Raw genomic sequence first — 57,671 nt, forward strand, 5'->3', positions numbered from 1 at the left:
TACTAAACCAATCAGCATCTGCTTTATGGGTAAACTCGGTAGCAGAACAGTAATTTACTGACTTTTTTATAATAGCTTCAAGATTCTCTTGTTTTCGTAATGCGGCAATCCGTGCTCTTTTTTGGGTTCTTTCTTCTAATGGCATCTGTTTTTCTGAAGAAATTAAGCCACCATCAAGTACAAAGTTTTTAGCCAAGGCAAGCAGTTGCATTTGGGAAGAAACACCGGCATTTTTTTTATTGCCGCTATTTTTAGCCGTAGATTCTGTTGTTTTTATTACTTCAGTGTTAACCGGTTCCTCAGCAATAACCAGCGGTGCAGTTGAGGGTTCGTTGATGTCTTTCATAAAAATTACCGTAACTAATATATTATTTTCATTACTATTTTTTCTAAGCATACGCTGGAAAATTAAAATCAGCAATATTCTCTTTATTCATCTAAACTTAACATAAATTAAGGAAGCAATTGAAATTATGAATATAATTGTAATTCTAGGTTGAATATTATTTAACTGACTCTTATTATGTAGTTTATTGGAAATATGATTCATAATAAAATTTGATGTGAAAAAAAACCTTAATCAGTAGTATTTTTCTGGTTAAATGAGGACGATATGCAGGCTTCTGAAAATAATAATGACGACTTTTTATTTATTGATGATAGTGATGAAGATGAAATTCTAAATGATGGCAGTGCTGAAACGTGGAAGGTTCTGATTGTTGATGACGATCCCGAAATTCACTCTGTTACTCAGTTAGCACTCTCAGATCTCGTCGTCTTAGGTAAAAATCTAGAGTATATACATGCTTACTCTGGGCGTGACGCATGTCTGCTTATTGAAGAGCACGAGGACATCGTTTTGGTATTACTAGATGTTGTTATGGAAACGGATGATGCGGGCTTAAATGTTGTAAAACATATTCGAGAAACTTTATCTCGTCAAGATATACGTATTGTTTTGAGAACCGGTCAACCAGGCTATGCTCCTGAAGAAAGTGTTATCAAAGATTATGATATCAATGACTATAAAACCAAAACAGAGTTAACTCGTCGCAAGTTAGTGACTACCGTTTATGCCGCTATTCGTTCATATCAACAAATTCATTCGGTTAATCAAAACCGCTTGGGCCTCGAAAAAATAATTAGTGCTACTGCTGACTTACTTGAACTGCACAGTATTCATGAATATGCAGAAGGTGTGTTGTCGCAATTAATTAAGTTGAGTAAGAGTCATTGCAGTGTTTTTTGTGCGCGTGGGCAAGGTATTATTGAGGGTTCTGACGATTTAAGCTTACATATCTTAGGTCAAATCGGTCATGACGCCGAACTGATTAATCAAAAAATTTCCTGCTTCGACAGAGATTCAGCACAAGATCGCATGAGTAGCTGTTTCACTCAAAAACAAAATAATTATGGTAGTGACTTTGCGGTATTGTATTTAGCAAGCGGTGGTTATCGCGCGGTTATTTATCTTGAAGTTGAGCAAGAATTAACTGATATTCAAATACAGTTAATCGAAGTGTTTTTAGCCAATGTTGCCATCGGTTATGAAAATGTTCACCTTTTTCAAAAACTACGTAATGCTGCCTATCGTGATTGGCTGACTGAGCTGCCAAATCGTTTAGAGTTTGTTAATTTACTCGACAAATTTAGTCAATCAGAAGAACCCAATCTTGTTGCCGCTTTAATAGATATAAATCACTTTAGTGATATTAATGATGGCTTAGGACAAGATTTAGGTAATAAGCTGTTGCTCGCTGTTACAGAGCGCATGAAAGAATTAGGAAAACATTGTCAGCTTGCTCGAATGGGTGCCGATGTTTTTGGTGTTATTGGTCCGGCTGAAAGTGTAAACCCTGATAAATTAATGTCATTATTTCATCGTTCGTTTACCGCGGGAGAACAACTATTACCTGTCACGGCATGTTTTGGGCTGTGCTCAAAAAGTAGTGCCGGTTCACAAGGGGTAAAGGTTCTTAATCAAATAAATATCGCCTTGAATTTAGCCAAAAAAAGTAATCACGAAAATTTTGTTTATTACAAAAAAGAAATGGAAGATGAAACACTTTGGCGTTTAGGTATGATCAGGCAATTACGTACTGATTTTGCAGATAATCGTTTAGAGCTTTGGTATCAGCCTCAGCTTAGCTTAATTACCGGCAAGGTTATTGGCGCTGAAGCATTATTGCGCTGGCGAACCGCCGAAGGAAAATTTATTTCACCGGCTGTGTTTATTCCTCTAGCAGAATATTCAGGGTTGATTGTAGAAATTGGTGATTGGGTTATTAACCAAGCCTGTAAACAAATAAAGGTATTAGAGCAACAGAAATTCGATCATGTTGGTATCTCTGTTAATGTTTCTATCCCACAATTTAAACGTGATAACTTCGTTGACAGTATCATTCAAGCGACGATTAATCATGATGTTAAACCAAGTAAGCTCGAATTAGAGATCACTGAAAATATTTTAATGGATGAACCACAAGTTGTTATTGATGCATTAGTTAAGTTGAAAGCTGAAGGTATCAGTATTGCGCTTGATGACTTTGGTACGGGCTATTCATCAATGAGTTATTTACAACAACTACCGCTTGACCGTTTAAAGGTCGACCGTTCATTTATTACGGGTATTGCAGAGCCAGGGCAGTCATTGATTGCAGATACGATTATTAACCTCGGTAAGCAAATGAACTTAAAAGTTATTGCTGAAGGTATCGAAGAGGAAGAACAACAAGCGCATTTAATCGCTCAAGGGTGTGACGAAGTACAAGGTTTCTTTTATGCTAAACCTATGCCTGCTGATGAGTTTTTAACCTTCTTACGTAACAATAAGTAATAAATACTGATTGTTGCTAGCTTGAATAAATTAAAGCCGAGATATAATGTCTCGGCTTTTTTATCGGCTAATATAGTTAAGATGTTTCTTGGTATCTAAACTCGACGCCTTCCCTTGGTTGGCATGGAATAAAGTGCGATAAAATCAAAGAACAACAAGCAAAGCCAGCACCAATATAAAAGACCCATGACGGGTTATAAATCCACACTAAACCAAGCAACGCCGGAATAACCACAGCGGCAATGTGATTAATTGAAAAACTAACGCCAGCACTTGATGCTAAATCTTCAGGCTTGGCTATTTTTTGAAAGTAGGTTTTAATCGCAATAGCTAAAGCAAAAAATAAATGATCTATCACATATAAGCTTGCTGCGATCGTCGAGTTTTCGACAAAGCCATAGGCAATAAAGATAGTAATTAAACCGATATATTCAAATTTAAGCACCCGACGTTCACCAATAATGCCAATCAATTTGCCTATTTTTGCTGCGAATAACCAATTAAAAACATAGTTTATTAAGAATAATGCACTGATATCAGCAACGCTATAACCAAATTTTTCTACCATTAAAAAACCCGCGAATACGGTAAATATTTGGCGGCGCGCACCACTAAAGAAAGTCAAAGCGTAGAACAACCAATAACGTTTACGTAGTATCAGGCTTTTTTCTTGTTCGACCTTAACGGGAAACTCTTTAAAAGAAAGTGCCAAACAAATAGTGAGTACTAGGCCGAGTGTACCAAATAAGGCATAAGTACTTTGATAAGACCACGAGAACTTTTCCATCATCAACCAAATACTGCTAAAAGCGAGTAGTGATGCCGCTGATTTTACCGATAATAGACGCCCTAAAAAATGGGCTGTTTTATCTTTATCAATCCATTGCATGGTTAACGATTGGTTCACGGTTTCAAAATAATGAAAGCCAATAGACATGATAACAGTGGTCAGATACAAACCTAAAACAGAAGGAAAAAATCCGGTCATTATTACCCCAATAGCGGTAACGGCTAATGAAATAATGGCTAATTTTTGTTCTTTAATAAACATTAGTACATAAATAACGGTAAAGGCTAGAAATCCAGGTATTTCACGGAGACTTTGTAAAATGCCAATTTCTTTACCGGTAAAACTGGCTTTTTCGATAACAAAATTATTGAGTAAAACCATCCAAACGCTAAATATTAGCGGCATAATAAATGCCATGGCGAGCAATAAATTCTCTGGTTTGTTGAAGCGTTCTTTAATTGACATTATTTTCCAATATTTGAGGCTGTAAATGCAGTCTTAATTGAAACAAATTATTACAGTTCAGCAGTATGTGATTAAAATTTAAAGCTATATATTGTTACGCGGGCTATTTTACCTTTATTTGTTAGATAAAAGTAATGGCATCAACAGGGATTAATTTTTATGGAGCGTAATAAGTGATCAAAATCGATAACATCAGTCGAATTTATGGTGAAGGTGAAACTCAAGTCATAGCCTTAAATAATGTTTCTTTAACCATTGAAAACAATGAATTCGTTGCGATAATGGGCACTTCGGGCTCAGGAAAATCAACCTTAATGAGTATCTTAGGTTGTCTCGATACACCGACTTCTGGTGAATACTTATTATCTGGTGAGTCAATAAAAAATATTGATGACGAAAGCCTTTCTAAGATCCGCAATCGTAAAATAGGTTTTATCTTTCAAACCTTTCATTTATTACCTCGTTTAACTGCCCTTGATAATGTTATTTTACCACTACGTTACAGTAATGCCGATCAAGAAGACGCCAAAAAACGTGGTATGGAAATGCTTGATAAAGTAGGTTTATCTTCACGTTGGCACCATAAACCCTTTGAAATGTCTGGTGGGCAACGTCAACGTGTTGCTATTGCTCGGGCGCTAGTAAATCGTCCAGAAGTGATTTTTGCAGATGAACCGACCGGTAACTTAGATTCTAAAACCTCTTATGAAATTATGGATTTACTCTGTGAGTTACATAATCAAGGACAAACTATTGTTATGGTGACTCACGAAGAAGATATTGCTGTGTATGCTGACAGAATGATCCGCATGAAAGACGGTAATATCATTGAGGACCGATTATGTATCAAAAACTAATATTATCAATCGCTATACTTGCTGTTAGCGGCTTCTCCTTAGCCGAAGGTCAAACTCCCTTGATTTTATCCGGTCAAATTAAAGCCAGCGACAATCAAACGTTTTACTCACCTAAAACAGATAGTTGGAATGTTCAAGTGCAATGGTTGCTACCAGAAGGTGATATAGCTGAAGAAGGCGATCTAGTTGTCGTCTTTGACAGTGGCTCAATTCAAAGTCAAATAGAACAAGAAAAAGTAAGCTTGATCGCCGCGAATGAAGAGTTATTTCGTTTGACTAGTAGCGCTAAGCAATCACTTTTAGAGGCGACTTACGGACAAAAGAGAACGGCTTTATTACTTGATAAAGCACGAATTGATGCCGGTATTGCTGTTGTTCATTTAAGTGAATATGATTATCAGAAAAACCAACTTCAGCTTGAAAAAGCGGTTGTTGCTAATGCGAAATCACTCGAAAATTTAAAGCAAGTCAAGGTCGCTAATCAGGTTGCCGTGACTAAGCAAAAAATTACGATTGTAAAGCATCAGGATAAATTGCAATACAATGAGTACAAACTCAAGCAGATGAGTGGCTATGCTGAGCGAAGTGGTCCGGTACTTTATGGGATCCATCCTTGGAGTGGTGAAAAAGTATTTGTCGGTATGACGGCGCAACCTTCTTGGGAAATTGCAAAAATTCCTTCGGTAAATGGCTTATATATTGAAGCTTGGGTGCATGAAGTTGACTATAAAAATATGTGTGTGGATAGCGTTGTCGATTTTAAGCTAGATGCTTTTCCACAATATAATCTTGTGGCTACATTAACCGAAATATCGAGCCAACCCGAAGAACGTAAAGAATGGGGCAACGATGTTTATTATCGCGCTGTGTTTTCTTTTACGCTTGATGAAGCCTTAACGTTATTACCGGGCATGAGCGCTCAATTAGAATTTACAGGAGTAAGCCCAAGTGAATAAATATTTTGCAATCATGTTGTTAGTATTGCTTTGTGCTTGTGAAAAAGCACCTAGCGAAACCGTGAAGTTAGAACAAGTGCGTCTAATTGTTACCGCGAGTGGAGAATTAGAGTCAAAACAAACGGCAATGATAGCACCACCGTCAGTTTCTGGTATGTGGCAGTATCAAATTAAGCAGCTAACACCGGAGAATACCCGTGTAAAAAAAGGCGAAGTGATCGTTGCCTTTGACAGTAAAAAGGTGGTGGATAGGTTGGTTGATAAACAAGCTGACTTAGACCGGGCGCAAAAAGAATTAGAAAATAAGAAAATTAAGGAAGAAGAATCAGAGCAAGAACTTATTCTCAGTATTGCTGAAAAGCAAATGCAATATGAAAAAGCGGAGCGTAAAGCCGATATTATTGATAACAGTCGCGCTGAAAATGATCGTAAAAAGTCTGTGATTGATTTTACTATTGCCGAAAATGATTTGTTTCTTGCGAAAGAGCGACTGACTTTTCATAAAAACAATAAAGCACTTAATTTAAAGTTAGCTAAAGGAAAAGTAAACCGTTTAACCGCAGAGGTAAATGATTTTAAAAGTGACATTGAGCGTTTGAAAGTTAAAGCACCGATTGATGGTATGGTTATCTACCGAGCTAATTGGCAAGGAGAAAAACCAGCGGTGGGTGAGAGTATTCAATTTGGCCAACCGGTTGTTGAACTTGCTGTTATTGAACAGATGCAATTAAAAGCACAAATTGCTGAACCTGACAGTGGTAAAATCAAACTTAATCAAAAAGTTAAAATTATGATTGATGGTACTCAAGAAATTGTTTTACAAGGTAGTATTGTGGAATTAGGACGTGTTTTTCGTGATAAGTCATCACAAGATAAACGCCGTGTTTTCGATGCAATCATTGCTTTTGAACAACCTAAAGATACGGTGATACGTCCAGGCATGACTGCGCGTATTGAGGTTGTTACCGCCATGATTGATAACGCGTTAACTTTGCCATCGCAGGCGGTTAAGTTAGAAAATGGCCAAGGGAGTGTTCGAATCACCGGTCTTTTTTCGGATCATGAAGAAACCATTGAGGTTGCTCATATAGTCGGAGATAAAGTGGTCATTAAAAGTGGCCTATCACAAGGAGATATAGTGGCTTTATGAAATATTCACAACAATCAATAATGAAAAAATCTTTTATCGTTAGTTTATTATCTATTGCAATAACCGCTTGTTCTGGGCAAGAAAACGCTCCTTTGTTATATGAGGTGACCAAACAAGACTTTATCGTTAATGTCCCGGCAAAAGGCGAACTGTTTGCAGCAAAAGCCACGGTAATAAATGCGCCAATGAGTCGACAAGGACCACAAAACATTTCATGGTTAGCACCAGAATTTTCACATGTTAAAAAAGGTGATGTTATTGCCCGCTTTGACGGTGAATCGATGGAAATTCAAAGTAAAGATAGACAAAGTGAATTGTCGATCACCGAACAAGAAATTATTGAAAAAACTGGCATGCTTACTCAAGCACTTAACTCAATTAACAAAGATATTGGCGTGGTAGGTCAAGAGAAAAATTTTGCAGAAAATTTTTCAATCAATGATGATCAAATACGTTCGAAATTAGACATCCTTGATTCATTACAAAACACCCAGTACTTAGGGTCTAAAGAAGAATATCTTTATTGGAAAAATGATAGTTTTAGTAGCAGTTCAGCGGGAGATATGGGCTTGCTGGAAATGAAGCAAGCGCAAAGCAAAAGTAAATTAAAACAGTTAAGTGAAGGCCTAGCAAAACTTGAAGTTAAAGCACCGCACGATGGCTTACTTGCTTATAAAGCTAATTGGCGTGGAGAAAAACCACGTGAAGGCCAGTCATTATGGCCGGGGCAAAAAATTGCCGAGTTACCTGATATCAGTAACATGAAAGTTAAGTTATTCGTTTTAGAAAGTGAGGCGGTAAATTTAGCCGTAGATAAATCGGTAATCTTCTTTTTAAATGCTTATGCGGATAAACCGTTTAAAGGAAAAGTTGAGACAGTTGCCCCGTTTCCTACCTCGATAAAGCGTGGTGATCCACAAAAATATTTTGAAGTTATTGTTATTTTAGCCGAGCAAAATAGTGAGCTATTTGTACCCGGAAGAAAGTTAGAAGCTAATATTGAAATTATCGCCACCCGCCAAAAAATTATTATTCCGTTGCAAAGTGTTTTTGTCGAAGCAAAGCAGACGTTTGTCTACTTGTATAAAAATGGCGACTACACTTCATTACCCGTTACCTTGGGGCAGGCGAGTTTAAGCCATGTTGAAGTTTTATCAGGGCTTAAAGTAGGTCAGAAAATAGCATTAACCGACAAGGAGCATAGTTAATGAAATATTTAGCGATTTTTTTGGATACTTTTTCCGAGCTTGCTCAACATAAGTTACGCACGTTGTTAACTTTACTCGGCATGATTTTTGGCGTTGGTGCGGTTATCGCGATGCTTAATATTGGTGAAGGTGCAGAAGCTGAAGCGATGAAAATGATCGACTCGATGGGCTTACATAATTTAATCATTGAAGGGAAAGTTTTTGAAGAAAAAGAACTACAAGAACAACGTAAACACTCTCCGGGTTTAAGTATCAGAGACGGTGAGATTAGTGCGCGTTCATTACCTTTTGTTACTGCCTTTAGCGCGCAAAAACTTATCGATACTTACAGTATTTTCAGTGGTGAAGGGAAAAGTGATGGTGAAGCAACAGGGGTGAGTGCTAGCTTTTTTGCATTGTCTAAATTCCATGTAGCACAAGGGCGTTTACTCAACGACAGTGACGATAAAAACTTTTCTCAGGTGGCACTGCTGGGTTCATCAACCGCAAAACAGCTTTTTCCAAAAGGCAATGCCATCGGTCAAAATATTAAAATTAATCACCTCTGGTTTAAGGTGGTTGGCGTATTACAAGCGCCATTTTTAAAGAAACAAGAGTTTCAAGGCATAAAGCTCGGTGGTGACCAACGTCAGGTGTTTATTCCATTAAAAACCGCAATACATAAATTTGCTAGTAAAAAGCTAGCGAGTGAAGTCACCAGTATTAAACTTAAGCTTGATGAGAGTGTTGATCCTATTAGTGCAGCGCAAGCCGTGAGTCATTTGCTTAATCGTCGTCATAATGAAGTCGATGATTATAACTTAGTTATTCCTGCCGCATTATTGGCCCAGCAAAAACAAACACAGCAAATATTTAATATTGTCATGTCATGTGTTGCCGGTATTTCTTTATTAGTGGGCGGAATTGGTATTATGAATATAATGCTTGCTACTGTATTAGAGCGCACCAAAGAAATTGGCTTGTTGCGTGCGGTTGGTGCAACACAAAAAGATATTCGCTTACAGTTTATTGCTGAGAGTTTTACTATTTCAATTATGGGTGGCATCTTGGGGGTGTTTTTTGGGATTATGCTCTCAGAGCTTATCGCACTTTATTCTGAATGGGCGGTGTCATGGTCAACAAGTGCCATTATCTTGTCTTTTAGTATTTGTGCTTTAGTCGGTTTAACCTTTGGTGTTTATCCAGCCATTAAAGCGTCCAAGCTTGACCCTATTGATGCCTTACAAAGTGACTAGTTAAGATAACCTATTCCCCCGTTATTATAACTTAAAGCGTCATTAGTATTTGATGACGCTTTGCTCTTTATTTTTATCTGAAGGTTATCGCCGCTTTTTAGTCGAGAGTGCTAGCGGCGAATGTTAAATTTAGTTTATCGATTTATTTATCTAGCACGGGCTTTTAGGATTAATCTTAGTCTCTTGTGTCTATCGTCTTTTAGGCCCTATTAATCGGCTTATACCGCGAGCTATTCTTTCTGTCTTAGTTAAAAAACCATAGATTAATACACCTAATTAAAACACCTGTTTAAAAAATTTGCATTTATTTTTCTTTCAAGGCACACTCAATCGTCTATTATTATAAAAACTGATCAGTTAAATTATCATTTAATTGAGTTCAGACCCTATTTTTATCCCACTAAACGAGGAAACTAGGCATGTTATTTCAAGGTCAAAACCTTTCTGCCGAATTACTGAATGACGGCATTGTTGAATTTAAATTCGATGCACAAGGCTCAGTGAATAAGTTTGATCAGCAAACTTTTAAAGAATATATCGAAGTGGTTGCTGCTATTAACAATTGTGCAGATGCTAAAGGCGTACTTGTAACGTCTGGAAAATCTAACTTTATTGTTGGTGCAGACATCACTGAATTTTTAACAATGTTCAAACTTCCTGAAGCGGAACTTATCCCTTGGATCAAAGGCGGCTCAGACGTTTTTGATTCATTTGAAGACATTAAGCTACCAACAATTGTTGCACTTAATGGTTTTGCTTTAGGGGGTGGTTGTGAAATGAGCTTAGCTTGTGACTACCGTATTGCTGATACAACATGTTCGATAGGTTTACCTGAAGTTAAATTAGGCCTGATTCCTGGTTTCGGTGGCACAGTGCGCTTACCAAGAATTATTGGCGCTGATAATGCTGTTGAGTGGATGTCTACGGGTAAAGCGTTTAAGCCTGAACAAGCAATGGCTGTTGGTTTACTTGACGCGGTCGTTGCGCCAGAGCATTTACGCGAAGCCGCTATTAACATGCTTAAACAAGCAATGTCTGGTAAGTTAAATTGGCAAGCTAAACGTCAACAGAAACTTGAAGCGTTAAAGCTTAGCCCTGTTGAATCAATTATGACCTTTAATACCTGTAAAGGTATGATTGCCGCTAAAGCCGGTAAACATTACCCTGCACCTATGATGATGGTAAAAACTATCGAAGCTGCTGCTTTACTCGGTAGAACAGAAGCCATGCTTATTGAGAATACAAACTTTGCTAAGCTTGCTAAAACTGATGCGGCTACGGCGCAAATTGGTTTGTTTATGGCAGATCAAGTAGTTAAAGGCAAAGCAAAAAAAGCCGCTAAAATGGCGACTAAACAAGTGAATAAAGCCGCTGTCTTAGGCGCGGGTATTATGGGCGGTGGTATTGCTTATCAGTCTGCTTATAAAGGCACGCCAATCATTATGAAAGACATTAATGATGCAGCACTTGATTTAGGCTTAAATACTGCTGCTGGCATTTTAACCAAGCAAGTTGAACGCGGTCGTATGAATATTAAGACTATGGCTGGCGTGTTAAATAACATCACACCAACCCTTAGCTACGATAGTGTTAAAGATGTTGATATCGTGGTTGAAGCGGTAGTCGAAAACCCTAAAGTAAAAGGTATGGTCCTTGCTGAAGTAGAAAGCTTTCTTTCTGAAGATGCCATTTTAACCTCTAACACCTCAACGATTTCTATCGATTTGTTAGCGCAAAGTGTAAAACGTCCAGAAAACTTCTGTGGTATGCATTTCTTTAACCCGGTAAACAAAATGCCATTGGTTGAAGTTATTCGTGGTAAAGCAACTTCTGAAGAAACCGTTGCGGCTGTTGTTGCTTACGCGGCTAAAATGGGTAAATCACCGATTGTTGTTAACGATTGTCCTGGCTTTTATATTAACCGTGTTTTATTCCCATACTTTGCTGGCTTTAGCCAATTAATGCTTGAAGGTGTTGATTTTGCTGCTGTTGATAAAATCATGGAAAAACAATTTGGTTGGCCAATGGGCCCAGCATACTTACTTGATGTGGTGGGTGTTGATACCGCTGATCATTGTACGGGTGTTATGTCATCTGGCTTCCCAACGCGTATGGCAAAAATTGATAATGACCCAGTAAGCACTCTATACAGTAATAAACGTCTTGGTCAGAAAAATGGCAAAGGCTTTTATGATTACGGTCAAGACAAGCGTGGTCGTCCAACAAAAGTAGCTTCAGCTGATGCTTACGCATTGTTTGAAAGTACCTGTGCAGACAAAAAAGAATTTAGTAGTGAAGACATTATTGCTCGCTTAATGATCCCTATGGTCAATGAAGTGGTGCGTTGTTTAGAAGAAGGTGTTGTTGATACTGCCGCTGAAGCTGATATGGGCTTAATTTACGGTATTGGTTTTCCACCGTTTAGAGGTGGTGCAATTCGTTATTTAGAAACGTTAGGTTTAACTAACTTTATTGCCATGGCTGATAAGTATGCGCATTTAGGTGAAATTTATCAGGTAACTGATGGATTACGCGAAATGGCTAAATCAGGTAAATCTTATTTCAACACCGACGTAAAAACAGCATAAGCTAAGGAGAAGAACATGAAAGAAGTAGTCATTGTAGATTGTATTCGTACACCAATGGGACGCTCTAGAGCTGGCGTTTTTCGTAACGTTCGTGCTGAAGGTTTATCAGCGCATTTAATGCAGCAACTATTAGTGCGTAACCCTAATTTAGATCCTTCATTAATTGAAGACATTATCTGGGGCAACGTTAAGCAAACTAAAGAGCAAGGTTTTAACATTGCGCGTAATGCACAGTTGTTAACAGACATTCCAAAAACAGTTGGCGCGGTAACAGTTAACCGTTTATGTGGTTCATCAATGCAAGCTTTGCATGATGCAACAACTAACATCATGTGTGGCCAAGGTGATGTATTCATCGTTGGTGGTGTTGAGCACATGGGACATGTTCCTATGATGTATGATGTAGACTTTGATCCGGCCTTGAGTAAATATATTTCTCGTGCGGCTGGCAATATGGGTTTAACCGCTGAGTTACTCGGTAAGCAGTTCGGTATTACCCGTGAACAACAAGACGCTTTTGCGGCACGTTCACACAGAAAAGCTTATGAAGCACAACTTGCTGGTCGTTGGGACAATGAAATTGTTGCCACTCAAGGACACGATGCAATGGGCGCGTTAACCTTAGTTGAACATGATGAAGTTATTCGTCCTGAAACAACGATTGAAACGCTTGCCGGTTTACGCCCAGTGTTTGATCCAGTTAACGGTACAGTAACAGCCGGTACTTCTTCAGCTTTGTCTGATGGTGCATCAGCAATGTTAGTGATGTCAGCTGATCGTGCAAAAGAGCTTGGTTTAACCCCTCGTGCGCGTATTCGTGGTATGGCTGTTGCAGGTTGTGATCCGTCTACTATGGGCTTTGGTCCTGTTCCAGCAACGAAAAAAGCATTGAAACGTGCAGGTTTATCTTTAGCTGATATCGAACTAGCTGAATTTAACGAAGCCTTTGCGGCGCAAGCCTTATCGTGTGTTAAATCTCTAGGCTTAGAAGACCGTGCTGAAGATATGATTAACTTAAACGGTGGCGCTATCGCCTTAGGTCATCCATTAGGGTGTTCTGGCTCGCGTATCACGGGTACTTTATTGAACCTAATGGAAGGTCAAGACGTCAGCATAGGTTTAGCGACTATGTGTATCGGTTTAGGACAAGGTATTGCAACGGTAATTGAACGCGTTTAATTGTAAAATTTAACGGCATATTATCAAGATAAAAAAAACTCACTTCGGTGAGTTTTTTTATCGCTGTTTTGAAGAGGATCTCGACAAAATCGTACTTTATCTGTGCTAATTACTCAGTGCATAAATTAATTGATTATAAAGGGAAGATACAGAAAATGATGGGGGACGATTGCTTACAATATTAACGAATTAACGGGACCATACTTGGTCAGAAACGATTAAAGTTGAGTTAGATATCTCAACGTATAGTCGTTGTTATCGGTTTTATGATGATCAACCCATTAAAATTATGCCTTTAGCTAAGGTATTAGCATATAAAAATTATCAGATAAATCAACAGAATATACTCAGGTTTATTCGAGTAAGAACAGGCTATTTAAAAATACCCTTTCAGGAAAAGACATAAGCTCGGTGACTGCTAATGTAGAACATTAACCGTTAGGTATTTTGAAGCTGATAGTAAGCGACGGTACATTCAAATAATGGGTCAACATGAAGATATGTTTTAAGATATGACATACCTATTTTTTTCATTACACCTATTGAAGCTAGATTGTTTTCGTCGGCAATGGCGCTAAATTTTTCGTATTCAGGATTCATGGCTAAAGCATTTTTAATATGTTGAGCCGCTTCACTGGCAAAACCTTTGCCCCATGATGTTTGAAAAAATCGCCAACCGAGCTCTAGGTTATTAAACTCAGGTAAGGCAGAGAAAAAATTCATCGGCCGCACAAGCACCCAGCCAATATATTGATCAGTTTCAGTGATATTAACTTGCCACAATCCCCAACCTTTAGTTGGACTTAGGTATTTTTGCATACGAGGCAATAACACATTTGTAATGGTCTCGCGAGACGACGGATTACCATCACTGATAAAACGCATCACTTCTGGGTCTTGGTCAAGTTGATACAATAACTCTGCATCGTCAGCAGACATTAATTTGTAGCTTAGTCGTGCAGAGTTATTGATTTTCATTTTTAAGCTAACGAATCTTGGAGAGGTGGAACAACTTGTTTTTTACGACTCAATACGCCGTCTAACCATACTTTACCGTCAACAAGTGGTTTGCCATAAGCTTTTTCTGTTAAATCAGCATTGTCGCTAATAACTAACATTTCAGAGCCTTCTTTCATAATGTCTGTCAGTAATAATAAAACCGTGTGTCGGCTACCTTCGGCTTTTAATTTTGCAATGTCAGCAAATAATTCAAGCTTCATATCATCAAAGATGGCGAGGTCAAGTACTTCCAACTGACCGATACCCACTAAGTTGCCATGCATGTTAAAGTCTTTAAAATCACGTAAAACTAGGTCACGTATAGGCGTACCTAATACGGCAGATTTCACCTCAAACATTTCCATACCCAAGGCTTTTGCGTCGCTAATGCCTGCAATTTCAGCTAATGCTTCAACACATTTTATATCAGCAGTGGTACAGGTGGGTGATTTAAAAATAACCGTATCAGACAAAATAGCGCACATCATTGCACCAGCAATATTTTTTGGAATTTCTACATCATAGAAATCGTACATCATTTTAATGATGGTATTGGTACAGCCAACAGGACGAACCCAAATTTCTAATGGGGTAGAGGTAGTAATATCGCCTAATTTATGATGATCAATAATACCTAATATTGTTGCTTCATCGATATCATCGGGTCCTTGAATACGGTCGGAATGGTCAACAATATAGATACCTTCGCCAGCAAAACTTGTTTTTAATTCAGGTTGCTCAAAACCAAACTTGTCTAAAATAAATAAAGTTTCTGGTGAAAGCTCCCCTAAACGGGCTGGGACGGTTTCTTCACCTAGCGTGGTTTTTAAATAGGAAAGGGCGATAGCTGAACAGATTGAATCTGAATCAGGTGTTTTGTGTCCAACAGCGTAATTAGGCATAAGTTTTCTCGTATTAGCGTTTATATTGAGGCTATATTTTAAATTGGCGATATTTTAGCAAATAAACCATGGCGGTGAAAAGTTAAAGCTCACATTATCGGCACTAAATCATATCAATAGCACTAAGGCGCTTATTACTCTGCGATAACCGACTTAGTAGAATTGCGTTAATAAACCAACTCCAACAAATGTCACCACTAAAACAATAATAGGCAGTTTGACTATCCGTAATAAATAAAAACCAATAAGCACAGAAAATAAGTCAAATAGTGAACTAACAGCACTAGTAAAAATAGGGTGATAAAGCGCAGAAAATAATAGGCCAACCACAGCGGCATTTACCGCCATAATCGCACCGGCGACTTTGGGCTTTGTTGCTAATGATTGCCAAGTACTTTCAAAGGTGAGTACCAATAAAAATCCAGGTAAAAATATTGCTAAGGTTGCGACTGTCGCTCCTATTAAAGGGGCTTGTGGAAATAGCTCTGCACCCAGAAAAGTCGCTAGGGTAAACATTGGGCCAGGAACTGCCTGCGCTGCGGCATAACCGGTAAGAAAAACATCGTTAGATAACGCTTCACCAATTGTTTGTTGTAATAGTGGCAAGACAACGTGTCCGCCACCAAAAACCATACTGCCCGCTTGAAAGAATTGATTGAATAAGACCATGATATCGGCTGTGTTAATCGGTGCTCCAACTACGGTTGCTAGTGGTAAAGCAAAGAGGGTAATTAAGAACAACATCAATGGCAGTATTTTAAACTGTCTTGAGGTTAGAGCTGAAGGCTGGGTGACTTCAGTGGTAACTGATTTTAACGATGGATTAACAAAAAAACCAAAGCTTGCTGCGATAGTCAGTATGAAAATTTGCATCGTTAAACTCGGTAAAGTGATTAAAGCAATCACGGTTATAACCGCAATAAGTCTGTGGGTGTAATTATTACAGAAACTTTTATACATAGTTAAGCAAGCGTCAGCCACTACAACCACAGCCAGTAATTTCAAACCACTTATAACATGAAAAACCCAAGGTTGTTCAGCACCGCTAATATTAGTGGCGAGTAAATAGATAAGAATAAATGACGGTAAGGTAAAACCGATAAATGCGGCAATGCCGCCAGGCAGTCCAGCTTGTCTCAATCCAATAGCAAAACCTAATTGACTAGAGCCAGGACCCGGTAAAAATTGGCTTAACGAGATTAAATTTGCATAACTTGTTTGATCTAACCACTTTAGTTTATCGACAAATGTTTTTTGGAAATAGCCAATATGTGCGGCAGGTCCACCAAAACTGATACAACCTAAAAAAAGAAAACGCCAAAATACTTCAAATAGTTTTTTCATAAAAATGTCGTTAAAAGCCAGTCAATTATATTAACTATTATATCGTAAAACTATGAAGGGAATATTAAATTTAACAGTAAAAAAGCTCAATGAATGGAGCTTTTTTACCGACATAAGAAAAGTGTTAGTGACATGTAATAAGCTAAACAGGCTTCATCTTTGTTTTTAGAAACCTGTTAATTGGACTTATACACGTTGATACATGCTAATTTTCGATTATTTGTAATAAGCTAGACACGCTTCATCTTTGTTTTTAGAAACCTGTTAATTGGACTTATACACCTTGATACATGCTAATTTTCGATTATTTGTAATAAGCTAGACACGCTTCTACTTCATTTTTCGAGCCCATAATTACTTCGACACGCTGATGAATGCTGTTCGGCTCCATATCCATAATGCGTCCTTCACTGGTCATTGCCAGTCCACCGGCTTGTTCAATGAGAAAACTCATTGGATTCGCTTCATACATTAAGCGTAGCTTGTGTGGTTGTTGCGGGTTTTTACTGTCTTGTGGATAAGTAAAAATACCACCACGTGTTAATACACGATGAATGTCACCAACCATAGCGGCAATCCAACGCATGTTGAAATTTTTGCCACGAGGGCCGGTATCACCTGCAAGTAAATCACTGATGTAATTCTGCATAGGCGCTTGCCAAAAACGTTGATTTGACATGTTAACAGCAAATTCTTGTGTGTCCGCAGGCACTTGAACATTACGTTCAACTAATAAAAAACCACCATGAGTACGGTCAAGTACATAAAAATGGGTACCGCTACCCGTAGTCATTACCAACATAGTTGACGGACCATATAAGACATAACCCGCACAAAGTTGTTTGTTACCCGCTTGCTTAAACATGTCTGGATCACTAGCATCCATATCACTTGGTGCTTGATGAATAGAGAAAATTGTGCCAATTAATGAGTTGATTTCGATATTAGAGCTGCCATCAAGTGGATCGAAAGAAACCAGATACTTGCCATTTTTTTCACCTGCAACAGAGCTATCTTCTTCTTCAGAAGAAATCGCTTTAACAAAGCCAGACTCTAATAAAATATCTTTAAGTAATTCATTTGCAACAACATCTAATTCTTTCTGAACTTCACCTTGAATATTTTCATCCAAAGTTGAACCCATCAAATCACTTAAGTGACCTTGGCTAACACGAAATGAAATTTCTTTAGTTGCCGCTAAAATCGTTTTGATCAGCGAAATTAAATCGAGTGGAACATTATCTTGACGTAAAGCTGGTGCTAGTCGTTGCATCGGGTTACCTAATTGATTTAGAGTAAGACTCTTAAAAATTGAGTCATAAAATTGTTGGTTATTTAATGTCGTAAAATAATAATAGCAGCTACATATTACATTATTTTACGATTAGAGGTGACGATGAAAGCTATCACCTCACCTGTAAGGCTAATGATAACAAAAATAATGGAATGACTTGAATATATATTTATAGAACCAAAAATCAAATAGGGAAAAACGATGAAACTGACGCTAGGTGTCTTTTTAATATTTATTTGTAGTACCTTTTCAATAGCCGCGCTCAGCGAAGAAATTCTTAGTTATAATGACTTTGTTAAAGATAAAGATCACCAGCAAGGCTATTTTTCTTTTTTTCATGATAAAAAAAAGGGCAATGTTTATTTAGAGATCCAGCAATTTGAACAAGACTTTTTATTTCAAAGCGGTTTACCTCAAGGAGTGGGTTCTAATGATATTGGACTTGATAGAGGCCAGTTAGGTGATACCCGTCTAGTACGCTTTGAAAAAGTAGGAGAGAAGGTCTTTCTCCGCCAACTTAATACTTATTATCGAGCGGATACTGAAAACAACTTAGAAAAAAAAGCCGTTAGCGAGGCATTTGCCAGCTCTATTATTTGGGGGTTTAAAGTTGCCAAAGAAAGTAAGGACGGTAAAAAAGTATTAATTGATTATACACCCTTTCTTTTATCTGATATTCATCAATTATCAAGTAAACTTAAACAACGTCAACAAGGTAACTTCAAAATTGATGAAAGCCGAAGTGGTATCTATATAAAACGCACCAAGGCCTTTCCTAATAATACTGAGCTTGAAGCAACAGTGACTTACCAAGGAACCGATGCAGGTAAATACTTACGCTCAGTAACGCCAGACTCAACAGCTGTTACGGTGAACTTACATCATTCGTTGATTAAATTACCTGACGACAAATACCAAGCACGTACTTTTCATCCTTACAGTGGCTTTTGGTCAAATAGTTATGCCGATTACGCCAGTGCTATCGACCAACCGTTAATTCAGCGTAATATTCCACGTCACCGCTTAAACAAAAAAGATAGAAATCTTGAGGTCAGCGAAGCAATTGAACCTATTATCTATTATTTAGATGCCGGCGTACCTGAACCTATAAAAAGTGCTTTACTTGATGGCGCTCGTTGGTGGGACCAAGCATTTTCAGCCATCGGTTATAAAAATGCTTTTCAGGTAAAAATGTTACCAGCCGATGCAGACCCTATGGATGTTCGTTATAACGTTATTCAATGGGTACATCGAGCGACAAGAGGTTGGTCTTATGGTTCATCAGTGATAGACCCAAGAACAGGAGAAATATTAAAGGGGCATGTAACATTGGGCTCTCTACGTGTTCGTCAAGATTATCTCATTGCTTTGGGCTTAACATCTCCTTTTAAGTCATCTATAACAGACACTTCACCAATGAAAGAAATGGCTTTAGCACGCATTCGTCAATTGTCGGCTCATGAAGTTGGGCACACTTTAGGTATCGCGCATAATTTTGCCGCAAGTGCTAATAATCGCGCTTCAGTAATGGATTATCCTCACCCGTTAATTACCTTGAAAAATGGTGAAATTGATTTATCAAATGCCTACGCTACAGATCTTGGTCGCTGGGACAAATCAGTTATTGCTTATGGTTATGCTGATATAACGGCTGATAAAGAAGCCGAGTACTTAGCGAAAGTTATAGCAAGCGCGCAACAAGCAGATTTGCTGTATATGTCAGACTCAGATGCGCGCTCTTCTTCGAGTGCACATAGTCGCGCACATTTGTGGGACAACGGAGTAGATGCCGCCGATGAGCTTAATAGAGTCTTAAAAATACGTGAAAAAGCGCTAACAGACTTTGGTTTAAATAGTATTCCTCTAGGGCGACCTTTGTCAGAAATTGAAGAGGTTTTGGTGCCCATCTATAATTTTCATCGTTTTCAAGTTACCGCCGCAGCAAAATTAATTTCAGGTATAGACTATCGCTATCAACTGCGAGAAGAAAATGTTCTAAAGCCATTGGAGGTAGTCTCAGGTAAACAGCAGCGAAAAGCGCTGCAGGTTTTATTAGCCACTCTAGATACAAAAATATTAACCTTGCCAGAACACATAGTGAAACTCATTCCACCAAAAGCTTATGGTTATTATCGTAATCGCGAAAGTTTTGCTGGTAATACGGGGCTTACTTTTGATCCGGTTTCTGCTGCGCAGGCTAGTGCTAAACACACGGTGTCTTTGCTTTTAAATGAACAACGTTTAGCACGTTTACAGCAACAGTCAGTAATGGATAAGCGTATTTTGAGTGTGCAAGAATTGATTAACGCTTTAATAGAACAGTCAATTAAAGTACCGGCTGAAAAGAGCTTGGCTTTGTTGGTTCAACAGCGGGTCAATCAACAAGTTATTGAGCATTTATTAGCACTTTGGCATAACAAAAATTTAGTAACAGAGGTGCGTGCAGAAGTTTATATGGCTTTACTTAATATAAATGAATGGTTAAATGATAATTATGACTCTAAAAAGTACAAGCGCTTAGCTGCTCAGTTTATGTTGTTAGCAGCGCAGATTACCCATAGTCTTGAGCAAGGAAAACTTGTTCATCCTGCTGCTAGTATCACTATGCCGCCGGGTTCACCTATTGGTAGTTAATTATTGAAGTGTGGGTGGCTTGAGTCTTAATAAAACCGCCCACACCTTTAAAATATTATTTTTATTTTTTACTTTGACGGTAAATATTTATCAGGATTAGCTAATAATTCAATTAGCACCTCAACATTATTATTAAGCTGCTGCTTAACACGTCCCGGAAATATTTCATCAAGTTTATCTAAACGGTCAAATTGAGTATGCCAAATATTTCCCCAATTTTTCTCAGCTTTATTATCACAAGCTGTTGAATTCTTTTTATCATAACAAGTCCACAATTTTTTTGCGGTTGATTGAGAGTAACCATCAAAGCCATTCTGGCCATTAATTGAAAAGTTGGTTGATTCTACATACGCAATAGGAATACCAGCACAGGCAAAACTAGCATGATCAGACCAAGAGCCAGTTACACCTTCAGGATAGCCTTCATAGTCAGGATGAATAACATACTTGTTTTGTTCGCCTAACACCTTAATTGATGCCTTGAGTAAGGCATTTCGCATAAAAGTGTCGCTGTTATAAGTTTCATTTTTACAATTATCATAAGCTTGTGTATGCGCACTATGTACATAAACCTTATCGCCACCTGCTATGGTGTCAAAATTAATCATCGCTGCGATATTATCTAATTTGTTATGGGTTAATAAGTCGTTGACGTAATAGTTTGAACCTTGCAAACCAATTTCTTCTGCGCCAAAGGCAATAAAGCGAATACTATAATTATTTGGCATTTTTGTGGTCAATGCTTGGGCTATCGCTAACATTGCCGCAACACCTGCGCCGTTATCTGTGGCGCCCATTGACCCCGTTTTCATTGCCGTTGAATCATAATGTGCGCCAAGTATGATGGTTGGCTTTGTTACGTCACCAAATTCAGCAATAATGTTCTTTGATTCACCGACCATTTTTCTACTGTTATAGGAAAAGTTTTGCTCGGTAACTCGATAACCAAACTTTTCAAATTTAGTTTTAATATAGCGGGCTGTTTGCTGTTCTTTTATCGTTCCAGCTTCGCGAGCACCTATACCTTCGGTGGGTGAAACAAGTTCTTTAAGATAGGTATAAGCAGCAGTTTCATTGTTATCTGTTTTGGCTTGTTCGCTTGATAACGAGCAAGATGTTACGAGCAATAAAGAGCTAGAAAGCAAACAAGGTAGCACTGAGCGATGGAAATATTTCATATTACCCTTAAATTTTAAGACGAGATAAAGCGGATTATTTTAAGGTAATAGGATAATGGAGTCACTTGTTATTAACAACTACGCGCGATAATAAATGCGCAACAACTAACCTTATAAAGTACTTAGTTATAAAATTAAGTCGATGAGCATTATATATAAGCTTTTATAATACTTTCGAGACTACCATTTATTTTTAATCGTTGAATGGCATCATTGATTTGGGGTAAAAGATATTTTAGCTCTTTTCTTAGTCTAATTTTTAAGTAACCATCAGAATGGACGGGGCCTAAAATAATGGGTACTGATAATATTTTTGCCCAATATTGTGCTGGTTTATCACCACTAATAGCAAAGGAGATCCTTTTTCTAAAAAGTGCTTTTATTAACTCTTTTTCTGAAGGGTAATCTAGGCGATTAAATAAATTATCATTGTGATAATAGTAACCTCGAACGGTACCTATATCTTGGTCGGTTAATTGTTGATCTTCCCCTAAGTTTTCAGGAATAACGGTACCGGCCAAATAGATAATATGCTCTTTAATTGGGATCACGCTATCGCTAAAGACATAGTCGTCAGACTGTTGCTCTTTAGATAACCAATCAGGATTAATTAAATCAAAATCAACGAGACCATTTTTCAATGATAAATTGGTGCGTTTTGGCGGTAAAATTATTTCCTTACCACTTATATTGGCAGTGGCGAGTATTATGGCTACGGCGTCAACGACAATGCCACGTTTTTCACCAGTATTAATATAATAGGGATACCAAGCATTTGAGCCAGAAGGGTCAAACTTTAACGTTACTATGGGTAAATAATGATTATTATTTATTTTTTGGCAAGCAGCACTCGTCGTCAAAAGTAACGATAGCGCTAGTATTAACAATTGACCCCATGAGTTATTTAACATCTTGCCCCTAATTAATGATTTTATAAAAATTAATCACTCTAAAAAGAGTAGCATCTCAATAAAATTATGCCTTTATTTTAACTCGGTTTTTATTAAAATAACAGCGTCACTTAGCGTTTTTATACGCTGCTTATGTTATTACCTATAAATTACTTGGTAAAGTCATTTTTGATTAACAAGCTGATTTAACATAAATATATTTAAAAGTAGGATGCTTTTATGGTGTTATTATTATATTTTTCTTTTTTGGTTTAGTTAACACAACAATATTCCCGGCGACAATAATTAATAAGCCAATGACAGTATAAATATTCCAGCTAAAACCTTCAAATATCGTTGAGATAACGACGGCAACAGCAGGGAACATCACGCTTGCATATGAGGCCTTATGGGCTCCGATGTTATTTAAAAGTGTTAAGTAACTGGCAAATGCAATAATAGAACCGAAAACCGATAGGTAAATCAGCGAACTAATATAGGGTAAGGTATATGAAAAACTAAATGATTTTCCTTGTATTAATAGCAATATAGTCATAAATATTGAGCCATAAAACATACCCCAAGCATTGGCTTGCATCATAGGTAAATTCATAAGTTTATTTTTCATTGAGACCATATTGCCCGTTGATGCGAACAATGTTCCAACGAAGCAAAGTGATAAACCTAGTAATGTTTCTGCGCCTAACTCGGTATCGTTAATTTGTGGCCAGAATAAAACCACAATGCCGGTTAAACCTAGAAAAGCGCCTAGATAAGTTTGTTGAGTAATTTTAGTGTTAAACCAAATGCGGGCATTGACCACATTGAAAAACATAATCATTGAAAAAGCGATTGAGGCAAGCGCAGAATTTATATGCTGTTGAGCTGAATATAAAAAATAGTAATTACAGCCAAATAACATCAAACCAAAGAACAAAAATTGTAGGTGCTGTTTTTTGTTAAAGGCAAGTGAGAGCTTTTTAAAACGACAATAAGCAAATAGCAGAAGTGCTGCTAAGCCAAAACGATAAACAATAGATGCTTCGGCGGGAACATCACCTAATTGATAATTAATGGCGATCCAAGTTGTTCCCCAGATAAGTACGGTGATCACATATAATAGTGTGTTGTTCATTATTCTTTCCTGAAAAATTTAAGCGCAATCTTCTCAATTAATTTTGACTAAATCACTGTAACAGCATTTCTTATATGAAGTACTATTTCTTAAGGTCGACTTATTTCTAAAACACTAGTTTATAGATAGTTCTGTTGTGTAACAGATACAAAAAATATAAAATGTAACCTATACAGTTTTTGTTGAGGTGAAATAAAATGCGACTTTTAGATAAATCTTCTTCAGAATTTTTATATCAGCAAGTCATTGACTTTGTTGAAGACCAAGAAAAAAGTGGTGCAATAAGAGCGGGAGACAAACTACCTAGCCTACGTAAACTCAGTAGACAATTTGAGATAAGTATACCGACAGTTAAACAAGCGTATATTGAACTAGAGCGTCAGGGTAGTATTTCTGCAAGGCCACAATCAGGCTATTATTTAAAAGCTAAGCAAGCACGAACCTTAAAACCTATGCGGTCATTATGGGCAAGTTGTCAGCCCGTTGAAATCTCATGTCGAAGCATAATAGAACAAGTTTATGAAGCTGTTCATTTACCCGATACTGTCGCATTGGGTATTTCTAACCCGGTCAATGCACACCCACCAGATAAAGCCTTAGCACGATTAATGCGTTCGGTATTGAGTAAGAATGCTGAAAAAGCGGTTAGTTACGGACCGGTAAATGGTGATCCAAAACTGCGTTTAAACCTTGCTTTTCGTTATCATGAGCAAGGCGTAGCCATTAATCATGACGATATAATTATCACTAGTGGTGCCCAAGAAGCACTATCAATTGCCTTACAGTGTGTCGCAGAACGTGGTGATATTATCGCTGTAGAATCACCGTGTTTCTTTGGTTTGATTGAATTAATTGAAAGTTTGGGTATGAAAGCTCTGGAAGTTTATACCTGCACTGAAGAGGGGATTTGTGTTGAAGAACTGGCTAAAGTTATTGAGCAACATCCGGTAAAAGCGTGTTTGTTTTCTACCGCTATCTCTAACCCACTTGGCTCTATGATGACTAATCAACAGCGCCAGAATATGGTCAGTTTATTAGAAAAACATGATATTCCACTTATCGAAGATGAAGTTTACAGTGACTTATATTTCAGCAAAGATAGACCAGTACCTGCGCAGCTTTACTCCAAAAAAGGCCTAGTGCTAACCTGCTCATCTTTTTCAAAGACCGCTGCACCAGGTTATCGTGTCGGTTGGCTATTACCGGGCAGATATGAAGAAGCAGCAAAGCGTATTAAACGCGCCCAGTCTTGCTCAACACCGATGTTACAGCAATGGACATTAACTGATTATTTGATGAGTGGTGAATATGATCGTCACTTACAAGTGTTAAGAAAAACCTTACGTTATAACTGCGAGCGGATGCGCGCCTTAATCGCTAGTCATTTTCCAAAAGAAGTCTGCATTTCACAGCCACAAGGTGGCAGTGTCTTATGGATACGTTGCCGTTCTCATGTTGATACTAGCCAATTTTTTACTCAGGCTATTGCTAAAGGGGTGAGTTTTGCTCCCGGTGAAATTTTTTCCCCAACCGGGCAATATAAAAATTTTATGCGCATTAGCTATGGGGTGAAATGGTGTGAAAAAATTGACAAAGCGATTGCTGACCTTGGCAAACTTGTTTACGACTATCCGGAAAAATCATGAGAAACCTAAAAGTTAGTGAACAAACAGAGCTTTCACTAAAATTATTATTACCCTTATTAGCAGCCATTATTGCTATCTCACCATTGGCAATCGACATGTATTTGCCGGCAATGCCAATACTGGCGGAGCATTTGTCAACTGATATGCCAATGGTACAAAATAGCCTGAGTATATATTTACTAGGCTATGCTTTAGGTCTGTTATTTTTTGGCCCACAAGCGGATAAACACAGCAGAAGAAAATTAGTGATGCTCGGTATCTCAGGTTTTATCGTGATGAGTATAGCGATAACGTTTGTCACGAGTATTGAACAGTTTTTATCCTTACGATTTTTTCAGGCATTTATTAGTAGTGCGGCAACGGTTGTTGTGCCGGGAACAATAAAAGAGCGATATGGCAAAGATACCGCCAAAGGGTTTTCTTATGTATCTATGATTATGATGATAGCGCCTATGATAGCACCCGCTATTGGCTCAGTGTTACTGCTGCATAGTTGGCAGCTTATATTTTTAAGTTTAGCGGCCTACAGCTTTATTATTTTACTCTTAGTATATCGATTTTTACCTGAAGTAAAGCGTGAGAAAAATTTAGCACCGGTTAGTTTTCTGCAACGCTATAAAATTGTCTTATCTAATAAAAAGTCACAACTAAATATTGTTACGTCTATGGTTATTTCATTAGCTTTTTTTGCTTACATTACCGCGATCCCTTTTGTCTATCTAACGGTTTTTAAGGTCTCGGAATTTGAATTTAGCCTACTATTTGCCGTTAATGTGTTGGCGTTAATGACCGCCCATTTTATTAATACCCGCTTAGTTAGTCGTAAAGGGTCATTTAAAATGTTGACCTATGGTTTAATCGTTGCGTTATGTTTTTCTTCATTGTTGGTGGTGGTAAACTTTTTGCAGCTACCATTAATGTACACGGCAGTTGCGGTATTGCCGTTGATGGGCAGCTTATCGATGATAGCGGTCAATGCTGATGCACTTATTATGCAAGAATTTACCCGGGAATCAGGTACAGCTAGTGCGGTAATAGGTACTCTTCGCTTTGGCATTGGCGCATTAGCAGGACCAATATTAGCGTATTTTTATGATGGTAGTGCTTTACCGTTTGCATTATTGATGTGGTGCTCGATAATAGTTGTTTTATTATGTCAGTTACCTAATATGACAAAGAATATAGGAATAAAGGATTAACATGAAAAAAATAGCGATTATTTTATCTGGCTGTGGCGTTTATGACGGCAGTGAAATACATGAAAGTGTTTTAACGTTATTAGCGATTGAACAGCAAGGAGCAAGCTATCGTTGTTTTGCGCCAAACATTAATCAACATCATGTGATTAACCATTTAACTGGCGCGGTTAGTGAAGATGAAACACGTAATGTTTTGGTTGAATCTGCGCGCATTGCCCGTGGTGACATTGAAGACATTACTGAGCTCTATCATGAAGAATTTGATGCGCTAATTTTCCCTGGTGGCTTTGGCGCAGCAAAGAACCTCTGTGGCTTCGCGCTTGATGCAGAAAACTATCAAATAAATGCTGAAGTACTTGTTGCTGCTCAACGCTTTATTAAAGCGGACAAACCGCTTGGCTTTATGTGTATTGCTCCGGCAATGATCCCCCTTATTTACGGTGAGGATGTTCAAGCAACGATTGGTAAAGACCGTGATATCGCAGAGTCGTTAATAAAGCGTGGTTTAGCACACGTTGATTGTGAAGTGGGCGATATTGTTGTTGACGGAAAACGAAAACTTGTTTCAACACCGGCCTACATGCTAGCGACATCACTTGTTGAGGCAGCCAGTGGTATTAACAAATTAGTGAAAAAAGTGATTTTACTCAGCTAATATTACTCAGCTTTGGCATCAGTTTGTAATTCGGCTTGTTGTAAACGCCACTTTTCGTATTCGCTATAGTAGTGGTCCCATACACAAGGGCAACAAGCGCCGCCGCCGCAACAGTCATCGTCGGCGGGAAGGGAAGGTTCTTTAAGTAATTCAGTCATACACAGTATCGCTTAGAAAGTCGCTTAGTCTTAATTTGACTCGTTGTCTTGGGCTTGTTTTTCTTTTAGTGCGACTTGTTGCAGGCGCCATTCTTTACGCTTTGCATAGAAATTGTCCCAAACACATGGTGTACATGCGCTGTCACAACATTCACCATCGGCAGGTGGTAAAGGTTTTTCAAGTAATTCAGTCATATTTTTAAATTCAATGAGTAAAGTATAAGCCATATATTGTTATCTATGGTAACACGACATCATTGCTATTTGGGGGTAGGAATTTCATTTTTATGTAAACGTTTAATACTGTTATCCCTGATATAAAAAAGCCCTGCGATGCAGGGCTTGATTGTTAAATTTGTAGAAACTTATTCAGCTTCAGCTAATTTCTTTTCTAGATAATGGATGTTGGCACCGCCATTAACAAAACCTTTATCATTTAAAATATTTTGATGTAAGGCAATGTTGGTTTTAATACCATCAATCACTAATTCGGCTAAGGCATTGCGCATACGTGCGATTGCAACATCTCTGTTATCACCCCAAGTGATCAGTTTGCCGATCATAGAGTCATAATTTGGCGGTACCGTATACTCAGCGTAGATATGAGAATCCCAACGAACACCCAATCCTCCTGGAGGATGGAAACGAGTGATTTTGCCCGGTGAAGGAACAAAAGTACGAGGGTCTTCAGCATTGATACGACATTCAATTGAATGGCCAGCGATTTTAATATCATCTTGGGTATAAGATAATGGTTGACCAGCAGCAACACGTAATTGCTCTTTGATCAAATCAACACCGGTGATCATTTCAGTAACTGGATGCTCAACTTGAATACGGGTATTCATTTCAATAAAGTAGAATTCACCGTTTTCGTATAAAAATTCAAAAGTGCCGGCGCCACGATAATTAATATCAATACAAGCTTTACAACAACGCTCACCAATTTTGGCGCGCATTTCTGGAGTAATACCTGGTGCGGGAGCTTCTTCTACCACTTTTTGATGACGACGCTGCATAGAACAATCACGCTCACCTAAGTGAATTGCAGCACCTTGACCATCAGCCATTATTTGAATTTCAACATGACGAGGATTTTCAAGGAATTTTTCCATGTAAACCATATCATTTTTGAAAATAGTACCGGCTTCTCTTTTGGTTAATGCAATCGCGTCGACTAAATCTTCTTCGCTGCGCACAACACGCATACCACGACCACCGCCGCCGCCAGCCGCTTTGACGATAATTGGGTAGCCAATACGTTTAGCATGAGCTTTATTGGCCGCTTCATCATCATTAAGCGGGCCATCTGACCCTGGAACACAAGGAACACCCGCTATTTTCATTGCTTTAATTGCCGCAACTTTATCACCCATAATACGGATGCTTTCAGCTTTTGGACCGATAAAGGCAAAGCCTGACTTTTCAACCTGTTCTGCAAAATCAGCATTCTCAGCTAGAAAACCATAGCCAGGATGTATTGCTACTGCGTTAGTGACTTCAGCTGCCGTTATTATGGCAGGAATATTAAGGTAGCTGTCAGGCGCTGGCGCTTTGCCAATACAGATAGTTTCATCGGCTAATAAAACATGTTTTAAGTTTCTGTCAGCCGTAGAGTGTACTGCAACAGTTTTTATACCGAGTTCTTTACATGCACGTAATATTCTTAGTGCAATTTCGCCTCGATTGGCGATAACAACTTTATCTAACATGGAATGATCCTTTTGTTTGATATCTATAGGATTATTCAATGATGAATAGCGGCTGGTCAAATTCTATCGCGTCTTCATTGCCCGCTAGAATTTCTTTTATAACACCAGACTTATCAGCTTCAATTTGGTTCATCATTTTCATTGCCTCAAGAATACATAAAGTATCACCAGCATTGACATGTTTACCTACTTCGACAAATGCAGGTGAATCAGGTGATGCAGAAGCGTAGAAAGTACCAACCATTGGCGAACGAACAACGTGACCTGAAATAACAGCAGGTGCCGTTTCAGTGACTACAGGTGCGGCAATAGGTGCAGCAGCAGGAGCAGAGTGCATCATTGGAGCAGCTTGTACCATAGTACCGCCACGACAAATACGTACTGATTCTTCACCTTCAGAAATTTCTAATTCGTTAATCCCTGATTCTTGTACTAATTCAATTAATTTTTTTATTTTACGAATATCCATTTGAATACCTTTTTATCAATGTGTAATTTATGTTGTAAATAGAGCCGCTAAAGTTAAGCCACTCTCTGTTGTTTTTTCATTAACTTTTATGGTCAGTCAACCAAGTATAAGCCGACGCTAACGCATATTTATAACCATCGGCACCTAAGCCGCAAATAACACCAATAGCTTTGTCTGATAGATACGAATGATGTCTAAACGACTCTCTAGCATGGACATTTGAAAGATGAACTTCAATATATGGAATGTCCACAGAAAGGAGTGCGTCACGTATCGCTATACTAGTATGGGTAAATGCGGCAGGATTAATGACAATAAAGTCTATTTCATTATGAGCTTGATGTATTTTTTCTATTAGTAGGTGTTCAGCATTTGATTGCAAATGACTTAATTCAATTCTCAGTGGTATAGCTTGCAATGTTAAATCGTCAATAATATCGGTTAATGATTGCGCGCCATAAATTTCAGGCTCGCGTTTCCCTAACATATTTAAGTTAGGGCCATTTATCACTAAAACTTTAAACTTTGTAGTCATTTTCTGAGAAAAACCTATTAAATAGCAAATATTACAAATATCATCACATAAAAGCTAGAGTGATGGAACAGCTAATAACAAAATCGAGCATTTCTGCTGTTAAGCGATTATTATAGTGTTTTCGCAGAATATAGCAGCAAAATACTGGTCTGATCTGTTGTTGTTAACTTTTTATCAATAAGTTGACAATAAAGTTTTGTATTTTAGGAAAAATTTACTACAATATTATTATCTATATTTAGTAATCAATTCATTGGTTTAGCGGTTTTTATATACAGGTTAACATATAGCAGTGGGTTGCGTGGTCTCCTTTACTCGGTTACTACTAGTGGCTACGGAGCACTTTGTTAGATACACAAAGAGCTCTTTATTTCTCATTAACAAGGATTTAGTTATCAGCCAAATTCTAATCAGATTAATGGTTCTTGTCATATTAATTGGCAGTCCAGCAACTCATGCGGTCGAAGTTATTACCAATATCACTGCTGATACTGTGTCAATAACAACCACTCAGTTGCGTCGTATATATTCAATGCGTCAAACTAAATGGGCCAATGGCCTACCAATAACTATTTTTGTTTTATCAAGTACTAATCCCACCCATCAAAAATTTTGTAAAGACACCTTACGCTTATTTCCATATCAACTTGACCGCATATGGGACAAGTTGACTTTCTCAGGTATGGGTATTGCACCAACTGTGGTGTTAAGTGAAGAGGAGCTAATTGAAGCCGTTAAATCAACCACAGGTGCCATTGGTTACATTGAAAATATTAATGAGGTAAGTGATGTCAATCTGCTTAAAATCGATCAATAAAATGAATTATAAAGTAATGTGCTTATCAGCATTACTTGCGCTTAATGCGCACGCACAGGAAGGGCATTCGGCAGATCCGTTAAAAATACATGGCTTTGTTGCGCAAGGCGTTATTGACGTCGACAATAGCAACTTCGTTAATGATAACGGCGAAATATCGTTAAAGTTAACAGAAATAGGACTTAATACCTCGTATCAATTATCTGACGATTATCGCTTTGCGGCACAAGCTGTTTATTTAAACGGGGGCAATCGCTACAAAGAAGGTTTGCGTGTTGATTACTTCTTAATGGATTGGAGCGCTTATAGTTCAGAGCAGTGGCAAGCCAATTTATTTGTTGGTCGTTTTAAAAATGCCCATTGGTTACATTCAAGTACCCGTGATATTCCTTTTGCACGGCCCTCAATTTTGTTACCGCAAGGGACTTATTTTGATGGCTTTCGTGACATCGCTGTTGGTGGCGATGGTGCTGCATTAAAATTGACGTACAATAATGATAAATATGGCGAATTTGATTTCAATTTTAGTCGTGGTAAAAGTCCGATTGATAGTGATGATTCAGAAGTCATTCTCAGTAAGTTAGCACAGGGAGATATCGAGCATGAGCTTGATACGCAGGCGAGTGTTTATTGGCGGCCAGTATTTTCACAATGGCGCTTTGGTCTAACCTTATTGGATTCAGAATTTAACTATAAAAATGAGAGTCCTGATTTTTTTGTTGATGGACGATTTGTTTTTCAGTTTTATACGGTGAATGCTATATATGAAGGTGAACACTGGGAGTTTACCAGTGAAATTTTACAAACAAGGTTTTTAACGGAAGGTTTTTATGCTGCTCAGTTTAACCAAGTCAATATTGGTCAAGGTGGTTATGTTCAAGCGGTTTACAAGGTAAATCAACGATTGAAATTTATTAGTCGTTTTGAAAATTTCTATGCAAATAAGGATGATAAAAAAGGCCGTCAATTACAACAACAAAGTTTTGGCACCATACCTTATTATTTTGCTTATCAGCACGATAAAATGCTAGGGTTTTCATACGATTTTTCTGATAATTTACGAATCAATGCAGAGTACCATTGGGTAAAAGGCGCTGCGCGCGTTAATCCTATTGTGTTACCCAACCCAGAGGCGAACAGTGAGCATTGGAAAATGTGGGCCTTACAACTAATGTACTGGTTCTAGTGGGGCTAACTTGATGAGAAAAAGATTTGTTAGCGTTCCTGTTAAATTATTAGTGCTAGTTATTGGGGCGTTACTGCTCCTAACGTCTATTTTTTCTTACTTGTCTTTATCAAGGTTAAATCAAGAATTCACCCAATATCAAAGTGATACTTTACGTAAAGGCCAGGCACAATTTTCTGTGCAAAATAACGTATTACGTCAAAAGATACTAACGTGGCTAGAGTCGTTTTCAGATATTGTGCGGTTAAAAGAACAGGCTGATTTTGACGTTTTAGCACAAGAGTTTGCCGCGCAGTTTGATACCCTGCAAATGAATCAAAATGTTGAAAATGTATGGTTAGTTTCAGCAAATAATGAAGAGTTATACCTTTCTAATGCTATTCCTAAATTTGTTCAGCTGAGTATTGAAAATGTACTAAAACATCAGCAACCAGAACACACTTTGTACTGTGAGGGTCAATGTGTTCAGTTGATCACCATACCGGTATTAAACGGTAAGGGTGATATGGCGATTGTTGCGATGACAGTTTCACTTGTTGATATGATTTATTATATAAATCAAGCGCTTGATGATGAGTTGGCTGTTGTAAGTTTTTCTCGTGTAGACAAGCTTGTATCAATAACAGGTAACGAAGAGGCTATTATACTTGCTGACGCTAAATTTATCTCTTCAACAAATACTCAACTAGTCAGTGAATTATTTATGTCGAACCAAGAAATTGTCAACAGCGAGATGATTAATTTTCAAGGTATAAAAGCTACAGCCAACGATAGCAGTTATCTGATTAACTTAATTCCCATCGCAAATACCCGTGATGATTTTTATTATCTGGCACTGATTGATGACGCCACTATTTTTACAGATAAGTATCAGCAAAATCGTTGGCAATTTTTAATTTTTATCTTAGTTGTGCTTATTGCTTTAGTGATTGTTGTTCATTTTGTTGCTAGCCCCTTTACTCGTCGCTTACTAGTATTGTCAGATGTTTTACCTCTATTGGCGAAAAAAGAATTTGATCGGTTTCGTCAAACAGACCTACAAAGAAATGGTAAATATATTGATGAACTAGATATTTTAGCAAATGCGGCCACCGAGTTAAGTTTTGAACTTGAACAGTTAAATCTTGAAATTGAACAAAAAACGAAAGAGCTCGAAAATATTGCCATGTATGATTTGTTAACAGGATTGCCTAACCGCAATATGCTTAACTATCAACTGCGTAAAGCGTTTCTCAATGTGTCACGCAGTGACGGACAAATTGCCGTTTTATTTTTAGATCTCGATGATTTTAAGAAAGTAAATGATAGTCATGGTCATACTGATGGCGACAAGTTGTTAATTCAAGCGGCTAATCGTTTGCGCTCCAGTATTCGGAGAGTTGATATGGCTTGTCGATTTGGTGGTGATGAATTTGTTGTGGTACTTGGTCATATCGATAATGAAAATGATGCAGTGCTTGTCGCACAAGAAATTTTAGAAGCATTTAAAGAACCAATTAAAATACAAAATAGCCTTTTTTATGTAAGCACCAGTATTGGAATAGCCTTTGCTCCTGAAGAAATGACTAAGTCAGAAGATCTGATCAGTTATGCCGATATAGCTATGTATGAAGCTAAAGATGATGGTGGCGCCAAATATCATATTTACCATGAAGAGATGTATAAAAAAGTTGCCCTTCGGGTGATGATGGAAAGTGAAGTTAGACAGGCTTTAGCTAAAAATCAATTTAGCTTAAGTTTACAACCTCAGTTAGATGCAAAAACAAAAAAACTATACGGCTTTGAAGCGTTACTTCGATGGCAGCATCCTGAACGAGGCATGGTTTCGCCGGAAGATTTTATTCCTCTCCTTGAAAATTCTCAGCACATGGTTGAACTGGGTTATTGGGTGATCAGACGCTGTTTTGAACTTTGCCAAACTTTTATTGATAAGGGTTTAACTGATGTCCGTATTGCGATAAATCTGTCAGCAGGTCAATTTGCCGATCCTCATCTAACCCCTTATTTAACCGATTTACTTAATGAGTTCTCGCTTGAGGCAAGTCACTTCGAACTAGAGCTGACTGAGCAAACCTTAGTAAAAAATATAGATAGTGCAATTGAAATGATGAATGGCTTGAGAGATGTAGGGTTTAGTTTTGCCATTGATGATTTTGGTACCGGTTATTCGTCATTAGCTTATTTGAAAAAAATGCCAGTCGACGTTATTAAAATAGATAAAAGCTTTGTATTTGGCATGTTAGAAAATCGAGCTGATTATCAAATTATTATGTCAACCATTGCTATGGTGAAGAACTTAGGTTTGCAGGTTATCGCAGAAGGTGTTGAAACGAGTGCGCAGTTACGCAGTTTAACAGAAAACGATTGTGATATTATTCAAGGATATTACTTTTCTAAACCTATTCCTGAAACCAAACTAATGGAATTTCTTGATACAAAAATTATTAATGGTTATTGGAAAGTATCAGCACTTTAACCCGCGAGTTCTGCGAGTTAAAGTGTGCTTGTTTGTTAAAGGTTAAAGGATTTTTTGTAGATGTTCAGTAAATTCTTCTGCGCCCATAAACCCCGTTACGCGCTGCTGAGTTAATTCTTTACCTTGTTGGTCAAAGAAGAGAATACTCGGTAAGCCAAGTACTTGATACTTTTCCGCAAACTCAGCATTGTCAGTCGAATCGAAGTCAGTCATATCAATTTGTAACCATACCGTGTTACTCAGCACTTTTTGTACTTGCGGGGCATTAAAGGTGTATTCTTCAAACTCTTTACAGGCGATACACCAGTCGGCATACAAATCGACCATTACAGTCTTCCCTTGTGCATTAGCATTGTCTACTGCTGCTAACAACTCTGGTAATGTTGCTACTTTAGTAAAGTGTTGTTGTGGAGCTTCTTGATTACTTGTAGCAAAATTTTGGCTAGGACTTATCAGTTGAAAAGCTTGGTTGGCGCCAAAAAATATCATTACAAATATCACCACACTTCTAACACCAAACCAAAAGTTATTCTGGGTCTGTTGATTGACGGTATAAAAATAACCTGCGCTTGATAAGACCAATATTGCCCACATGGCTTGTGTTACCACTGAAGGTAAAAACCTTTCCATTAAAAATATCGGAACAGCGAGTAGTAATAAGCCAAATACATTTTTAATTACCGTCATCCATGTACCTGCTTTTGGTAATAATTTACCACCAGAACTACCCAAAACAAGTAATGGCACACCCATACCTAAACTTAATGCGTAGAGCGCTGATGCGCCTAACCAAATATCACCCGATTGTGAAATGTATAGTAGAGCACCTGTTAAAGGAGCGGTAGTACATGGAGACGCTACTAAACCAGAAATAGCACCCATAACAACAACACCGAAGTATGAGCCTCCTTTTTGGCTATTACTGATGTTATTCAATTTATTTTGCCAGCTACTTGGCAAGGCAAGATTAAAAACTCCAAACATAGAAAGCGCTAAAAAGATGAATAAAACACTTAACACAATTAAAACGGCAGGATGTTGAAACATTGCTTGGAACTGAGCGCCGGCCAGTGCAACAACAATGCCCAGTAAGGTATAAGTTATTGCCATGCCTTGTACATAAGCAAACGATAAACGAAAGGCTTTTGACGTTGATAATTTATCGCCTTGCCCAACGATAATACCGGTCAAAATAGGGTACATAGGAAATACACAAGGCGTAAATGAAAGCAGTAAGCCTCCAACAAAAAAAGCGAGTAGTGTTAGCCAAATATTATCACCTTTGAGCATATCGGCTAATTGATGTTGTTCGCTGGCATTTTCAGCGGCAATAGATGTATTGCCCGTTTCATTATCAGGTGATATCGCCGCCAAAACATTGTTGGTGTTAATGGCTTCTTCATTATTAACTTTTGATAGAGCTACAACTTTACTTTTAGGAGGGTAACATAAGCCTTTTGCTGCGCACCCTTGATAGCGTATTTTAATGCTGGCATTACTATCAGCGTTAACAAGTTTAATAGTGAAGTTAAGCTGTTCGGTAAATATTTGCTGAACACCAAAAAATTCATCTTCATGGTCTTCACCTTTAGGCAGTTCGACAGGGATTATTTCTGCGTTTTCAACACTGAACTTAAACTGGTGACGATATAAGTAATAGCCCTCAGCTATGGTAAAGGAAACAGATAATTGATCATCCTTCTGGTGAAAATTAAATTCAAAGGCTTCTTCGACACTAAGAAACTCATCATCGTTACTGAATAACGAAGCGGACGAAGTATCAAAAATTGAATCTTGAGCTTGAGCATTGGGTACTTGTAAAAAAATACTGGTTAAAACTAACCAAAAAAGTAAGACAATTTTTTTCATAACAACTATTTTAAAGACTCAGTGATCCAGTTTAAATAACTATCGTCGCCTTGCTGGATGTTCATGGCGATAATTTCAGGGGTATCATAACGATGTAAGCGTTTAATTTCACTAGCTACATCGTTAAACTTATTGGTTTGTGTTTTTATCATTAACTGTATTTCTTCATCACATTCAATATTATCTTGCCAGCGATAAACAGAGATAACGTTAGGAATAATATTGACACAAGCGGCCAGTTTCTCTTGTATTAAGTGTTTTGCAATCAATTTCGCATTGCTAATATCAGGACAAGTGCACATTATTAATTGAAACATTAACGTATTTTCCTTAACAAAAACTTAAGCTATTTAAATGACAATTAATAGCTTATTACCATATGAACTAGCTTGTATTTACCTGATGCTTGAAAAAGACCTGTACAACCCCATATATGTTTCATCTTATATAAAATTTTTTAATGAAGAGACTTTAAATGTTTCGATTTCTATTTATCCTTTTTATTGTCGTTCCTATTATCGAAATTATGGTACTGATCAATGTTGGTACTTGGCTTGGCGCATGGCCAACAATTGCTATTGTTATTATTACTGCATGGCTGGGTGCCAGAAATGTTAAACAGCAGGGGATTGCCACCTTAAACTCAGTACAAACTAAAATGGCGCAAGGAGAAATGCCTTCAGATGAAATAGTTGCAGGACTACTTTTACTGGTTGCGGGCATACTTTTAGTAACGCCTGGCTTTGTTACTGACATTTTTGGGCTATCTCTCCTGATCCCTAGTGTGAGAAGTCTGTTGATAAAGTCAGTGCAGTCACATTTAGTCATGAATCAAAGCGCGGCTGGTTTTACTTATCAAAGTTCGGTGCATACTCAGCAAGAACAGCCAGTTACGTCTGATCCATTTGAGCAGGGTTTAGGCACTAAGAAGCCGATTGAACACCACCAAGGTGAAACGCTTGAAGGTGAGTATGAGCGCAAAGAATAAAAAATTTTTTAACGGGGCTTGTGAAGTTTTAAATTAGCCCCATCTTTAATTGCAACAAAGTTTTATAACCTTTTATTTAAATTTATTGAGAGTGAATAAACTCTCAGGAGAAAATTAATGAGCATTCGTCCATTACATGACCGCGTAATAATTAAACGTAAAGAAGTAGAATCAAAATCAGCTGGTGGTATTGTTTTAACAGGAAGTGCTGCAGAAAAATCAACGCGCGGTGAAGTTATCGCTGTCGGTAACGGTCGCATTTTAGAAAATGGCGAAGTACGTGCTTTAGACGTAAAAGTAGGTGACCAAGTTATTTTTAGTGAAGGTTACGGCGTTAAAACTGAAAAAATTGATGGCGAAGAAGTTTTGATCCTTTCTGAATCAGACATTTTAGCGATTGTTGAGTCATAGTAACGCTACTGACTTTATATAAACTGTAGGAATTCGTTAGGCTAAGCCTCAACTTACAGTGTATTAATTATTGTAGTCGAACGATGTTCGACAAACTAACAAAATATAGGAAGAAACAACATGGCTGCAAAAGACGTATTATTTGGAAATGACGCACGAGCAAAAATGCTACGTGGTGTAAATGTTTTAGCTGACGCGGTAAAAGTAACATTAGGCCCTAAAGGTCGTAATGTTGTATTAGACAAATCTTTTGGTGGTCCAATCATCACTAAAGATGGTGTTACTGTTGCAAAAGAAATTGAATTAGAAGACAAATTTGAAAACATGGGCGCACAGATGGTTAAAGAAGTTGCTTCTAAAGCCAATGATGAAGCTGGTGACGGAACAACTACTGCAACTGTTTTAGCGCAAGCTATTGTAAATGAAGGTTTGAAATCAATTGCTGCCGGCATGAACCCAATGGACTTAAAACGTGGTATCGACCAAGCAGTTATTGCCGCCGTTGAAGCATTAAAAGGTTTGTCACAAGAATGTAGCGATAACAAAGCGATTGAGCAGGTAGGCACTATCTCTGCTAACTCTGACGAAACTGTCGGTAAAATCATCGCAACAGCGATGGAAAAAGTGGGCACTGAAGGCGTAATTACTGTTGAAGAAGGTCAAGCGTTAACTGACGAATTAGACGTTGTTGAAGGTATGCAATTCGACCGTGGCTATTTATCTCCTTACTTTATCAACAACCAAGAAAGTGGCACTGTTGAATTAGAAAGCCCATTCATTCTCTTAGTAGACAAAAAAGTAGGCAGCATTCGCGAATTACTTTCTACTTTAGAGGGTGTTGCAAAATCAGGTAAGCCATTATTAATTATTGCTGAAGATGTTGAAGGTGAAGCTTTAGCAACATTAGTGGTAAACAACATGCGCGGCATCGTTAAAGTTGCAGCGGTTAAAGCACCTGGTTTTGGTGACCGTCGTAAAGCAATGTTACAAGATATCGCGACATTAACGGGTGGTACGGTAATATCTGAAGAAATCGGTATGGAGCTTGAAAAAGCAACATTAGAAGATTTAGGCCAAGCTAAACGTGTTGTTATCACTAAAGACAATACAACGATTATTGATGGTATTGGTAACGAAGCTGATATACAAGGTCGCGTAATGCAAATTCGTGGTCAAATCGAAGACTCATCTTCTGATTACGATAAAGAAAAGTTACAAGAACGTTTAGCTAAATTAGCTGGCGGTGTTGCGGTTATTAAAATTGGCGCAGCAACAGAAATCGAAATGAAAGAGAAAAAAGCCCGTGTTGAAGATGCATTGCATGCAACTCGTGCCGCGGTAGAAGAAGGTGTTGTTGCTGGTGGTGGTGTTGCATTAGTTCGCGCTGCTGACCTTATCAAAGACCTTGAAGGTGCCAACGAAGATCAAACACATGGTATTAACGTTGCAATTCGCGCAATGGAAGCACCTCTACGTCAAATCGTTGCTAACTGTGGTGATGAAGCTTCAGTCGTATTAAACGAAGTGCGTAACGGTAAAGGTAACTTTGGTTACAATGCTGGTAACTCTACTTACGGTGATATGTTAGAAATGGGTATTCTTGACCCAACTAAAGTAACGCGTAGTGCATTACAGTTTGCTGCTTCTGTCGCTGGCTTAATGTTAACAACCGAAGCTATGATCACTGATGCACCAGTAAAAGATGCTGGCGCTGGTGGCATGCCTGATATGGGCGGTATGGGTGGAATGGGCGGCATGATGTAATTTTTATTACATAAAACCCTAGCTCAATAGAAAGCCCGAATAGCAATATTCGGGCTTTTTTCTCTAAAGATAAACGTGTTAGAATTTCTTGAAACTTGTTAAATAGGAAAATATCAGAAGTAGTTTTATTATTATAAGGGATCGGCATTGACTTATGTTTTTTCTAAAAATTTACATTGACTTATTCTATTTTACTAATAGATAATTATTTTATTATTATCTAAAGCCTTTAAATATCTATTTTTTATGGCTCAATACACTTTAAATGGATAGAATAAATGGACTTAAACTTTTTATCGAAAACATCTTTAATTATTTTTTTAGCAACTTTAGTTTTAGGGTGTGGCGGAGGAGGAGATTCAGCTCCAACACTCACTCCACCCCCCACTCCAACACCCACTTATTCACTTAAAATAACTGAAGATAATGCAGGTGTTATTGCATATGGTTCTTTTTACTCAGAAGCTGTTTTACAACTTTCCGATTCGGTTTTGTCTATCTTTCTTGATTATTACGGGAATATATCTTCAGGGGCAAAATGTAAGTTAGAAAACGTAACGAATGAAAGAGGGACTACTGCTGTAAATCATCATGATTCAAACAATGATTTTTTTGTTAATGTTGGTGAACGGGTTACCATTCATTATGATTCATGCTTTGATCACATATTAGATGATGATGTAACAGGTAGCGTAGATCTTGAAATAATTAAATTTCTTATTGATGAAAATAATAGCATCACACTAGAAGCAAATTTGTCAACGCAAAACTTCCAGCTTAACTCTATTGAGGACGGAACATCGGGGGTAGTTTCAGGTGACTTCAAGGTGACTTATAATCTAACTGATGACGAAGTCATAACCGTTGAATCTGATGATGAAGGATTTTTTAAATTAACACAAGAAGGCTTATCTGAATCAGCTGAAAATTTCAAAATATCTAAAATCACCTTTTCTGAGCGAATTTCAGGCAACTATGAAAATAAGATGAGTTTTCGGGGTGATTTTGATAGTTCTAGTATAGGCGGAAATTTTACATGCGAGTCCGACTTTATTTATTTTGCAGGTAATTATCCTACATCTTCAGACGTAAGTTGCTCTGGAGACAACAGCTCGATAAATATCTCTAATGACACTGTAAGTTTAGATGATAACGGTGATAGTTCATATGAAGTTTTAGGTGAAATTATCTGGGGAGAAGTATTCGAAGGGTACATACACTCTGATTCTAATAGAATGGGACGAGTTCAAGAGATAGCATCTGATTTAAAAGTTGGGCGAAAATCATTAAGTACTAGGCAAATTTTTGAAGACAAACTAAATAATAGAATTTTAATTCTCACTACAGAGCTGGATGTAATGTTTCCAAATTCTTTAGTTGCAATAGATATCAATTCTCATGAAATTATAGAATTAATGAGTTTTAATTCCGCTAAAATAAAAAGTATTATTGTCTCATATGACGCTTCTCAATACTGCTCTGTATTGGAAGAAAGTGATGTATTTACTTGTTATAATTTATCTGATAATTCTGAAATATTTAACCTCAATATTGATTATGGATACGAATCTGGAGATCCAAATTTCGACGAAGCAAAAGTATTCATTTGTGATGCAGTAGCTGCTAATCAAACTAATGATTATTATGCTTTGAGACTTGGAAAACAAGGTTACCTGGACTGTACCAATATTGTCTTAGTTCAAAGTGGACAGCAATTGCCTATATCATTCAAAAATGTCCCTAGTAATGATTCTTCAAAAATTGGTGGGCTTCAAGACTCAATAATATTTGCACCTGACGATAAGTCGATATTTTTAGATGGTAAAGGTTATACAGTTATAAATTTGTTTTCAGTACCTATTAATGGAAACGGTTTTGGAGAACTGTTAAACATATCACTTTCATCTGATAGTAGTCATGACCTGTCTATTGTTGACGGCTCATTATTCGATTGGCGTAGCATGTACGACCCCAGTAATTTTACTAAGCTCGGTAAATTCGAAAGAAAAGATAGGTCAGGTTGGAGTAATCATTACTCAGCTAAATTTTTTGAAATTGATGAAAATAAAGCATACTTCTTTGATGAAGATAATAAAATTATTGTTTACTCATATGAACAATTTTTACCTACAGCAGAATTTCCTCTTGAATTACCGAGAGACGACAATGTAACGGAAATGAGTGCTACAGAGTCACACTTATTAATTTTTAGCCATACTGGAATATATGCGATTCCGAAAAAAGAGCTTAATGCACAAGAAAAATATAATAAAGCATGTTCACTGGTTATAGAAAGTGGTAATGAATACTGGGGAAGTATGGATTGTCAGTTTTCAAATGCGATCTATGATTCCGTCAGAAACCGAGTATATGGAGCACTACCTAGCGTATATGGCATAAATGGAAACTCTGTTGTAATTATTGATTTGGAATCTAAAGAAACAATTGATCATGTTTATGTAGGCTCCGAGCCAACCTCTATGAGTCTCTCTGGCAACAAAGACAAACTATATGTTGGTTTTGATGATTCAGATAAAATTATTGAAATTGATCTGGATACTTTCAAAACTAAAGATACGCTAGTGATAGCTGCTAAAAACGTAACTCCTGATTTTCTTAATGGCGATATTGATCTTGTCGTTGGGCTAATATCTTTTATGGCTTCTTCGCCATTTTCTGATGAAGAATTCATTGTAGGAGTAGATGAAGGTTTTTTGAGTAATGCATCGTACCTTAGTTTTTACCATTCAGATCAAAGTGAAATAACCGAATCATTTTTAGAAGGTACGGGCGCTAGAAAAGTTGCTTTCTTAGAAAAAAATCGATTGATTGGTATAGGTACATATGGCGGTGTAGAGGAGTTTGATATAAGTGGTGGTGCGATAGAAGCATTAGATACGCAATATTATTCGCCGTCAGGTTACGGTTCTCCAATATTTGATGAATTAACAATTTCTAGTGATAAATTACTTTACGATATTTATGGCAATGTATTTGATATGGTAAATGGAGAGTTGACTTCCCCATTTAATCTGGACGGTGGCCAATATAGTTATGGCAGCTTGATTTTGGATGAGGTTGATGAAAACATATACTTTGTAAGCCATGATTTACATGTAGACCATGGTGTATCTATTAGCAAATATTCATTAATCACAGGTGAGTGGCTTGGTGGCCTGAATGAAGATATTAGTAAAAAGTCTCGTAAAAGTGGAGTCAGTTTTATTACAAACAATGGGGACATTGGAGCAACTAATTCTAAAGGGAAGTTGTTCTTAATACCCGGCTCTTCCCTTAAATAGAATGGTAAATGTACTAGATAAAAATTGTCTTAAGTAGTTTCTCTCGCTTACAGGCTTGATGCCGAAGAAATGGTGTTTTACTTCTAGTTCCCAGCTGTAAGTCACTAGTAATTTTTACTAGGTTCGTTTAAGTAAAACACAATATTTACACCAAATAATATAATTTTAATAAATTACAATAAGTTAATCGAATAATAAGTTCGTGGGGGTATAAGGTGGGGTATCAAAATTATTCCAATCTTACTTATTAAGTAAAATTAGTGGTTAATGTATGTATCGGCGGCATGATGTAATTATGCTTGTCTTAACAGTTAACTTCTTCGTTGCGTTATCGTTCGTTTAAGAAACACTAAACGTCACAATAAAGCGCCTTGAAGTAAACCGTTTATCCTGCGCATAAATAGTCAAAACCATTTATAGCTCAAAATTGAAAAGCCTGAATATAAATATTTGGGCTTTATTTGTTTATTAAGGTCTGTAAATTTTACGGCCAATAATGCGAATGCATAATATTGACGAGGTCTTATGTCCTTCAGATAATCACTTTATCTGAGTGATTGTCATTAATTAGCCGAAAGTTATATAGGCTTTTAATACTGCGCTCTATACACATCGAGTAAACTGATTTATCAAGAGACTTTCATTGAAAGTAATAAAAAAGGGAAGCCCAAATGGCTTCCCTTTTAGTTAGGCAATTTAGCCTTATTTTGTAATCACTTTTTTAACGACAGTTTCTATTTTCGCTACAACTCTGCGGTTTACACTATTGTCTGCAGGCGAAGTTCCTTTAGCAATCAACTGTGTTTCACCAAAGCCTTTTGCAGATAAACGGCTAGCATCGATAGAAAACTTATTAATTAATAAGCCTTTAATGGTATCAGCACGTTTTTGCGAAAGCATTAGGTTATATTCTTCACTACCAGAAGCCGAACTGTGTCCTTCAATAACAACACTTGTGTTTTGGTATTCTTTCATGAAATCAGCTAAACGCTGAACATCATCAACCATTGCTGGCTTAACCAATGAACTATTATTTTCAAAGATAACATTTAACTTAATTTCGACTGATTTTTCTGAATATAACGTACAGCCTTGAGAATCAACCTTTACATTTGCCGGTGTATTAGCACAACGGTCGTTGTTATCACTAACACCATCGTTGTCAGTATCAACCATCATCACTTTTTTAACGACTGGCGTTGACTTCATCGTTTCCATAACAGCTTTGTTAACAACAGCTTTGTTAACAACAGGTGATTTTTTAACATCGCCAAAAGTATATTTTACACCTAGTTTAATACCTTGATCTGTTTGACCGTAATCAAGATCGCGATAAACAGCGGCTTCGCTGTATAGAGAGAAACGATCATTAATTTGAAGGTTATAACCCGCACCTACATTAGCCGCGTTATAACTTCTAACATTGTTAAAGCGTTTTACACCAGTGAAAAGGTAAAAACTGCTATCTTCAACTTTATAAATCGCATCGATACCGGCACGTGTTCCGTAATCTTTATCATTGCCATTTTCAATGTCGTAACGTGTTTTAGCTAATTCTAAACGAATGTCCCAACGCTCATTAATGATTTTTTGTAAATCAATACCAAGGCTTTTGCCCGCTTCAATTCGTTGCCAGTCAATATTGTTTTCTTTGTTTGTATCTGACTTGATGTAGTCGCTAAACACACCAAGCTCCCATGTTTTATCAATAGTTTCTGCAGCTAGTGGAGAGCTTATTAATGCAGCTATCAGAGTCATGTTAAAAGTTTTCATGGATAAATCCTTATTAAGTTTCGGGTAATGTGATGTAATTTCTGGCTCTATAACCGATAAGAAACTCAAAAGTCACAAATTTTTCTTAATTTTACTAAATTAACGCTAAAACTCAAAATTGTTTAGCGTAGAATGCACCCGATTTAAAAAAGTTAATGTGTATAGATAAAAATAAGAATAAAAAACATACAGATTTAATGTGACTTTTTAACGGCTCAGTCGTTAAAGAATAAAGCGATAAAACTATTGCTCGAGGATGAGATGAAAGACATAGAAAAGAGTTTAGCGAAAGAATTAAGCTGTGATGCAGATGTTGCTTTTAGTACATCAGATGATCAGCTTTTTAAGCGCGCAACCTTAACAGCAAATAATCAGCAAGGTACAAAAGATCTTGTTGCATTGGGCTTAGCTTCACTTTGGGTTGTTTTTATTAGCCTATTTATGAAAGTTTTAAAACCGATATTTAAACAGATGGCACCTTGCCCAAAAATAACAAGCAATAGCATAACTAATAATGAGAATAGATAATGGATACTGAAAACATCACCGACAAAGCTTACTCTGGCTTAATAACTGTTTGGCATAAAGTGGTTACTTTTTTACCTGATTTAATTGTCGCTATTTTATTTCTACTTGTCGGTTGGATTATTTCAACACTCATTAAAAACTTTCTTAATAAATCATTAATTAAAATTGGTTTTGATACGTTTTTAAATAAACTGGGTCTAGATTCACTGCTGAAAAAAATGGATGTTACTTTAACGGGTAGCCAAGTTGTTGCTAGTCTTATTTCGACATTCTTCTTACTTATCTTTTTATTAGCGGCTCTAGATATTTTAGGCTTAACCGTACTTTCCGGCTTAATCGACACATTGGTGTTGTTTTTACCTAAATTACTTGCTTCACTCGCTGTCTTAATTTGTGGCTTCTTTGTTGCGCAAATTGTTTTTAATGGTGTAAAAATAGCCGCTAAGAATACTGGTGTTGACTATGGCCGTTCCGTTGCCGAAGTATGCCGCGGTATTATTATCGTTATTACTGTTTCTTTATCTATTACGCAATTAGACATAGATGTTTCTTTGCTAAATAACATTATGACAGTACTTATTGGCAGTGTCGGTTTAGCGGCGGCTATTTCTTTAGGTATCGGCACTAAAGCCATGGCCCAAGAAATTGTTGCTGGCGTTTACCTTCGAGAGATGTACCAAATAGGTGACGTTATTGAAGTAATAGACATTAAGGGTACCTTAGCTGTTATTGGCAGTGTTGCGAGTAAAGTGATGGCAGCCGATGAGTCGCTAACGACGATACCGAATACTTTCTTATTAGCTAATAAAGTTATTAAGCAATAGTAGAGGCTTATTTGACGGTTTGACTACGCTTAATGAACGCGAGCTTGTTGCCCTAGTACAAGCAAGCCTGCCTTATGATACGCGTCTTTTTCAGCAACTAATTACATCTTATTTACCTGTTTTAAAAGGATACTGTGTAAAGTTACTTAAGCATCAGCCTGATGCCGAAGACGTCGTACAAGAAATAATTATAAAGGTACTCGCCCACTTAAAAAGCTTTAAGTGGGCGGTATCTTTTAAAGCATGGCTATTTAAAATTGCCCATAACGAATGTATCAATAAAATAAGAGATCGCCGTTGGGATACTATCGAACACAATGATGAATATCTTGAAAGTATAACCAATGATGATAATAGCCACAAAGATTTTGGGACAGCACTTTCATTATTAATGGTTAACCTGTCCTTTGCTGATCGTAATATTATGCTACTACGTTACCGCACAGGTTTGGAATTTCAAGAAATAGCCGATATTTGTCACCTCAATATTTCAGCGGTAAAAATGCGTCATAAAAGGGTTGTAGATTTTTTACAACAGCGATTAAAGCAGTAAAGTTTGGTAACCTGTGTAACTATGGATAAGATAATTTTAGGGCCGTTTTATTCAGGGTAAATATAAAAAAATCACTCGGCATTAATAAACTTTATGGTTAAGGATATATGATGATTAAACCACTATTCACTTTATTGACTGCTTTAATACTAGGCGGTCTGATCTTAACGATTCCTACAGCACAAGCTGCTGAGGTGAACATCACTTGGACGGAGCCTGATAAATACCGAGATATTGATTCAGGAACGGAAGGTCGAAAACGCTTTCGAGAAAATATGTTTAACGAATTTGAAAAACATTTATCCAAACTTGCTAAAGCATTACCCGCATCTCAAATACTTAATATAGACGTAACAGACATTGATTTAGCGGGTGACGTTCTCGCCAGCGGTCTACATCAAATCAGAGTGATTAAAGACCTTTATTTTCCAAGAATAAAACTATCATTTACATTAATAAATGCTGAGAAAGTCATAATACTTAGCGACAATGTTAATTTAAAAGATATGAGTTTTATGATGGGTGGACGCTTAAAATATAGAAATAATGCGTTAGGCTATGAAAAAAAATTGCTTGATGATTGGTTTAAAGATGCTTTCGCAAACTATGTTGATAAATAAGCGTCCCATTTTTAACGTTATATAAAGCAAAAGGCCATCTTTATAGTGTAATAAAGATGGCCTTTTTATTTTTACTTTTAAGCGGTACCGTTAATGGGTAACCGTTGCACTGTTTTCAAAGTTCGCTAAAACGGTAAAAAGCTTTTCTATTTTCTTTACCGTATCTATTAGCGTTTGTTGATCTGATGTTTTTTGCCAAAAAATTAAATCGTTCGCGACTTCTTCAACATAAGGCTGAAAAGTATTTGCCGAACATTTGAAACCAGCGTCTGCTTTAAATATTGCCTCAAAGCTTGCTTGCTTGTTTTTTCTTAAATCGGCTAAAGTCGCATCAGCGGCTAGCGATTTTTTTAAAATAATTGAAATATTATCAACGAGTTGCTTACTAACAGTTGCGCTCATAGTGTCTCTATATTGACGAGTGTTTTGATATATCGCTATTATGCCAAATTGATGGGCGTTTTGTTAGCTTCTCCCGCAATTTCTCGTACTAATTTTGGCATTAAAAAGCCAGGTAATATCGCCATCATTTTTTGGACGATTATTTTTGCCTCTTCTTCACAAATATCAAAGTGAGCAACCCCTTGTACGGGATCAAACATATGTAAGTAATAAGGTTGAATACCACTATCAAATAAAGTTTCGCTGAGTTGACATAAGAGTTTGGCGTCATCGTTCACTCCTTTTAATAATACGCTTTGATTGAACAAAGGAATTCTTGCCACACGAAGTTTTTCGAGTGCTTGCTTTACTTCATCATCGATTTCATTAGGGTGATTAATATGTAAAACCATGGTTGCCTTTAATCGAGTTTCAGACAAAATGCTCACTAATGATGTTGTTATACGCTGCGGGATAACAATGGGTAAACGCGTATGAATACGCAAGCGTGTCAAATGCTTAATCGGCTCAAGTTGTTCAATAAGCCATTGTAGGTGATCATCACTTGCCATTAAAGGATCGCCACCACTGAAAATCACTTCATTAATTTCAGGATGATCGGCAATATATTTTAGCGCCGGCTGCCAACGAACCTTATTGGGACTGTTTTCATCATAAGGAAAGTGGCGACGAAAACAATAACGGCAATTAACCGCACAGCCTGACTTTATAATCATCAATACTCTGTGCTTATATTTATGCAATAAGCCTTCGGCAACAGTGTCGTGCTCTTCTAGTGGATCCATTGAATAGCCATCAGAGACAACAAACTCATCAGAGAGTGGCATAACCTGTTTAAGCAGCGGATCGTTAAAGTCGCCTTTTTTCATTCTTGTAATAAAAGGTCGGGGTACACGGACCGGAAATAACTTACGTGCGGAAAAGTGTTGCAGATAATCTTGGCTGTCAATTTCTAGCATATCTAAAAGCTTTTTCGGATCTGTAACGACATTACTTAACTCTTTTTGCCAAGAAATGTGCAATTGTTCGCTTATTTGGGGTATTATCTGCGGCATTTGTAATTTCAATTTAAATCTCTGCGTTATTTGTTTGAGTATAAGAGAACATTCATATGGCTAATTTTAGTACAAACCAATTTAAGGCTGGCCTTAAATTAATGATTGACGGCGAACCATGTAACATTTTAGAAAACGAATTAGTAAAACCAGGTAAAGGCCAAGCCTTTAGCCGCGTAAAAATTCGTAAACTAATTTCTAATAAAGTCTTAGAAAAAACCTTTAAATCAGGCGAGTCTTGCGAGGGCGCTGATGTAATGGAAACCGAGCTAGCGTACTTGTATGCTGACGGTGAATTCTGGCATTTTATGAATAATGATACCTTTGAGCAAATTGCCGCTGATGAAAAAGCAGTTGTAGACTGTATTAAATGGTTAAAAGAAGGCGATCTTTGTACCATTACTTTATGGAATGGTTCACCTATCACAGTAACAACCCCTAATTTTGTTGATCTAGATGTTACAGAAACAGATCCAGGATTAAAAGGTGATACTGCCGGTACGGGTGGAAAACCAGCAACTTTACATACCGGTGCGGTTATTCGTGTACCGCTATTTATTCAAATTGGTGAGACAGTTAAAGTGGATACGCGTACGGGTGAATACGTATCGCGTGCAAGTAAATAAGCACTTTAAACGATTATCTACTGTGCTATTTTCAATAAGCGTCTTAATAAGTAGCCAGTGCATTTGGGCTACTTAGCTTTATTGTAATTTAGCAATGAATAAAATTTAGTATTAAAAAAACCTGCTAATGCAGGTTTTTTTATAGATAAACGACTAGTTTATCTGTCTAGTATGAAGTTTTAGATAATCAAATAGCTCTTTGTAATACTTGCCAAGCTTTTCTGCTTTTTTCTCTTTTGCCGCTTGTCGTACTAATTGACGTAGCTTTTGTCTTTCCATCGACTCATGCTCGTTCAGTAAAGCTTCAACAAAGTCATTACCCTCATCAATAGCGTCATCACGCATCTTTTCAAGCTTAACAAACTTAGCTGTTTCTTGTTGATGCTTATTTGCCATAACATCAAGAGCATGTTTAATTGGCTCTAAATCAGATTCTGATAATATTCTTGCCAAGTGGCGAACATGGCGACGTAATGCTTCATGTTTGTTTTTAATTTTATCAGCTAAAATTAAGGCGTCCTTAATCTCCTCAGTAAAAGGAATTTTACTGCGCTGATGCTTAGATAAATCAATAAGCGACTGTCCAAAGATTTGTAACTGGATCATTTCGCGCTTTACTTCTGATTTACTTTTTAATTCTTCATCTAATTCATCGATATCGTTAGCAGAGTCGGGCATAATATTCGTTATTAAAGTGATAATTATCGCTATTATACTCGTAAGTGCTTATGGTATACAGCGCATATTCTCCAATTTCCTGCATTTATAGAAGAAAACAATAAATTATGACTGAAACGATGAACGCTAAACAATCGATGAACGAACAATTAAGAGACGTTGAGCAACGTGTAGCACAAGTACTCGACTTAGCAAAATCGCTAGGAGCAGATGCAGCTGAAGCTTCTATAAGCCGCCAACAAGGGTTAAGTGTTGGTACGCGGTTTGGTGAAGTTGAAACGGTTGAGTTTACTAATGACGGTGCATTGGGTATTACTGTTTACCAGCAAGGTCGTAAAGGGAGTGCTTCAACCGCAGATTTATCAGAAGCGGCGTTAAAACAAACAGTACAAGCGGCGGTTAATATTGCAAAGTATACCTCTGTTGACGACTGTTCAGGATTAGCAGACAAGGACATGCTTGAAATGTCGCCTGCTGATTTAGACTTATATCACCCAAAAGTTTTGACAACAGACCAAGCTATTCAACTCGCCAAAGAATGTGAAGATAGTGCGCTAGCGTATGATCCTCGTATTACTAACTCAGATGGTGCATCACTTGATAGCTTTGAAGGCTATAAAGTGTATGGCAATAGCAATGGGCAGATTGTTGGCTATCCAAGTTCTCGACATAGTTTAAGCTGCGTAATGATCGCCTCTGAAGGTGATGATATGCAAAGAGATTATGCTTACACCGTCAATCGTGATTTTGATTTAATGGATAATGGCATCGCTATTGGTGTGCAAGCATCAAAAGAAGCGCTATCGAGATTAAATGCTCAAAAATTACCGACAGGAAAAGTGCCGGTGATGTTTCGTGCCGATATTGCTAATTCCATTTTTGGACATTTTATTGCGGCGATCAGCGGTGGCAATTTATACCGTAAATCATCTTTTTTAATGGACGCTATTGGTAAACAAGTTTTTCCTGACTTTTTAAACATCAGTGAACGCCCTCATATTTTAAAGGGCTTAGCGAGTAGTGCTTTCGACAGTGAAGGCATAAAAACGGTTGACCGTGAAATTATTGTCGATGGTTGTTTAGAGACCTATCTATTAACCAGTTACTCAGCACGTAAGCTAGGGCTTAAATCTACTGGCCATGCCGGTGGTATTCATAATTGGCAAATTAACGCCAAAGGTTCTGCCAATGGTGGTGACTTTAATGCCATGTTGAAAAAACTCGGTACTGGCTTTCTTGTCACTGAATTAATGGGACAAGGCGTTAATGTAGTCAATGGTGATTATTCACGTGGCGCTGCCGGTTTCTGGGTTGAAAACGGCGAAATTGCTTACCCGGTATCAGAAGTTACCATTGCGGGTAATTTATCTGATATTTTTAAAGGCTTAGTTGCTGTCGGTAGTGATGTTGATTTACGAGGCAGTATTTTAACGGGTTCATTGTTAATTGAAGAGATGCAGGTTGGCGGCAATTAATCAAATCGTGTTATTTTAATAAGGTACATTTGATTATTAAAACCAACAGACTAGTATTGAGATCTTGAAAAGGTATCAAGATCTCAATAAGCCCATATCTAGTTTAGGTTAGGAATAAAGTTGCAGTACCTAAGAAAGCGAATATTCCAACCACATCGGTAATCGTTGTTAATATCACACTACCAGCGAGAGCAGGGTCAATATTCATCCTTTTCAAAAACAGCGGGATAGCGACACCAGCGATACCAGCAGCGGTTAAATTCATTAACATTGCAAAGGCTATAACGCCACCAAGCATTAAATTTTGTTGCCAAATAGCCACAACACCAGCAATTAATACCGCCCAGATAACGCCATTAAGAAAACCAACAGCAAGTTCTTTCTGAATAAGTATTCTCGCATTTGAGTCGCCAACATGGCCTAGCGCAATGGCGCGAACAACCAGTGTTAAGGTTTGGTTACCGGCAACACCACCCATACTAGGCACTAAAGAATTTAAAATAGCTAAAATAGCCAGTTGGCTTAAAACACCTTCGAACATACTCGATACAGCAACAGCAAGTAGTGCGGTAATGAGATTAACGCCAAGCCAAATAGAGCGTTGTTGCGTGCTTTTTAAAACCGGAGCAAAGGTATCTGCCTCTCCATCTAAACCCGCCATACTCATCATCGAATGCTCGGCATCTTCACGAATAATATCGATAACATCGTCTATCGTGATACGACCAAGCAAACGGCCTTCATCATCAATCACTGGTGCAGAGAACCAATCAAATTTTTCAAAGAGTTGTGCTACGTCACTATCAGACAAATGCACTTGAATTGCTTCGATATCTTTATCAATGAGTGTTGAGACGATAATTTCAGGTTTGGCGGTAATTATCGCCGCTAGAGAAACGGCGCCAATAAAGTGATTTTTACCATCGACCACATAAAAAGAATCGGTCGCTTCAGGTAAATCACCTCGTAAGCGTAAATAGCGCAATACCACATCAACCGTTACATCGGGACGAATTGTTATGGTATCGGTGTTCATGATACCGCCAGCGGTATCTTCTTCAAATGATAACGCTGCTTCGACTCGACCTCGGTCTTGCGAGTCCATAGCACTTAATACTTCTTGATAAACACTATCGGGTAGAGTACGTAAAACTTCAGCTAAATCATCAACATCCATGCCTTCAGCAACGGCGGCTAATTTTTCAGGGCGGATAGTTTTTAAAATGCCTTTTCGAACTTCCTCATTGAGTTCTTCAAGTACTTCACCGTGATTATCAGCGTCGATAAGTTGCCATAAAACGGCACGACTTTTCGGGTGAGATGACTCTAATATTAAAGCAATATCATAAGCTGGCATGTTCTGTAGTAATTTTCGAACGTGCACAAACATACCGCTACCAAGTGCTTTATTGACTTGTTGCAGGCGTTGATGATTTTGTTGTTGCTCTGATATTTCCGGCATAAAGTTTTCCTGTGCCGCAGTAATACGAAAATTATATTGTTTATATCTTAGTCAAGATGCGCTGGCTAAGGTGTTGTAATGAATGATAACGTAACTTTATTTTTTATTCAGTCTTTTTATCATTCGTCTTCATCAAATTTATCAGAAAATAACTGGCATACATCGTCAAGTGCTTGTTGAGCATCTTCTCCTTGGGTAATAACCTCTACTGTTTTTCCAAAGCCACCGGCCAGTAACATTAACCCCATAATACTACTGGCATCAGCTTCTTTGCCCTCTAAGCAAATAGTAACGTTAGCATTAAGCTTTTGGCTTAACTGGGCAAGTTTAGTGGCAGCACGTGCATGTAATCCCAGTTTATTGCTAATGGTTAATGATTTATTATATTTTGGCATACAGTGACCGTTATTAAGTGCTTTGTATTTTAATATCGCGATGATGAGACTGAACATCTTCGCGTTCTTTTCTAAGATTGTTTGCTAATATTTCTGCAATATAAACCGATCGGTGTTTTCCACCCGTACAACCAATGGCGATAGTAATATAGCTGCGATTGTTTCTTTCTAAGTGGGGTAACCACGTCATCATAAAACTGTTAATTTGCCAGATAAATTTAGTGACAATCGGTTGGCTAGCAAGAAAGTCTCGCACGGGTTGATCTAAACCGGTAAAACCTTTTAAGTCTGTTTCCCAAAAAGGGTTAGGCAGAAAACGTGCATCAAAAACATAATCTGCGTCTTGTGGTACACCGTGTTTAAAGCCAAAAGATTCAAACACCACCACCATAGATGCCGAGGTTTTGCCTAAAATTCGCTCACGCACTAAATCAGATAATTGATGAGGTGATAACTGACTGGTATTAATATACAAACCCGCACGCGTGGAAATAGGCTCAAGCAGCTTTTTCTCTAAAGAGATGGCTTGGTCGAGTGGGATATTTTGTTTAATCAAAGGATGTAAACGACGCGTTTCACTAAAACGTCGAATAAGATCAGAGTCATCAGCATCTAAATACAGAATATCGAGTTTTACCGTTTTTGGTAGATAATCTAATATTTCTGAAACGTCATTAGGGTCATTGGGTAAGTTACGTACATCTAAACTAACCGCTACTTTGTCGTAATCATTAATAACGGTATGTGCTAATGCAGGCAATAAATTCACCGGAATATTATCGACACAGTAGTAGCCTAAATCTTCGAGTACACGTAAGGCGACACTTTTACCTGACCCTGAGCGACCACTGACTATCAAGAGTTTCATTTGAGTTTTCCTGGATTATTATTAGATTTTATTAACGTTTAGCATGCTTTATTAAAGTAAAAAGCTCTTGCGAATTTTGGCATTTTCTTACTTGCTTTGCGAATTGTTTAGTACTAAATATTTGCGCAATACTTTGTAAGGTATCTAAATGTTGTTGGCAGTTTTCTTCAGGTACAAATAACGCAATAATAATATCGACAGCACGGTTGTCTATCGCATCAAATTCAACGGCTTGTTCACTGGTCAGCAATACAGCAATAACTTGTGACGTGTTAGTTAATCGACCATGAGGAATCGCAATGCCATTTCCTATGCCGGTAGAGCCAACCTTTTCACGCGCCATTAAGCTTTCGAATAATTGATGAGTATCAATATTATCGAATTTTTTTGCCGCAGTTTCGCTAATTATTTCAAGGAGTTTTTTTTTGCTTGTACCCTTAATCGCACACAGGGTGCAATCAAGGGTAAGGATATCTTGCAACTTCATTATACTACTTAGATTCTTTGGTGAGTGAACAGGCGATAAACAGCATTAATGCTGATTCGTTTTACCTTTGTACTTCAATATTTGCCGGTCAAGCTTAACAACAAGACTATCAATAGAGGCATACATGTCAGCATTTTCAGCTTTTGCATGTAAATCAGAGCCACTAACGTGAACAGTCGCTTCAGCAATTTGATTTGATTTTTCAACGGTGAGAACAACATGAACATTATTGATATGATCAAAATGTCGGCTTAATTTTGCCATCTTTGTCGTGACGTTTTCTCGTAAAGCTTCGGTAATGTCAACATGGTGGCCAGAAAGATTAATTTGCATAAGCTTAATTCCTCATCTTTTCGTTAAAGTAAACTTTTTCGTTGGTTAGAAGGTGGAATAGAAAGTGACTCTCGATATTTTGCTATGGTACGTCGAGCTACATTTATCCCTTGATCGGCTAATAAATCAGCCATTTTACTATCACTAAGTGGTTTTGCTGGGATTTCGGCAGCAACAAATTTTTTGATTAATGCACGAATAGCTGTTGATGAACATTCGCCACCGCTTTCGGTGCCAACATGGCTTGAGAAGAAAAACTTCAGTTCGAAAATTCCACGTGGCGTATGCATATACTTTTGTGTCGTCACTCGTGAAATGGTTGATTCATGCATATCGACAGCTTCGGCAATATCATTTAAAACCATTGGACGCATGGCTTCATTACCATGTTCAAAAAAGCCAATTTGACGTTGCACAATACAGTTTGACACTTTTAATAAGGTATCATTACGGCTTTCTAAGCTTTTAATAAACCATTTAGCTTCTTGTAAATTTGAGCGAATAAATTGTGTGTCAGCTGTCGACTTCATCGAACGTGACATCGAAGCATATTGCTGATTCACCGAAAGTTTTGGCGCAGTATCAGGATTTAATTCGACCACCCAACGGCCATTTTTCTTTTCAACAGAAACATCAGGAATAACATACTGATCGTCACTCTTCATCACACTATCGCCGGGTCTAGGGTCAAGTGATTGAATAAGACGCACTACTTCGCGCAGTTGCTCTTCTTTCAGTCGAGTTTTACGCATTAATGTACGATAGTCTCGGCTACCCAGTAGATTAATATGGTCACGCAAAACTAACTTACTTTCTGCTAACCAAGGTGTAGCGGGGTCAAATTGATTAAGTTGAATGATTAAACATTCTGAAATAGAACGAGCAGCGACACCAACAGGATCAAAGAGGTTAATACGTTTTAGTACCACCTCAATTTCATCAAGCTCTACTCCTTCAATGGCAACACTTTCTAAAATGTCTTCACTAGATACCGTTAAGTAACCGGCGTCATCAACAGCATCAATAATTGCTGTCGCTATAGCGCGGTCTGTTTCGGTAAAAGGGCTTAATTCCATTTGCCAGCGCAAATGATCTTGAATGGAGTCTTGAGTCTCGCCTTGGTAAGTATAATCTTCTGAAGCTGGGCCTGAGCTTGAACTTGCTGCACCAGCCGTGTAGTTATCATCCCAAGTGGTATCCATGTTTAATTCTTCAGGGATATCGTTCTTGTCCATGGCTTCAGTGGTGGTGATTTCATCAATGGTAGGCGTAGCGTCTTCGCTACCATCAGAAGCGGGGGCTTCTTTAACATCACCAGTACCGGCAGTGTGAGCTTCTTCAAGGTTGTCAGTACTTTTATCTTCAGGATTATTTGAAGACTCATCCATTTCTAATAATGGATTACTTTCTAAGGCTTCCTGAATTTCTTGTTGAAGCTCTAACGTAGACAGTTGCAGCAATTTGATTGCTTGCTGCAATTGTGGCGTCATGGTTAATTGTTGTCCTATGCGGAGTTGTAGAGTAGGGCGCATTTAGGTCATTAACTTCCTATTATTTTTAATGGGATATTTTCGTTTTTTTCATACGAAGATACTATTCATTTACTGACTACTATAGCGTGAATTGTTCACCAAGGTATACATCTCTTACGTGTTGATTTGCAAGAATTTGATCTGCAGTACCTTCTGCAATAAGTTCACCATGACTAACAATATACGCATGTTCACATACATCGAGAGTTTCACGTACATTGTGATCAGTGATCAACACACCAATGCCACGTTCTTTTAAGTGTAGAATAATTTTTTTAATATCACCTACTGAAATTGGATCAACACCAGCAAAAGGTTCATCTAATAAAATAAATTTTGGTTCAGCAGCTAATGCGCGAGCAATTTCTACTCGGCGGCGTTCACCACCAGATAAGCTCATGCCTAAATTATCTTTGATATGACCTATGTTGAATTCTTCAACAAGATGTTCTAATTTCTCTTCACGTTCAGCATCTGATAATTCTTTTCGTGTTTGTAAAATAGCCATAATATTGTCGTAAACACTGAGTTTTCGAAAAATAGAGGCTTCTTGTGGTAAATATCCGATGCCTTTTCTCGCACGCTCATGCATAGGCGCTAACGTCAGGTTTTCGTCATTTAAGATAATATCGCCACTATCACTTTCAACTAAACCCACAATCATATAAAAAGAAGTTGTTTTTCCGGCACCATTTGGGCCCAGTAAACCGACTATTTGTCCTGCTGAAACTTGCATACTGACATTTTTAACCACTTTTCTGCCTTTATAGGCTTTGGCAAGGCCTTTTGCCATTAGGGTGCTAGTGCTCATAAATTAATTTTTTCCTGAGTTTTCGCGTCTGTGGTTGTCGCTTTAATTTTTTCTTTCGGCTGAAAAATCGTTTTAGTGCGTTCGTTAGATTTACTTTCAGCATTAACATACTGAGTGGCAATATTGTAAGTAATTCTACTGCCACTAACCTCACTACCTTCTTGCTGTAATAACGCATTTCCTGAAATTATCACTAAATTATTTGCGGGCTCATATCTTATTTCGTCTGCTTGTAAGCTAAGAGGAGTGCCATCGGCTAAGGTTTGTTTAAAGGTTGCTGGCTTCCCTTTAGCGATATAGGTTTTTTCTTCACTGCCAGATTGAGTCAGCACTTGTACTAAATCAGCACGTATAACTAATGAACCTTGAGTGATCACCACGTTATCAATATAGCTGAATATTTTATTTTTAAGATCAACGGC

General features: G+C 37.6%; 53 protein-coding genes (2 of these 53 running past the window's edge). 25 read left to right on the forward strand and 28 right to left on the reverse strand.

Annotated features, from left to right (window positions below; genetic code table 11):
• A protein-coding gene (locus H4J57_RS12340) for a TIGR03899 family protein (protein WP_182214692.1) crosses the window boundary here: on the reverse strand, positions 1-346 show its 5' portion. 569 nt of this gene lie to the left of the window's left edge; 346 of the gene's 915 nt are visible here — the first part of the coding sequence; its start codon is at positions 344-346; the stop codon falls past the left edge of the window.
• A 267-nt stretch (positions 347-613) separates the two neighbouring features.
• On the opposite strand from H4J57_RS12340, the gene H4J57_RS12345 reads away from it, so the two are divergent.
• Entirely contained in the window at positions 614-2,836 is a 2,223-nt protein-coding gene (locus H4J57_RS12345) for an EAL domain-containing protein (protein WP_182243103.1), read from the forward strand.
• Positions 2,837-2,912: 76 nt separating this feature from the next.
• On the opposite strand, the gene H4J57_RS12350 is transcribed toward H4J57_RS12345, so the two are convergent.
• Positions 2,913-4,091 carry an MFS transporter gene (locus H4J57_RS12350; protein WP_182243105.1) on the reverse strand — a complete coding sequence of 393 codons (1,179 nt, stop codon included), beginning with the start codon at positions 4,089-4,091 and terminating at the stop codon, positions 2,913-2,915.
• A 173-nt stretch (positions 4,092-4,264) separates the two neighbouring features.
• On the opposite strand from H4J57_RS12350, the gene H4J57_RS12355 reads away from it, so the two are divergent.
• The 7 genes from H4J57_RS12355 to fadA all read left to right on the forward strand — a co-directional run bounded on the left by H4J57_RS12355 (position 4,265) and on the right by fadA (position 13,264).
• Positions 4,265-4,948, forward strand: coding sequence for an ABC transporter ATP-binding protein (locus H4J57_RS12355; RefSeq protein ID WP_182243107.1), 684 nt, complete (start codon positions 4,265-4,267; stop codon positions 4,946-4,948).
• Positions 4,933-5,904, forward strand: coding sequence for an HlyD family efflux transporter periplasmic adaptor subunit (locus H4J57_RS12360; RefSeq protein WP_182243109.1), 972 nt, complete (start codon positions 4,933-4,935; stop codon positions 5,902-5,904). The genes H4J57_RS12355 and H4J57_RS12360 overlap by 16 nt, the downstream gene beginning before the upstream one ends.
• A complete protein-coding gene (locus H4J57_RS12365; RefSeq protein ID WP_182243112.1) occupies positions 5,897-7,054 on the forward strand; it encodes an HlyD family efflux transporter periplasmic adaptor subunit in 1,158 nt (385 codons plus the stop codon). The genes H4J57_RS12360 and H4J57_RS12365 overlap by 8 nt, the downstream gene beginning before the upstream one ends.
• Positions 7,051-8,262, forward strand: coding sequence for an efflux RND transporter periplasmic adaptor subunit (locus tag H4J57_RS12370; RefSeq protein WP_182243114.1), 1,212 nt, complete (start codon positions 7,051-7,053; stop codon positions 8,260-8,262). The genes H4J57_RS12365 and H4J57_RS12370 overlap by 4 nt, the downstream gene beginning before the upstream one ends.
• Positions 8,262-9,497 carry an ABC transporter permease gene (locus H4J57_RS12375; protein ID WP_182214680.1) on the forward strand — a complete coding sequence of 412 codons (1,236 nt, stop codon included), beginning with the start codon at positions 8,262-8,264 and terminating at the stop codon, positions 9,495-9,497. The genes H4J57_RS12370 and H4J57_RS12375 overlap by 1 nt, the downstream gene beginning before the upstream one ends.
• Positions 9,498-9,916: 419 nt before the next feature.
• Complete coding sequence (fadB, locus tag H4J57_RS12380) at positions 9,917-12,085, forward strand: fatty acid oxidation complex subunit alpha FadB (protein ID WP_182214679.1); 2,169 nt, start codon at positions 9,917-9,919, stop codon at positions 12,083-12,085.
• Between the two features lie 15 nt (positions 12,086-12,100).
• On the forward strand, positions 12,101-13,264 hold the full coding sequence (fadA, locus tag H4J57_RS12385) for an acetyl-CoA C-acyltransferase FadA (RefSeq protein WP_070374925.1): 1,164 nt from the start codon (positions 12,101-12,103) through the stop codon (positions 13,262-13,264).
• A 438-nt stretch (positions 13,265-13,702) separates the two neighbouring features.
• Here the strand turns inward: fadA and H4J57_RS12390 are convergent, their stop codons facing one another.
• The 4 genes from H4J57_RS12390 to H4J57_RS12405 form a co-directional block, all read right to left on the reverse strand.
• Positions 13,703-14,242 (reverse strand): GNAT family N-acetyltransferase, encoded by a 540-nt coding sequence (locus H4J57_RS12390; protein ID WP_182214677.1) that lies wholly within the window; start codon positions 14,240-14,242, stop codon positions 13,703-13,705.
• 2 nt (positions 14,243-14,244) lie between these two features.
• On the reverse strand, positions 14,245-15,165 hold the full coding sequence (locus H4J57_RS12395; RefSeq protein WP_182176428.1) for a manganese-dependent inorganic pyrophosphatase: 921 nt from the start codon (positions 15,163-15,165) through the stop codon (positions 14,245-14,247).
• Between the two features lie 153 nt (positions 15,166-15,318).
• Positions 15,319-16,509 carry a chromate efflux transporter gene (gene chrA, locus H4J57_RS12400; RefSeq protein ID WP_182243116.1) on the reverse strand — a complete coding sequence of 397 codons (1,191 nt, stop codon included), beginning with the start codon at positions 16,507-16,509 and terminating at the stop codon, positions 15,319-15,321.
• Positions 16,510-16,813: 304 nt separating this feature from the next.
• Positions 16,814-17,782, reverse strand: a complete 969-nt coding sequence (locus H4J57_RS12405; RefSeq protein WP_182243118.1) for a class 1 fructose-bisphosphatase — start codon at positions 17,780-17,782, stop codon at positions 16,814-16,816.
• Between the two features lie 222 nt (positions 17,783-18,004).
• On the opposite strand from H4J57_RS12405, the gene H4J57_RS12410 reads away from it, so the two are divergent.
• Positions 18,005-20,437 carry a zinc-dependent metalloprotease gene (locus H4J57_RS12410; RefSeq protein ID WP_182243120.1) on the forward strand — a complete coding sequence of 811 codons (2,433 nt, stop codon included), beginning with the start codon at positions 18,005-18,007 and terminating at the stop codon, positions 20,435-20,437.
• 68 nt (positions 20,438-20,505) lie between these two features.
• Here H4J57_RS12410 and H4J57_RS12415 read toward each other — a convergent pair whose 3' ends face one another.
• The 3 genes from H4J57_RS12415 to H4J57_RS12425 all read right to left on the reverse strand — a co-directional run bounded on the left by H4J57_RS12415 (position 20,506) and on the right by H4J57_RS12425 (position 23,640).
• On the reverse strand, positions 20,506-21,615 hold the full coding sequence (locus tag H4J57_RS12415) for a M28 family metallopeptidase (protein ID WP_220470308.1): 1,110 nt from the start codon (positions 21,613-21,615) through the stop codon (positions 20,506-20,508).
• 149 nt (positions 21,616-21,764) lie between these two features.
• A complete protein-coding gene (locus H4J57_RS12420) occupies positions 21,765-22,526 on the reverse strand; it encodes an ABC transporter substrate-binding protein (protein WP_182243122.1) in 762 nt (253 codons plus the stop codon).
• Between the two features lie 217 nt (positions 22,527-22,743).
• Positions 22,744-23,640 (reverse strand): DMT family transporter, encoded by an 897-nt coding sequence (locus tag H4J57_RS12425; RefSeq protein WP_182214669.1) that lies wholly within the window; start codon positions 23,638-23,640, stop codon positions 22,744-22,746.
• A gap of 197 nt (positions 23,641-23,837) precedes the next feature.
• Here H4J57_RS12425 and H4J57_RS12430 point away from each other — a divergent pair, with 197 nt between their 5' ends.
• From H4J57_RS12430 to elbB, 3 genes are read left to right on the forward strand one after another with little or no spacing between them, the layout of a single operon-like run.
• Positions 23,838-25,286 (forward strand): PLP-dependent aminotransferase family protein, encoded by a 1,449-nt coding sequence (locus H4J57_RS12430; protein ID WP_182221204.1) that lies wholly within the window; start codon positions 23,838-23,840, stop codon positions 25,284-25,286.
• Positions 25,283-26,485, forward strand: a complete 1,203-nt coding sequence (locus H4J57_RS12435) for a multidrug effflux MFS transporter (RefSeq protein ID WP_182243124.1) — start codon at positions 25,283-25,285, stop codon at positions 26,483-26,485. The genes H4J57_RS12430 and H4J57_RS12435 overlap by 4 nt, the downstream gene beginning before the upstream one ends.
• A gap of 1 nt (position 26,486) precedes the next feature.
• A complete protein-coding gene (gene elbB, locus H4J57_RS12440) occupies positions 26,487-27,140 on the forward strand; it encodes an isoprenoid biosynthesis glyoxalase ElbB (protein ID WP_182243126.1) in 654 nt (217 codons plus the stop codon).
• A gap of 2 nt (positions 27,141-27,142) precedes the next feature.
• Here the strand turns inward: elbB and H4J57_RS12445 are convergent, their stop codons facing one another.
• The 5 genes from H4J57_RS12445 to aroQ all read right to left on the reverse strand — a co-directional run bounded on the left by H4J57_RS12445 (position 27,143) and on the right by aroQ (position 30,014).
• Positions 27,143-27,298: an oxidoreductase-like domain-containing protein gene (locus tag H4J57_RS12445; protein ID WP_182243128.1), complete on the reverse strand. Its 156-nt coding sequence runs from the start codon at positions 27,296-27,298 to the stop codon at positions 27,143-27,145.
• 30 nt (positions 27,299-27,328) lie between these two features.
• Positions 27,329-27,526, reverse strand: coding sequence for an oxidoreductase-like domain-containing protein (locus H4J57_RS12450; RefSeq protein WP_182214663.1), 198 nt, complete (start codon positions 27,524-27,526; stop codon positions 27,329-27,331).
• A gap of 137 nt (positions 27,527-27,663) precedes the next feature.
• Complete coding sequence (gene accC, locus H4J57_RS12455; RefSeq protein WP_070374912.1) at positions 27,664-29,010, reverse strand: acetyl-CoA carboxylase biotin carboxylase subunit; 1,347 nt, start codon at positions 29,008-29,010, stop codon at positions 27,664-27,666.
• A gap of 31 nt (positions 29,011-29,041) precedes the next feature.
• Positions 29,042-29,479 carry an acetyl-CoA carboxylase biotin carboxyl carrier protein gene (accB, locus tag H4J57_RS12460; RefSeq protein ID WP_182214661.1) on the reverse strand — a complete coding sequence of 146 codons (438 nt, stop codon included), beginning with the start codon at positions 29,477-29,479 and terminating at the stop codon, positions 29,042-29,044.
• 79 nt (positions 29,480-29,558) lie between these two features.
• The gene (aroQ, locus tag H4J57_RS12465; RefSeq protein ID WP_182214659.1) at positions 29,559-30,014 is read right to left on the reverse strand and encodes a type II 3-dehydroquinate dehydratase; all 456 of its coding nucleotides are present in this window, start codon (positions 30,012-30,014) and stop codon (positions 29,559-29,561) included.
• A gap of 418 nt (positions 30,015-30,432) precedes the next feature.
• On the opposite strand from aroQ, the gene H4J57_RS12470 reads away from it, so the two are divergent.
• Genes H4J57_RS12470 through H4J57_RS12480 form a run of 3 tightly spaced genes read left to right on the forward strand, consistent with a single transcriptional unit; the run spans position 30,433 to position 34,493 of the window.
• Positions 30,433-30,831, forward strand: coding sequence for a hypothetical protein (locus H4J57_RS12470; protein ID WP_182221201.1), 399 nt, complete (start codon positions 30,433-30,435; stop codon positions 30,829-30,831).
• Between the two features lies 1 nt (position 30,832).
• Complete coding sequence (locus tag H4J57_RS12475) at positions 30,833-32,017, forward strand: hypothetical protein (RefSeq protein ID WP_182221200.1); 1,185 nt, start codon at positions 30,833-30,835, stop codon at positions 32,015-32,017.
• 13 nt (positions 32,018-32,030) lie between these two features.
• Positions 32,031-34,493 carry a bifunctional diguanylate cyclase/phosphodiesterase gene (locus H4J57_RS12480; RefSeq protein WP_182243130.1) on the forward strand — a complete coding sequence of 821 codons (2,463 nt, stop codon included), beginning with the start codon at positions 32,031-32,033 and terminating at the stop codon, positions 34,491-34,493.
• 42 nt (positions 34,494-34,535) lie between these two features.
• Here H4J57_RS12480 and H4J57_RS12485 read toward each other — a convergent pair whose 3' ends face one another.
• Complete coding sequence (locus H4J57_RS12485) at positions 34,536-36,362, reverse strand: protein-disulfide reductase DsbD (protein WP_182243132.1); 1,827 nt, start codon at positions 36,360-36,362, stop codon at positions 34,536-34,538.
• A 5-nt stretch (positions 36,363-36,367) separates the two neighbouring features.
• On the reverse strand, positions 36,368-36,679 hold the full coding sequence (gene cutA / locus H4J57_RS12490; RefSeq protein ID WP_182214650.1) for a divalent-cation tolerance protein CutA: 312 nt from the start codon (positions 36,677-36,679) through the stop codon (positions 36,368-36,370).
• A 158-nt stretch (positions 36,680-36,837) separates the two neighbouring features.
• On the opposite strand from cutA, the gene H4J57_RS12495 reads away from it, so the two are divergent.
• From H4J57_RS12495 to H4J57_RS12510, 4 genes are all read left to right on the forward strand, one after another.
• The gene (locus tag H4J57_RS12495; RefSeq protein WP_182214649.1) at positions 36,838-37,350 is read left to right on the forward strand and encodes an FxsA family protein; all 513 of its coding nucleotides are present in this window, start codon (positions 36,838-36,840) and stop codon (positions 37,348-37,350) included.
• Between the two features lie 117 nt (positions 37,351-37,467).
• Complete coding sequence (locus H4J57_RS12500) at positions 37,468-37,761, forward strand: co-chaperone GroES (RefSeq protein WP_070374905.1); 294 nt, start codon at positions 37,468-37,470, stop codon at positions 37,759-37,761.
• 120 nt (positions 37,762-37,881) lie between these two features.
• A complete protein-coding gene (gene groL, locus H4J57_RS12505) occupies positions 37,882-39,525 on the forward strand; it encodes a chaperonin GroEL (protein WP_070374904.1) in 1,644 nt (547 codons plus the stop codon).
• Between the two features lie 278 nt (positions 39,526-39,803).
• Positions 39,804-42,827: a YncE family protein gene (locus H4J57_RS12510; RefSeq protein ID WP_182243134.1), complete on the forward strand. Its 3,024-nt coding sequence runs from the start codon at positions 39,804-39,806 to the stop codon at positions 42,825-42,827.
• Between the two features lie 702 nt (positions 42,828-43,529).
• Here H4J57_RS12510 and H4J57_RS12515 read toward each other — a convergent pair.
• The gene (locus tag H4J57_RS12515) at positions 43,530-44,600 is read right to left on the reverse strand and encodes an OmpA family protein (RefSeq protein ID WP_182243136.1); all 1,071 of its coding nucleotides are present in this window, start codon (positions 44,598-44,600) and stop codon (positions 43,530-43,532) included.
• 261 nt (positions 44,601-44,861) lie between these two features.
• Between H4J57_RS12515 and H4J57_RS12520 the strand changes: the two genes are divergently transcribed.
• The 4 genes from H4J57_RS12520 to H4J57_RS12535 all read left to right on the forward strand — a co-directional run bounded on the left by H4J57_RS12520 (position 44,862) and on the right by H4J57_RS12535 (position 47,125).
• Positions 44,862-45,128, forward strand: coding sequence for a hypothetical protein (locus tag H4J57_RS12520; protein ID WP_182214642.1), 267 nt, complete (start codon positions 44,862-44,864; stop codon positions 45,126-45,128).
• A complete protein-coding gene (locus H4J57_RS12525) occupies positions 45,128-45,952 on the forward strand; it encodes a mechanosensitive ion channel family protein (protein WP_182243138.1) in 825 nt (274 codons plus the stop codon). The genes H4J57_RS12520 and H4J57_RS12525 overlap by 1 nt, the downstream gene beginning before the upstream one ends.
• A 19-nt stretch (positions 45,953-45,971) precedes the next feature.
• A complete protein-coding gene (sigX, locus tag H4J57_RS12530; RefSeq protein WP_182243140.1) occupies positions 45,972-46,505 on the forward strand; it encodes an RNA polymerase sigma factor SigX in 534 nt (177 codons plus the stop codon).
• Positions 46,506-46,615: 110 nt separating this feature from the next.
• Complete coding sequence (locus tag H4J57_RS12535; RefSeq protein ID WP_182243142.1) at positions 46,616-47,125, forward strand: DUF3016 domain-containing protein; 510 nt, start codon at positions 46,616-46,618, stop codon at positions 47,123-47,125.
• A gap of 90 nt (positions 47,126-47,215) precedes the next feature.
• Here H4J57_RS12535 and H4J57_RS12540 read toward each other — a convergent pair whose 3' ends face one another.
• Positions 47,216-47,527 (reverse strand): hypothetical protein, encoded by a 312-nt coding sequence (locus H4J57_RS12540; protein WP_070374891.1) that lies wholly within the window; start codon positions 47,525-47,527, stop codon positions 47,216-47,218.
• 38 nt (positions 47,528-47,565) lie between these two features.
• Positions 47,566-48,582: an EF-P beta-lysylation protein EpmB gene (gene epmB / locus H4J57_RS12545; protein WP_182243166.1), complete on the reverse strand. Its 1,017-nt coding sequence runs from the start codon at positions 48,580-48,582 to the stop codon at positions 47,566-47,568.
• 56 nt (positions 48,583-48,638) lie between these two features.
• On the opposite strand from epmB, the gene efp reads away from it, so the two are divergent.
• Positions 48,639-49,208 carry an elongation factor P gene (efp, locus tag H4J57_RS12550; protein WP_070374890.1) on the forward strand — a complete coding sequence of 190 codons (570 nt, stop codon included), beginning with the start codon at positions 48,639-48,641 and terminating at the stop codon, positions 49,206-49,208.
• 153 nt (positions 49,209-49,361) lie between these two features.
• On the opposite strand, the gene yjgA is transcribed toward efp, so the two are convergent.
• Entirely contained in the window at positions 49,362-49,886 is a 525-nt protein-coding gene (gene yjgA / locus H4J57_RS12555; protein ID WP_182176379.1) for a ribosome biogenesis factor YjgA, read from the reverse strand.
• A gap of 107 nt (positions 49,887-49,993) precedes the next feature.
• Here yjgA and pmbA point away from each other — a divergent pair, with 107 nt between their 5' ends.
• A complete protein-coding gene (pmbA, locus tag H4J57_RS12560) occupies positions 49,994-51,361 on the forward strand; it encodes a metalloprotease PmbA (RefSeq protein WP_404842431.1) in 1,368 nt (455 codons plus the stop codon).
• A 103-nt stretch (positions 51,362-51,464) separates the two neighbouring features.
• Here the strand turns inward: pmbA and mgtE are convergent, their stop codons facing one another.
• The 8 genes from mgtE to lptA form a co-directional block, all read right to left on the reverse strand.
• The gene (gene mgtE / locus H4J57_RS12565; RefSeq protein ID WP_182214634.1) at positions 51,465-52,823 is read right to left on the reverse strand and encodes a magnesium transporter; all 1,359 of its coding nucleotides are present in this window, start codon (positions 52,821-52,823) and stop codon (positions 51,465-51,467) included.
• A 119-nt stretch (positions 52,824-52,942) separates the two neighbouring features.
• Positions 52,943-53,218 carry an HPr family phosphocarrier protein gene (locus H4J57_RS12570; RefSeq protein ID WP_182214633.1) on the reverse strand — a complete coding sequence of 92 codons (276 nt, stop codon included), beginning with the start codon at positions 53,216-53,218 and terminating at the stop codon, positions 52,943-52,945.
• 13 nt (positions 53,219-53,231) lie between these two features.
• A complete protein-coding gene (gene rapZ, locus H4J57_RS12575; protein ID WP_182176378.1) occupies positions 53,232-54,086 on the reverse strand; it encodes an RNase adapter RapZ in 855 nt (284 codons plus the stop codon).
• Positions 54,087-54,117: 31 nt separating this feature from the next.
• The gene (ptsN, locus tag H4J57_RS12580) at positions 54,118-54,573 is read right to left on the reverse strand and encodes a PTS IIA-like nitrogen regulatory protein PtsN (protein WP_182229930.1); all 456 of its coding nucleotides are present in this window, start codon (positions 54,571-54,573) and stop codon (positions 54,118-54,120) included.
• Positions 54,574-54,618: 45 nt separating this feature from the next.
• Positions 54,619-54,906, reverse strand: coding sequence for a ribosome hibernation promoting factor (hpf, locus tag H4J57_RS12585; RefSeq protein WP_146798691.1), 288 nt, complete (start codon positions 54,904-54,906; stop codon positions 54,619-54,621).
• 23 nt (positions 54,907-54,929) lie between these two features.
• Positions 54,930-56,438 carry an RNA polymerase factor sigma-54 gene (locus tag H4J57_RS12590; RefSeq protein WP_182221193.1) on the reverse strand — a complete coding sequence of 503 codons (1,509 nt, stop codon included), beginning with the start codon at positions 56,436-56,438 and terminating at the stop codon, positions 54,930-54,932.
• Between the two features lie 79 nt (positions 56,439-56,517).
• A complete protein-coding gene (lptB, locus tag H4J57_RS12595; protein WP_070374882.1) occupies positions 56,518-57,249 on the reverse strand; it encodes an LPS export ABC transporter ATP-binding protein in 732 nt (243 codons plus the stop codon).
• On the reverse strand, positions 57,246-57,671 hold the 3' portion of the coding sequence (gene lptA / locus H4J57_RS12600) for a lipopolysaccharide transport periplasmic protein LptA (protein ID WP_070374881.1). The gene runs 117 nt beyond the window's last position; only the last 426 of its 543 coding nucleotides appear in the window; its start codon lies off the right edge, out of view — the gene reads right to left on this strand; its stop codon occupies positions 57,246-57,248. Before lptA ends, lptB begins: the two co-directional genes overlap by 4 nt.

Source organism: Colwellia sp. BRX8-7, assembly GCF_014077275.1.
Classification (GTDB): domain Bacteria; phylum Pseudomonadota; class Gammaproteobacteria; order Enterobacterales; family Alteromonadaceae; genus Colwellia_A.

Bases quoted from the DNA above. Each gene is read 5' to 3' on its own strand.
- H4J57_RS12395 (WP_182176428.1), bottom strand. From the start codon at position 15,165: ATGCCTAATTACGCTGTTGGACACAAAACACCTGATTCAGATTCAATC.
- yjgA (WP_182176379.1), bottom strand. From the start codon at position 49,886: ATGCCCGACTCTGCTAACGATATCGATGAATTAGATGAAGAATTAAAA.
- H4J57_RS12590 (WP_182221193.1), bottom strand. From the start codon at position 56,438: ATGCGCCCTACTCTACAACTCCGCATAGGACAACAATTAACCATGACG.
- H4J57_RS12480 (WP_182243130.1), top strand. From the start codon at position 32,031: ATGAGAAAAAGATTTGTTAGCGTTCCTGTTAAATTATTAGTGCTAGTT.
- cutA (WP_182214650.1), bottom strand. From the start codon at position 36,679: ATGTTTCAATTAATAATGTGCACTTGTCCTGATATTAGCAATGCGAAA.
- H4J57_RS12450 (WP_182214663.1), bottom strand. From the start codon at position 27,526: ATGGCTTATACTTTACTCATTGAATTTAAAAATATGACTGAATTACTT.
- elbB (WP_182243126.1), top strand. From the start codon at position 26,487: ATGAAAAAAATAGCGATTATTTTATCTGGCTGTGGCGTTTATGACGGC.
- epmB (WP_182243166.1), bottom strand. From the start codon at position 48,582: ATGCCGCAGATAATACCCCAAATAAGCGAACAATTGCACATTTCTTGG.
- H4J57_RS12415 (WP_220470308.1), bottom strand. From the start codon at position 21,615: ATGAAATATTTCCATCGCTCAGTGCTACCTTGTTTGCTTTCTAGCTCT.
- H4J57_RS12375 (WP_182214680.1), top strand. From the start codon at position 8,262: ATGAAATATTTAGCGATTTTTTTGGATACTTTTTCCGAGCTTGCTCAA.
- H4J57_RS12345 (WP_182243103.1), top strand. From the start codon at position 614: ATGCAGGCTTCTGAAAATAATAATGACGACTTTTTATTTATTGATGAT.
- H4J57_RS12535 (WP_182243142.1), top strand. From the start codon at position 46,616: ATGATTAAACCACTATTCACTTTATTGACTGCTTTAATACTAGGCGGT.
- H4J57_RS12500 (WP_070374905.1), top strand. From the start codon at position 37,468: ATGAGCATTCGTCCATTACATGACCGCGTAATAATTAAACGTAAAGAA.
- H4J57_RS12405 (WP_182243118.1), bottom strand. From the start codon at position 17,782: ATGCAACGACTAGCACCAGCTTTACGTCAAGATAATGTTCCACTCGAT.
- lptB (WP_070374882.1), bottom strand. From the start codon at position 57,249: ATGAGCACTAGCACCCTAATGGCAAAAGGCCTTGCCAAAGCCTATAAA.
- efp (WP_070374890.1), top strand. From the start codon at position 48,639: ATGGCTAATTTTAGTACAAACCAATTTAAGGCTGGCCTTAAATTAATG.
- aroQ (WP_182214659.1), bottom strand. From the start codon at position 30,014: ATGACTACAAAGTTTAAAGTTTTAGTGATAAATGGCCCTAACTTAAAT.
- H4J57_RS12520 (WP_182214642.1), top strand. From the start codon at position 44,862: ATGAAAGACATAGAAAAGAGTTTAGCGAAAGAATTAAGCTGTGATGCA.
- H4J57_RS12475 (WP_182221200.1), top strand. From the start codon at position 30,833: ATGAATTATAAAGTAATGTGCTTATCAGCATTACTTGCGCTTAATGCG.
- H4J57_RS12390 (WP_182214677.1), bottom strand. From the start codon at position 14,242: ATGAAAATCAATAACTCTGCACGACTAAGCTACAAATTAATGTCTGCT.
- H4J57_RS12430 (WP_182221204.1), top strand. From the start codon at position 23,838: ATGCGACTTTTAGATAAATCTTCTTCAGAATTTTTATATCAGCAAGTC.
- H4J57_RS12485 (WP_182243132.1), bottom strand. From the start codon at position 36,362: ATGAAAAAAATTGTCTTACTTTTTTGGTTAGTTTTAACCAGTATTTTT.
- H4J57_RS12570 (WP_182214633.1), bottom strand. From the start codon at position 53,218: ATGCCAAAATATAATAAATCATTAACCATTAGCAATAAACTGGGATTA.
- H4J57_RS12445 (WP_182243128.1), bottom strand. From the start codon at position 27,298: ATGACTGAATTACTTAAAGAACCTTCCCTTCCCGCCGACGATGACTGT.
- H4J57_RS12510 (WP_182243134.1), top strand. From the start codon at position 39,804: ATGGACTTAAACTTTTTATCGAAAACATCTTTAATTATTTTTTTAGCA.
- rapZ (WP_182176378.1), bottom strand. From the start codon at position 54,086: ATGAAACTCTTGATAGTCAGTGGTCGCTCAGGGTCAGGTAAAAGTGTC.
- H4J57_RS12350 (WP_182243105.1), bottom strand. From the start codon at position 4,091: ATGTCAATTAAAGAACGCTTCAACAAACCAGAGAATTTATTGCTCGCC.
- accB (WP_182214661.1), bottom strand. From the start codon at position 29,479: ATGGATATTCGTAAAATAAAAAAATTAATTGAATTAGTACAAGAATCA.
- accC (WP_070374912.1), bottom strand. From the start codon at position 29,010: ATGTTAGATAAAGTTGTTATCGCCAATCGAGGCGAAATTGCACTAAGA.
- H4J57_RS12410 (WP_182243120.1), top strand. From the start codon at position 18,005: ATGAAACTGACGCTAGGTGTCTTTTTAATATTTATTTGTAGTACCTTT.
- pmbA (WP_404842431.1), top strand. From the start codon at position 49,994: ATGACTGAAACGATGAACGCTAAACAATCGATGAACGAACAATTAAGA.
- H4J57_RS12370 (WP_182243114.1), top strand. From the start codon at position 7,051: ATGAAATATTCACAACAATCAATAATGAAAAAATCTTTTATCGTTAGT.
- H4J57_RS12495 (WP_182214649.1), top strand. From the start codon at position 36,838: ATGTTTCGATTTCTATTTATCCTTTTTATTGTCGTTCCTATTATCGAA.
- H4J57_RS12420 (WP_182243122.1), bottom strand. From the start codon at position 22,526: ATGTTAAATAACTCATGGGGTCAATTGTTAATACTAGCGCTATCGTTA.
- fadA (WP_070374925.1), top strand. From the start codon at position 12,101: ATGAAAGAAGTAGTCATTGTAGATTGTATTCGTACACCAATGGGACGC.
- H4J57_RS12540 (WP_070374891.1), bottom strand. From the start codon at position 47,527: ATGAGCGCAACTGTTAGTAAGCAACTCGTTGATAATATTTCAATTATT.
- fadB (WP_182214679.1), top strand. From the start codon at position 9,917: ATGTTATTTCAAGGTCAAAACCTTTCTGCCGAATTACTGAATGACGGC.
- H4J57_RS12360 (WP_182243109.1), top strand. From the start codon at position 4,933: ATGTATCAAAAACTAATATTATCAATCGCTATACTTGCTGTTAGCGGC.
- H4J57_RS12435 (WP_182243124.1), top strand. From the start codon at position 25,283: ATGAGAAACCTAAAAGTTAGTGAACAAACAGAGCTTTCACTAAAATTA.
- ptsN (WP_182229930.1), bottom strand. From the start codon at position 54,573: ATGAAGTTGCAAGATATCCTTACCCTTGATTGCACCCTGTGTGCGATT.
- H4J57_RS12525 (WP_182243138.1), top strand. From the start codon at position 45,128: ATGGATACTGAAAACATCACCGACAAAGCTTACTCTGGCTTAATAACT.
- chrA (WP_182243116.1), bottom strand. From the start codon at position 16,509: ATGAAAAAACTATTTGAAGTATTTTGGCGTTTTCTTTTTTTAGGTTGT.
- H4J57_RS12515 (WP_182243136.1), bottom strand. From the start codon at position 44,600: ATGAAAACTTTTAACATGACTCTGATAGCTGCATTAATAAGCTCTCCA.
- H4J57_RS12470 (WP_182221201.1), top strand. From the start codon at position 30,433: ATGGTTCTTGTCATATTAATTGGCAGTCCAGCAACTCATGCGGTCGAA.
- groL (WP_070374904.1), top strand. From the start codon at position 37,882: ATGGCTGCAAAAGACGTATTATTTGGAAATGACGCACGAGCAAAAATG.
- hpf (WP_146798691.1), bottom strand. From the start codon at position 54,906: ATGCAAATTAATCTTTCTGGCCACCATGTTGACATTACCGAAGCTTTA.
- H4J57_RS12425 (WP_182214669.1), bottom strand. From the start codon at position 23,640: ATGAACAACACACTATTATATGTGATCACCGTACTTATCTGGGGAACA.
- mgtE (WP_182214634.1), bottom strand. From the start codon at position 52,823: ATGCCGGAAATATCAGAGCAACAACAAAATCATCAACGCCTGCAACAA.